General features: G+C 39.3%; 31 protein-coding genes and 2 pseudogenes. 19 read left to right on the top strand and 14 right to left on the bottom strand.

What is annotated here, in order from left to right:
- Nucleotides 1–180: 180 nt before the first annotated feature.
- The 5 genes from trwL (ACFINH_RS02730) to ACFINH_RS02710 form a co-directional block, all read right to left on the bottom strand.
- On the bottom strand, nt 181–495 hold the full coding sequence (trwL, locus tag ACFINH_RS02730; RefSeq protein ID WP_375632087.1) for a VirB2 family type IV secretion system major pilin TrwL: 315 nt from the start codon (nt 493–495) through the stop codon (nt 181–183).
- An 82-nt stretch (nt 496–577) separates the two neighbouring features.
- Nucleotides 578–901, bottom strand: coding sequence for a VirB2 family type IV secretion system major pilin TrwL (gene trwL / locus ACFINH_RS02725; protein WP_375632086.1), 324 nt, complete (start codon nt 899–901; stop codon nt 578–580).
- Nucleotides 864–1,163, bottom strand: coding sequence for a KorA family transcriptional regulator (gene korA, locus ACFINH_RS02720; protein ID WP_375613158.1), 300 nt, complete (start codon nt 1,161–1,163; stop codon nt 864–866). The genes trwL (ACFINH_RS02725) and korA overlap by 38 nt, the downstream gene beginning before the upstream one ends.
- A 117-nt stretch (nt 1,164–1,280) precedes the next feature.
- A complete protein-coding gene (locus ACFINH_RS02715) occupies nt 1,281–1,910 on the bottom strand; it encodes a TrwN protein (protein WP_375632085.1) in 630 nt (209 codons plus the stop codon).
- Nucleotides 1,910–2,524, bottom strand: coding sequence for a hypothetical protein (locus tag ACFINH_RS02710; protein ID WP_375632084.1), 615 nt, complete (start codon nt 2,522–2,524; stop codon nt 1,910–1,912). The genes ACFINH_RS02715 and ACFINH_RS02710 overlap by 1 nt, the downstream gene beginning before the upstream one ends.
- A 128-nt stretch (nt 2,525–2,652) precedes the next feature.
- Here ACFINH_RS02710 and ACFINH_RS02705 point away from each other — a divergent pair, with 128 nt between their 5' ends.
- Entirely contained in the window at nt 2,653–2,940 is a 288-nt protein-coding gene (locus ACFINH_RS02705) for an H-NS family nucleoid-associated regulatory protein (protein WP_015857007.1), read from the top strand.
- A 1,534-nt stretch (nt 2,941–4,474) separates the two neighbouring features.
- Here the strand turns inward: ACFINH_RS02705 and ACFINH_RS02700 are convergent.
- Nucleotides 4,475–5,752 carry a ubiquinone biosynthesis hydroxylase gene (locus ACFINH_RS02700; protein WP_375632083.1) on the bottom strand — a complete coding sequence of 426 codons (1,278 nt, stop codon included), beginning with the start codon at nt 5,750–5,752 and terminating at the stop codon, nt 4,475–4,477.
- Between the two features lie 742 nt (nt 5,753–6,494).
- On the opposite strand from ACFINH_RS02700, the gene ACFINH_RS02695 reads away from it, so the two are divergent.
- From ACFINH_RS02695 to ACFINH_RS02665, 7 genes and pseudogenes are all read left to right on the top strand, one after another.
- The gene (locus ACFINH_RS02695) at nt 6,495–8,936 is read left to right on the top strand and encodes a DNA translocase FtsK 4TM domain-containing protein (protein WP_375632082.1); all 2,442 of its coding nucleotides are present in this window, start codon (nt 6,495–6,497) and stop codon (nt 8,934–8,936) included.
- 723 nt (nt 8,937–9,659) lie between these two features.
- Nucleotides 9,660–9,916: pseudogene (locus ACFINH_RS02690) on the top strand (DNA translocase FtsK); the annotation flags it as partial.
- Nucleotides 9,917–10,037: 121 nt separating this feature from the next.
- Nucleotides 10,038–10,646, top strand: a complete 609-nt coding sequence (locus ACFINH_RS02685; protein WP_375617820.1) for an outer membrane lipoprotein carrier protein LolA — start codon at nt 10,038–10,040, stop codon at nt 10,644–10,646.
- 33 nt (nt 10,647–10,679) lie between these two features.
- Nucleotides 10,680–11,495 (top strand): exodeoxyribonuclease III, encoded by an 816-nt coding sequence (locus ACFINH_RS02680; protein WP_375632081.1) that lies wholly within the window; start codon nt 10,680–10,682, stop codon nt 11,493–11,495.
- 61 nt (nt 11,496–11,556) lie between these two features.
- On the top strand, nt 11,557–13,038 hold the full coding sequence (locus ACFINH_RS02675; RefSeq protein WP_375613163.1) for an efflux transporter outer membrane subunit: 1,482 nt from the start codon (nt 11,557–11,559) through the stop codon (nt 13,036–13,038).
- Nucleotides 13,035–14,261: an efflux RND transporter periplasmic adaptor subunit gene (locus ACFINH_RS02670; RefSeq protein ID WP_375632080.1), complete on the top strand. Its 1,227-nt coding sequence runs from the start codon at nt 13,035–13,037 to the stop codon at nt 14,259–14,261. The genes ACFINH_RS02675 and ACFINH_RS02670 overlap by 4 nt, the downstream gene beginning before the upstream one ends.
- Before the next feature lie 3 nt (nt 14,262–14,264).
- Entirely contained in the window at nt 14,265–16,253 is a 1,989-nt protein-coding gene (locus tag ACFINH_RS02665) for a MacB family efflux pump subunit (protein ID WP_375632079.1), read from the top strand.
- A gap of 1,180 nt (nt 16,254–17,433) precedes the next feature.
- On the opposite strand, the pseudogene ACFINH_RS02660 reads toward ACFINH_RS02665, so the two are convergent.
- Nucleotides 17,434–17,618: pseudogene (locus tag ACFINH_RS02660) on the bottom strand (integrase); the annotation flags it as partial.
- Nucleotides 17,619–18,349: 731 nt separating this feature from the next.
- Here ACFINH_RS02660 and ACFINH_RS02655 point away from each other — a divergent pair.
- A complete protein-coding gene (locus ACFINH_RS02655; protein ID WP_375632078.1) occupies nt 18,350–23,305 on the top strand; it encodes a DEAD/DEAH box helicase in 4,956 nt (1,651 codons plus the stop codon).
- 1,336 nt (nt 23,306–24,641) lie between these two features.
- On the opposite strand, the gene ACFINH_RS02650 is transcribed toward ACFINH_RS02655, so the two are convergent.
- The 6 genes from ACFINH_RS02650 to ACFINH_RS02625 all read right to left on the bottom strand — a co-directional run bounded on the left by ACFINH_RS02650 (nt 24,642) and on the right by ACFINH_RS02625 (nt 32,629).
- Nucleotides 24,642–25,310: a YdcF family protein gene (locus ACFINH_RS02650; protein ID WP_375632077.1), complete on the bottom strand. Its 669-nt coding sequence runs from the start codon at nt 25,308–25,310 to the stop codon at nt 24,642–24,644.
- Between the two features lie 4 nt (nt 25,311–25,314).
- A complete protein-coding gene (locus ACFINH_RS02645; protein WP_375632076.1) occupies nt 25,315–26,268 on the bottom strand; it encodes a cell division protein FtsX in 954 nt (317 codons plus the stop codon).
- The gene (gene ftsE / locus ACFINH_RS02640) at nt 26,261–26,920 is read right to left on the bottom strand and encodes a cell division ATP-binding protein FtsE (protein WP_273723097.1); all 660 of its coding nucleotides are present in this window, start codon (nt 26,918–26,920) and stop codon (nt 26,261–26,263) included. Before ftsE ends, ACFINH_RS02645 begins: the two co-directional genes overlap by 8 nt.
- A 532-nt stretch (nt 26,921–27,452) precedes the next feature.
- Nucleotides 27,453–29,396, bottom strand: coding sequence for an acetate--CoA ligase (gene acs, locus ACFINH_RS02635; protein WP_375632075.1), 1,944 nt, complete (start codon nt 29,394–29,396; stop codon nt 27,453–27,455).
- Between the two features lie 1,137 nt (nt 29,397–30,533).
- Complete coding sequence (locus tag ACFINH_RS02630; RefSeq protein WP_375632074.1) at nt 30,534–30,827, bottom strand: hypothetical protein; 294 nt, start codon at nt 30,825–30,827, stop codon at nt 30,534–30,536.
- A gap of 1,112 nt (nt 30,828–31,939) precedes the next feature.
- Nucleotides 31,940–32,629, bottom strand: coding sequence for a YggS family pyridoxal phosphate-dependent enzyme (locus ACFINH_RS02625; RefSeq protein ID WP_375632073.1), 690 nt, complete (start codon nt 32,627–32,629; stop codon nt 31,940–31,942).
- Nucleotides 32,630–32,794: 165 nt separating this feature from the next.
- Here ACFINH_RS02625 and leuS point away from each other — a divergent pair, with 165 nt between their 5' ends.
- Complete coding sequence (gene leuS, locus ACFINH_RS02620) at nt 32,795–35,437, top strand: leucine--tRNA ligase (RefSeq protein WP_375632095.1); 2,643 nt, start codon at nt 32,795–32,797, stop codon at nt 35,435–35,437.
- A complete protein-coding gene (gene lptE, locus ACFINH_RS02615) occupies nt 35,424–36,032 on the top strand; it encodes an LPS assembly lipoprotein LptE (protein ID WP_375628707.1) in 609 nt (202 codons plus the stop codon). Before leuS ends, lptE begins: the two co-directional genes overlap by 14 nt.
- Here the strand turns inward: lptE and fsa are convergent.
- Nucleotides 36,029–36,682, bottom strand: coding sequence for a fructose-6-phosphate aldolase (gene fsa / locus ACFINH_RS02610; protein ID WP_375613172.1), 654 nt, complete (start codon nt 36,680–36,682; stop codon nt 36,029–36,031). The genes lptE and fsa overlap by 4 nt on opposite strands.
- A 1,138-nt stretch (nt 36,683–37,820) precedes the next feature.
- Here fsa and ACFINH_RS02605 point away from each other — a divergent pair.
- The 8 genes from ACFINH_RS02605 (at nt 37,821) to ACFINH_RS02570 (ending at nt 48,967) form a co-directional block, all read left to right on the top strand.
- The gene (locus ACFINH_RS02605; RefSeq protein WP_375632072.1) at nt 37,821–40,028 is read left to right on the top strand and encodes a primosomal protein N'; all 2,208 of its coding nucleotides are present in this window, start codon (nt 37,821–37,823) and stop codon (nt 40,026–40,028) included.
- 1,028 nt (nt 40,029–41,056) lie between these two features.
- Nucleotides 41,057–41,638: an ATP synthase F1 subunit delta gene (gene atpH, locus ACFINH_RS02600; protein WP_375613174.1), complete on the top strand. Its 582-nt coding sequence runs from the start codon at nt 41,057–41,059 to the stop codon at nt 41,636–41,638.
- Nucleotides 41,638–43,173, top strand: a complete 1,536-nt coding sequence (gene atpA, locus ACFINH_RS02595) for a F0F1 ATP synthase subunit alpha (protein WP_273790513.1) — start codon at nt 41,638–41,640, stop codon at nt 43,171–43,173. Before atpH ends, atpA begins: the two co-directional genes overlap by 1 nt.
- Nucleotides 43,174–43,193: 20 nt before the next feature.
- The gene (locus tag ACFINH_RS02590; protein WP_375632071.1) at nt 43,194–44,105 is read left to right on the top strand and encodes a F0F1 ATP synthase subunit gamma; all 912 of its coding nucleotides are present in this window, start codon (nt 43,194–43,196) and stop codon (nt 44,103–44,105) included.
- 19 nt (nt 44,106–44,124) lie between these two features.
- Nucleotides 44,125–45,750 (top strand): F0F1 ATP synthase subunit beta, encoded by a 1,626-nt coding sequence (gene atpD, locus ACFINH_RS02585; RefSeq protein WP_375632070.1) that lies wholly within the window; start codon nt 44,125–44,127, stop codon nt 45,748–45,750.
- A gap of 108 nt (nt 45,751–45,858) precedes the next feature.
- A complete protein-coding gene (gene atpC, locus ACFINH_RS02580) occupies nt 45,859–46,275 on the top strand; it encodes an ATP synthase F1 subunit epsilon (protein WP_375611725.1) in 417 nt (138 codons plus the stop codon).
- A gap of 22 nt (nt 46,276–46,297) precedes the next feature.
- Complete coding sequence (locus ACFINH_RS02575; protein ID WP_375632069.1) at nt 46,298–47,926, top strand: MFS transporter; 1,629 nt, start codon at nt 46,298–46,300, stop codon at nt 47,924–47,926.
- A gap of 33 nt (nt 47,927–47,959) precedes the next feature.
- On the top strand, nt 47,960–48,967 hold the full coding sequence (locus tag ACFINH_RS02570) for an HlyD family secretion protein (protein WP_375611727.1): 1,008 nt from the start codon (nt 47,960–47,962) through the stop codon (nt 48,965–48,967).
- Nucleotides 48,968–49,274 lie beyond the last annotated feature (307 nt).

The raw sequence follows: 49,274 nt of genomic DNA, 5'->3' as shown, positions 1-49,274 counted from the left end.
TTGGGCATAAGCAGAATTATTCATAAAGAACGCAGTCACAGCAGCAGAAAATGCGATGATTTTGTTGTTACTTTTCGGTTTCAGATTAATTAAACTTTGCATATCTCACTCTTATTAAAATTCTAGATAATATTTTTTATATAAATAAACATATTGTATTTATAACTAATGCTATTGTTACTATTTTGTAAATAGCAGTGTAACAAGTTGGGTTGCAGAACCTGCGATGACAACACCGATTGCCCACCGTACAAATGTGTCTTTTCCGATGTAGCGTCCTGCATAGCCAATTGCTAAACATAAAAGTATAACAGCAGCAGCAATAGGGATAATTGCTTTCAAGTCTTTCTGTAAATCTGTTAGAGCGTTCGATGCATTTTTTAGAACGGATGGTTGGGCATAAGCAGAATTATTCATAAAGAACGCAGTCACAGCAGCAGAAAATGCGATGATTTTGTTGTTACTTTTCGATTTGAGATTAATTAAATTTTGCATATCTCACTCTTATTAAAATTCTAAATAATATTTTTATACAAATAAACATATTGTATTTTATAATTTATAATTAATGCCATTATTATGTTGTTTTAAATAGCAGTGAAACAAGTTGGGCTGCTGAACCTGCGATAACGACCCCGATTGCCCACCGTACAAATGTGTCTTTTCCGATGTAGCGTCCTGCATAACCAATTGCTAAGCATAATAGTATAATAGCAGCAGCAATAGGTATAATTTTTTCAATATCGCCTTGTAAACCCTTTAGAGCTGTCTCCGCATTTTTTAAAGTTTTTGCTTGGGCTTGTGCATGAGCTGAACTACCCATAAAAAACACAGTTAAAGCTGCAGACAATGCAGCAATTTTATTACGAGCTGTTGTGTGAAGAATATTTAATTGTTTCATGTTCTTTATCCTGATTAAGATTAAAACTCCCACAAATGACCCCTCTTTCATGAAGAAACTTAAAGAGATATTTTGGATCAGCCCAAGTTCTTAGTTTTCCTCTTTGTGTAAGTAATGTATATTTATTTGGCTTTCCGGTAATTGGATCATCAGAAATAAATGTGAAATACCATTCTCTTTCTGAAAGCATCACGACTGTAATCTCACGTGCTGCTTTTTGACTAAATGCCATATCAACGCTGTTTTGTTCTATCATTTTCATTATCTTTGCCCTCAATTAGAAGAGATTTTGTTCAATCTTACTAATTAGAGCTTTAACATTTTCTTATCTACCTTTCATTATAATATCCTATCAAAATTCTAGGTTTTCGTGAAAATATCAGTCATCACTCAGTGATCTTCTCGATGAAGAAAAATCTTCAGCTGAAAAAGCATCTCTGGCGCTACTTTCTTTATGTGTAAATGCATCTTCTTCTCCTTTTGAAGAGAGAGAAAGAGAATCTACTTTAGTTGTCTGTTCTGGTTCTTCTTTTTTTAGCTTTACAGGCTCCTGCAAGTCTTCATTTCCTCGTACAGCAGCTTTTATTCCAATATATGAAGTAACTTTTTGCATACGGGTGTGGCTTGAGTTTTCTGTATTGTAAAAATTCAGCACAGACTGCAAAGTCGCTTTTTCAAAGACGCACTTTGATGTTGTTTGTTCATAGCAGTAAGTTAAAGCGCTTTGTGCAGCTGTAAGATTTCTGCAAAAATCAAATGCATCAAAAAGAGAAAACAATTTCACATTTCCAACACCAATTTGCCCTAAAATTATGTTAAAATTATGTTCACTCTGTTCAGCTGTTGCGATTGTTTCCTTAAGCTGAGATGATTGATAGAAGAAGTTATCTTTATCATCTGTTACATAGACATTGTCCCGCGCTTCTTGTTTGGCGATAACTGAAAATGCTATGGGGGGCGTATTGGATATGTATGCAGCAGCAAAAAATGTGAAATCTGGAACAATCATTAGCAATACACCTTATTACGAAGAATTTTATTAATACAAATGCTAATTCTGTGTTGTGCTTTTTCTCGTTGTCTTTTGATTTTATAAATTTGCAGAATGAGATTGTTTAGCTTAGAATATTCCTTGTGATTATTGCTTTGTTTTCTTCTAAGAATATTTCTAATATATGCGAATATCCAACCAACAAGATAAAAGTGTGGAATAAAATAGAGCACATTGCGCCAACCAATATTATTCGAATCACGAAGAAAGGCGCTGCTTTTAAAAAATAATAATCTTTGATACTGTATTGAAGCTGCTTGTTTTATATAATCCTCTAGTTGCAAAAATCTTTTCAAAAAAAATTTATACGAAGTAAAAAGCCGTTGTGTATGAGGGGAGGTTTTCTTGTCATAATGAACTACACTATCATTATACAGAGAGGGCTTGTTCTTTGTTGCGTATTGCCATAACTTATAGAGTGACGATTTATATTTACTTTTGACTACTGATTCATAAGATTCAGAGAGGTGTGATGGCGCTTGAGCACTGCATTTAGTAGTTTCAGCAATTGAACTGAAAAAAGATGCAGTGGTGGTAATTGATATACCAATAAACAGCTCTTTGTGGTCCAAAGCACATCTCCGTCAAAGTGATATATGTATCGTAATTTTAATTTCGATAATAAATAGACAGAAATTGTCTATAATTGTGTTTAAAATATGGCAAGAAAAGATTCTTTTTTGCAAGGGGAGTAATTAAGGTGAATGATCTCAAAAATATGAATTTTGATGAGCTACAAGAGATGCGTACACAAATCGATGTGGAATTAAAAAAACGGCAAGCAAAGGAAAAGCAAAATGCGCGACGAAAAATTCTTGAAATTGCTAATGCCCATGGAATTGATATCGCTGATCTTGTGAGCAAAGAGCGCCATTATAGAAATCCCAATAACCAATGGGAATTATGGAATGGGCGTGGACGTAGACCTAAGTGGATTAAAGAGTGGTTGGAGAATGGGTATACACTTGATGAACTCGAAGTAACGTAACACGTGTGCGATCTTTACAAGATAAGGGAATACCAAGGAATGTAAATGCAAGAAGTATGCTCTTTTGGGTAATTTAATTGTATAAATATACTGAACGAATATATTAAAGTATTGAGTTACCAAATACAATGATAGGGAGCGTGAACAATTTATTTAAATGCAAAAGGTCTTGTTGTCATAATCTGGCAAGCATAATGATGATGCCAGATTGGAATATTGTAATTGCTTTTGGCATGTGAGAGAGGGGGGATATTTTACTTCTTTTTATTGTTTATTTACAAAAATGGTCGAAATGAGAATAATTTATTGCATAGGGATTTTAACTCAATATGTAAAATGATAATTTTATCAATTAATATGTTAATAAATTAGCATACTTATATTTTTGAAATACTGTTCTGTAGAACAAGCCTGATGTTATAGATTTTGTTTGGTCTTTTTTCTGTAAGATTATATATGAGGCATTTACTTTATTTATCGTTCGTTTAGTTGAGATGAGTGAGTATGTAGAAAAATGGAAAATTTCTATGGCTGTTATGGGTTTTATAGAATTTATGACATATTTCTGAGCGTTTGTGATTAAAATTCATTTATGAGCGTTTATGAATAATGAATAAAGAGTGTATTTGAAAATAAAAGGATTGGATCATTTCTATTGCGGTTTATCTTCTTTTATGGTGTGAAATAGGGGGGTATGCAGGTTTACAATTGTGTGTGATGGTATAGAGTACGGAATACTTTGTTATATATTGGAATATTTTTTCTAAAGTCGTGTGGTATTCCACAATAAGTTAAAGAGTTTGTCTGAGAAGCAGAATGCCCCAAACGGAATACATTTATGTTTCCAATTTACGCGCTTTTTTAAAAGAAAATTTTTCAATGCAACTAAGCTTATTTTATGGCGCTTCTCGTGAATAGTATAACGTAAAAGCCCCTATGATCATATAAAATTCATTGTACACCACCATTTTTACTTCAATAAAAAGTATAAGCCGGCGTCCTTATACACTTTACTCGCCTCCAATATTGCTAAAGTCCTTAGTTCTTGAGAGAGGGAGGCTTTTGTCGCTTTGTTTAATTGTTTTATTTATACGACACTTTCGCTTGTGATGTGCAAGCGAATGATTTTGATTGCTTCAACATGAGAGAGATTTGAAATAAGGGTATTTTATGATCTTTAGATTTCTCACTCAATATGAGAACAATGAACTTATTATTATAAATAAAAGTGTTGTGTGCTTAAAAAGTCTTGTTTATTTTATTATGCCGTGAAATGGCTTCTTTTAAGGTGTGGTGATATAAAGCAACAACCTCTCTGAGATATTAAACGTTTTTTTCAGTGCGTAGTGAATACTCTCATAATGTAGCTTGCTTGTCGAGTTTTATATTAAGTGAAATATAGGAGGAGGAAGTCAAGAAAAAATTACTCGACAGGAATCCAGTTTGTAAACAGATTGGATGAGATAAGAATTTTTTGTTCTTTGAAGGAGGAAGGCAAAGGTTGTAAAAAAAGTGAAATAGTATGAATTTTTTCTTAAAGTGGGAAGCCGTGTAGAAGACGTGGGGCATTTGGAGAGAGTCCGGCAGCTTCTTGAATGAAGTATTTTTTTATTTTTGGTGCTTGATTAATGATTCCAAGTCCGGTATCGCGGAGCATCCGTAAAAGAAGGCTATCATTAGAAAAGAGTTTATTAAGCCAATCATTGCTTAAAGCCATACGGACAATTTCAAAACGTCTCCAGCTTTGATAGCGCTCTAAAGCCGTGAGGGAGCCAATGTCAAGACCTAGTCGTGCTGTTTCAATAATCACTTCAGCCAGCGCAGCGCTATCGCGTAATCCTAAATTGAGTCCTTGTCCTGCAATGGGGTGGATGGTATGGGCGGCATCGCCAACGAGAGCAAAACGTGGTTTAACGCATTGACGTGTTAAAGAAAGACTCAAAGGAAAAGCTTGACGTTCGCCATCCCAAGAGAGTTTGCCTAATCGATGGCCAATGCGTCTTTCGAGTTCTGTTTCAAAAATAAGTGTATCAGCTTTGAGATAATATTGCGCAGTTTTATGATCTTCATTCCACACAATGGCGGATCGGTTGCCTTTGAGAGGGAGAAGAGCAAAAGGACCGGCAGGTAAAAAATGTTGAATTGCTTGACCATTATGGGGTTTTTCATGTTCAACTGTGCAGATGATTGCTGTTTGTTTATAGGGATGAGAAAAATTTTTCAGACCAGCTTTTTGGCGTAATTTCGAATGGGCTCCGTCAGCTGCAATAAGCAATTTTGTTTGCCAAACCTCTTCATTATTTAAAGTGACGGTTGTATGTTGATCTTCTTGATGAAAATCAATGACACGGGTGTTTGTAATAACAGGGATATTGAGACCTTTGACACGTTTTTTTAAAGTGTTGATGAGTTCTCTATGCTCTACCATAGCAGCAAAGGGCTCGCCGGGATTAATGTCGCCTTCAAAGGTTAAAAGAGTGGGTTTGACAGGATCATTTGTGCTTGTATCTGTGATGATCATTGAATGAATGGGTTGCGCATAGGGTTTTATAGATTCCCAACATTGTAATTGTTTTAACATACGAATAGAAGCAGCAGCAAGGGCAATGGTTCGTATGTTAGAAGCAGCGGGATCTCCTTGTGGAGCAGCATCAACGATTTTTATTTTCAGATTAGGGGCTGTTTGCTTGAGTGCTATCGCTAGGGTTAAACCGACAGCTGCCCCCCCTGCAATGAGCAGATCACATTGTTTAGTTTTATGAGATTTAATTTTTTTATTGGGTTGTACATTTTTATTGCGATTAGAACACACAATACTTCTTCCATTGTTTATAGTTTGCTTTCTTTTAAAAAGAATATCTTTTTACATTGCTAAAATATCTTAACCTTTACTTTTCTCTCTGCTTTACAAAAACGAGGTTTCTTTTTAGCGCCAATCTGATGACAGATTGGTTTTTCAGAGTTTTTCTGCTTAATCATTTATGTGATTCATCTTACAGATTTATCGGATAAGCTTTTTTAAATATCTTCTTCAATTCTTTTTACACTTGGTTGATAAAAAAGAAAACTAAAAATAAACAAAGATGGTTGTGTATTTTTTTAGTTGTGTGAGTTGCTTCAGTATGCTTGTCCTGAAAGGGGCCATTTCGTTAGTATGATAGATAAAAATAGATAAAAAATTGTGGTCATTCGTGATGGTTAAAACAGTATTCATATTTTGCCGTTATCATGGTGTAGCGTAAAAAATATTATTTGTTTAGGAAGGTGCCTATAGCACCCATGTAACACTTTACACATGAGGTGTTTTTTGGTTGATCGTTTGATAAATATTCAGGGAGAGCTTTTTGTGCGCCTTATGAAGGATTGTCTCTTAGGGTGGTGGTATATGAATGATATGAAGTGGTTAGAAGGTAGAACGCGCTAGATAAGAAGTCGGATTGTTTACAGGCGATTTGTTTACAAATCGGCACAGAGTTTAAGCTTCATGCTTTTTTTAGAGAGAGAGGGAGTTATAACTCTTTAAAATATGAAAGTTTTGTATTTGGAATTGATAGATGCACCGAAGTTCTTCTCCTTATGATTCATTAGAAGTGCGAAATTCTCAAGGTTCGCGTCTTATTGAGATGTTTTTACGTCAGATAGGAGTATTTATTGGGCTCGGGCTTTTGGGCTTTATTATTTTTTGTGTGTTTGCTTTGGCGACGTGGAATGTTGCGGATCCATCTTTAACCCATGCAAGTACAAATGAGGTTACAAACCTTATGGGGTGGATGGGGGCAATTTTTTCAGATTTTATTATGCAGTTTTTTGGCTTGGCAAGTCTTTCTGTTTTGTTGCCACCGTTATTTTGGTCTTTTCTCTTGTTGGCGCAAAAGAATATCTACAATTTGACTTTGCGCTTTTTTTTATGGGTGCTATCAACGATTTGTTTTTTAATTGCTTTTGCCCTTATGTCACCTGTTGCTTCTTTTACTTATTGGCCATTGCCAATGGGATTGGGAGGGGTTTTAGGAGATAAAGTTTTAAGTGTTGCTTCTTCAGTCTTTCCTCTTTTTCTTTCTCCTCCTTACACGGTGTTTTTCAGTGTTGTTTTTATTCTTTTAGGTTTTTTCACCGCTGCTTTTGCTGGTAATGTGATATGGCGGCGTCGAACAAAGAAAAGAAAAGAAAAAAGCATTCCAAAAGACGAAATCGTTAATCCAGCCTTTGAGTTGGAAGAAGATACGGAATATGCCGCAGAGGAGGATCGTGAAAATCATGGTTTTTTTGCGACAACTTGTGGCGCTCTTTTGCATCTTTTTTATTTTTTACAAGCGCGTTTTTTTCGTTTATTCTGTTTCAAAAGGCGTTTTCAGAGTAAAGGGCAAGGAAAGCCATTTGATCGGATTGAGCCAACTTTTTTAGGTGAAAAAGTAAAGTGTGAGGAAAATCAAAATAAAGCCTATGTTTCTCCTGTTAAAAATCGAAAGTCTTTAACAGCTTCTTCAAAGGGTGGTTTTGTTCTTCCTCTTGTAGATTATCTTTCGGTTCCACCACCGTCTGTTAAGGATGCAAAACTTTCTCCTGCTGTTTTAAGAGCAAATTCTCAGGAGCTTGAAGGGGTTTTGTTAGATTTTGGGGTCAAAGGAAAAATTATAGATGCTTGTCCTGGACCGGTGGTAACTTTGTATGAATTTGAACCGGCAGCAGGCATTAAGTCTTCCCGTATCATTGGTTTGGCAGATGATATTGCACGCTCGATGCGTGCGATTTCGGCGCGTGTTGCGGTGGTTCCAGGACGTAATGTTATTGGAATAGAATTGCCCAATGCAAAGCGTGAGATGGTTTATTTACGAGAAATGTTGCAGGCGCAAGAATTTATTGACAGCAAAGCCAAGCTAGGACTTGCTTTGGGTAAGACAATCGGGGGGGAAGCTGTTGTTGCAGATTTAGCAAAAATGCCCCATCTTTTGGTTGCTGGTACAACAGGATCGGGAAAGTCTGTTGCTATCAATACAATGATTTTATCATTGCTTTATCGTATGACACCTGAACAATGTCGTCTCATTATGGTGGACCCGAAAATGCTTGAGCTTTCGGTTTATGATGGCATTCCCCATTTATTAACACCCGTGGTGACAGACCCTAAAAAAGCCGTGATTGCTTTAAAGTGGGCTGTTCGTGAAATGGAAGAACGCTATAGTAAAATGTCAAAACTAGGCGTTCGTAATATTGATGGGTTTAATGCACGTCTTAGGGAAGCTGCAAGTCAGGGAGAGACAATGGTGCGGACAATTCAAGTTGGATTTGATCGCGAGACTGGTGAGCCTCTTTATGAAACGGAAACACTTGATTTTAGTCCTATGCCCTATATTGTTGTCATTATTGATGAAATGGCTGATTTGATGATGGTTGCTGGTAAAGATATTGAAGGAGCGGTTCAACGTTTAGCACAAATGGCACGTGCTGCCGGTATCCATGTAATTATGGCGACACAGCGTCCTTCTGTCGATGTTATTACTGGGACGATCAAAGCCAATTTTCCTACACGTATTTCTTTTTCTGTGAGTTCAAAAATTGATAGCCGAACAATTTTAGGCGAACAGGGGGCCGAGCAATTATTGGGACAAGGAGATATGCTCTTTATGATGGGAGGAGGACGTATTCAGCGTGTGCATGGGCCTTTTGTTGCGGATGATGAAGTGGAGCAGGTTGTTGCGCATCTCAAAGCGCAAGCACGACCGGATTATTTAGAAACAATTACGCAAGAAGTTGAAGAGGATGGTGCTGATGTTTCTTTGTCTTCTCCTTCAGAAGATGATCCCTATAGTCAAGCTGTTGCTATTGTGCTTCGTGATCGTAAGGCTTCGACCTCTTATATTCAACGCCGTTTAGGCATTGGTTATAACCGCGCTGCGACATTGATTGAGAGGATGGAAGAAGAAGGTATTATTAGTCCAGCAAATCACGCAGGGAAACGAGAAATTTTAGTGCCTGCTGAAGAAGAGCGCTTTTGAAAAATCTTTATAGTTGTTTTTTATAATACCTTGTAAAACAAGTGTTTATCCTATTGTATCGTAGAAATTCTGCATTTTCATATACCAGCTCTCAATTTGCGATAGCTCCTTGGTACTTGAGACTCCTTATAAGGGGATTCTTTATCTTATATAACTTTTATCCATACACCAACCTTGCTTGTAACGTGCAAGCAAATGATTTGAATTGATTCAATATGAGAGAGTATGTGATGAAAGAATCTTATTGTCTTTGGCGTTATGATTTAAGTTAAAAAGATAAATTATTATAAATCAATATCTTGGTATAAAATAATGTCATTGCGAGTGTAGAGGGGGGTAAAAGCATGTAAGGTTTGGTATTTAAGTGTCTTTTTAAGTGCGCTCTAAATATTTAGGGCAAGGCTGATCTGTCGAGTCTTAATATAAATGAATTATATGGGGTGGGAAGCTAAGTGAAATTTGCTAAACTCCAAACTGTTTACAGAGTGGTTCGGATGAAGATTTTTATTCTTTTGGGTGGGAAGGAAGTCAAAAAAGCATTTTTGATACTTAAAAGAGCTTTCAGGTTCGCGAGTAATATGTTTAGTCCTTAATCCATTATGTATTGACTATAATTTATGTTGCTTCATAGATTAGGGGTGGGAAAGAATATATTATGCGTTTAGAAAATCAGCAGATAAGCAGGAAAATTTGATGATTTCGGAAACATAAACGCAGACTGGTTATTTGGAAACGATACCGAAAGAGATCGCAAGAAATAGAGGGATGTTTCTTTAGCAGATGATTCCTATTGTCAAGCTGTTGCTATTATGCTTCGTGATCGTAAGGCTTCAACTTCTTATATTCAATGTCGTTTAGGCATTGGTTATAACTGTGCCGCCACATTGATCGAAAGGATAGAAGAAGAAGGCATCATTAGTCCAGCTAATGATATGGGTAAGCGAAAAATTTTGGAGACTGTCGAAGAAGAATACTTTTAAAAATCTTTTGATATTTTTTTCAAACAATATCTTTATCTTATAAAGAAGGGTATTTATTCGTCGTTGATCACTTAAGTTATGAATTATAAAGTCAATTAAGTATTGCTTGGGAGCATTTTTTATGAAAACGTCTTTTTTACCGCAAAGAAGAGTCTTTGGGTTGGTGGGAATTATTATCTTTTGGTGTTTAACTGTTCCTGTTTTTTCGCAAGCATCTAATAAAGTGATAAAGGCGCAAAATGTTGTGAATCACTTTGCGGCAATCAAAACAATGACAGGTGATTTTATTCAGTTTAGTCCAAAGGGAAAAATGTCTCAGGGGACATTTTATTTAGAGCGCCCAGGGAAAATTCGTTTCATTTACAAAAAAATGCCTTTACAGATTATTTCAGATGGCCAATTTGTGGGTATTAACAATCGGGCTTTGAATACTTGGAACTTTTCACAACTTTCGCAAACGCCAATGAAGTTTTTGTTGGATGATAAAATTGATGTATCTTCTGGGCGCTTGTTCGCATTTCGCGAAGATCCAGGGGCTGTGACGATTGTTCTGCGTGATAAAACGATTGGGGCAGGGCAAATAAGGATGGTTTTTGATTCTAAAGGCTCTGCTTTGCGACAGTGGACAATTGTTGACCAACAAAATTTGGAAACTACTGTGCAGATTATGAATGTGCGGACAGACGTCCGGTTCGCTAATGGGATGTTCACGCTTCCTTCGAAGAAATGAAGAAAGAGTGTTACGTCATTGGGATTAAAACAAATGTTCTTTCGTATTGCGACTTGGAATATTAATTCTATTCGTTTGCGTCTTGCACAGGTTTTTCAGTATTTGGAACTCTTTTCCGCAGATGTTTTGTGTCTACAGGAAACAAAATGTCCAGATGCTTTATTTCCAGTGGAGGCTTTTGAAGCAGCGGGTTATAAGCATATCGCATTGAGTGGACAAAAATCTTATAACGGGGTGGCTATTGTTTCTCGTTTGCCTTTTAAAAAGGTAGAAAAACGTTTTTTTTGCCAAAACCAAGATTGCCGTTATATCTCAGTTATTGTGGAAGCCCATGGGAGAAGCTTGCGGATTCATAATTTTTATGTTCCTGCTGGGGGAGATATCCCTGATGCTGATGTGAATGAAAAGTTTCGTCATAAGCTTGATTTTTTAGAAGAAATGTCCTCCATTCGTGCGGATCAAGGCGATGGTCTTTCTTCTCTTTTGGTGGGAGATTTAAATATTGCTCCTTTGGCAGAGGATGTTTGGTCTCATCAGCAATTGTTGAAGGTTGTAAGCCATACTCCCATTGAAACCGAGCGTTTACAGGATTTGTGTTGTCAAGGTGGATGGATTGATCTGATGCGGTTGCATATTCCTGTTCCTACCAAGCTTTACACATGGTGGAGTTATCGTGCTCGCGATTGGGCATTTACCGATTATGGGCGGCGGCTTGACCATGTTTGGTCTTCTCAAGATTTAGCCCCTTTTGTTGTAGATCTTTCGATTTTTCGTGATGCGCGCGGATGGGAACGTCCTTCAGATCATATTCCTGTGCAAACTGTATTTGATTTTTCACGTCAAGTTTGAAATAAGAGGTAAATAAAGTATTAATATTAAATAATGATTCTGAAAGAATGCGGGAGACTGGATGTATATCAGAAATCTCAAATGGGGCGCTTCTCGTGGATTATTTTTTAGTGTCTTGTTGTGTTTGCTTTTGTCAGGATGTATGGTTGGTCCTAATTACCAGAAAACATCTTTTCGTGTTCCAGCAGTTTGGGGAGAAAAATCTGCACAGACTGCTGGGCAGCCCGTTGCGCTTGCCGGATGGTGGCGGCATTTGAATGATCCTGTTCTAGATGCGTTAATGGATTACGCGATTTCTGGAAATAATAATGTTGCTGTTGCCAAAGCTCGGGTACGTGAGGCGCGTGCGGGTTTAGGACAGGTTGTGGGAACTCTTTTGCCAAATGTGTCCAATTCAATTTCAGGAACCCGTAGTCGTTCTGGACAGTCTGATGCATTGTTCAACCAGTATAGTAGTGGTTTTGATGCAAGCTGGGAGCTTGATTTTTTTGGTGGGCATAAACGTGCGGTTGAAGCGGCGCGTTATGGCCTTGATGCGGCTGTGGAAGATATGCGCGCTACCATGGTGACATTACTAGGAGATGTGGCAACAAATTATGTGCAAATGCGTGGTTGGCAACAAAAGTTGTTTATTGTGCGGCAAATTGCTGTATCACAACGTAAAACTTATGAACTGATGCGCGCTAGATTAACAGCTGGTGATGTTTCTGAGCTTGATGTTTCAAATGCGCAAGCACAAATGGCAAATACAGAAGCAGATATATCACAGATGGAAGCGAATTTAGCAATGAGCGTTCATCGCCTTTCTGTCTTAACTGGTCGTGTGCCTACGGCATTGAAGGATCTTTTACAAAAAAATGCTAAGCATGCAAAGATTCCACAACCACGCTGGCCGATACCAGCAGGAATTCCAGCCGATATTTTGTTAACACGTCCAGATTTACGACGGGCAGAGCGTCAATATGCGCAAGCGACAGCACGGATTGGTCAACGTGAAGCAGATCGTTATCCATCACTTACTTTAACAGGCAATATTTCGACAGCAGCAACGGCAATTGATCAATTATGGAAAAATTCAACGATTGGCTGGTCTTTTGGACCTGGTCTTCGTTTTCCTCTTTTTAATGGAGGTCAGGTCGAGGCTTCTATTGCGGTAGCGCGCGCGCAGCGTGATCAAGCTTTTATTACTTATCGAGCTGCTGTGTTGGAAGCTTTAGAAGATGTAGAAAATGCGCTTGTAAGATTAACGAAGGAGCATCAACGCTTAGAAAAGCTAATCGTTGCGAATAAAGCTTCTCTTCATTCCTTAAAACTTTCACGGAACCTTTTTGAGAATGGAAATACCAGTTTTCTTGAATTGTTAAATGCTGATCGCTCTTATTATTCTGCACAAATGGCGCTTAAAGATAGCCGTGTTTCTTTGGTTACGCAATATATCACGTTGATGAAAGCATTGGGGGGGGGCTGGGATGGCGTTGTTGATGTATCGCGTCCAGAAGTCGTTGATAATGCACCTCGTTCGCGTGCAAAGGTAGGGAAATGAAAAAAAACTTACTCAAAAATTTCATTACAAAACACAAAAAACTTTCCTTCTTTTTAACTGCTATATTTCTCATTCTCTTGTTGTTATGGTTACGTTCTGTTTTTTTTGGAACATCTGCTCCAACTTATATAACAGCGGTGGTGAAACGTGGGGATATTGAGGAAAGTGTTTTAGCTTCTGGTCTTGTACGTCCTTACCGGTTGGTGGCTGTTGGTGCGCGAGCAACAGGGCGTGTGGTGTCAATGCATGTTTCCCCTGGGAGTGTTGTGAAAGAAGGCGATCTCTTGGCAGAAATTGATCCTACAGATCAGGAAAATGATTTAAAAAGAAAAAAAGCAGCATTATCGCATTATTATGCGAGTTTGGTAGAACAAGAAGCCTATCTTTCTCTTGCACAGAAAAATTTAGAGCGTCAGAAAAAAATGATTGAAACACGTGCGGTTTCACGTGCGAACCTCGATGAGGCTACGACACAGGTGAAAATACGCGAGGCGCAAATTGAACAACTTCGTCAGCAGATTGTGCAAGCACAAATTGATGTGGAGAGTGCAGAGGTTAATTTAGGTTATACACGCATCACTGCCCCTTCAGCGGGAACGGTTTTGGCAACAGTTGTGGAAGAAGGGCAGAATGTGAATGCGGTTCAGTCGGCGCCAACGATTGTTATTTTGGGTGATTTATCAAAGATGACGATCAAGGCGCAAATCTCAGAAGCAGATGTTCTTAAAGTCCGAGCTGGACAACCACTTTATTTTACAGTTCTAGGTAATTCACAGCGTCGTTATGAAGGCGTTTTAGAAAAAGTAGAGCCGGCTCCTGAAGCAATTCGTGCTGATGTGAGTATTAATCCTGGTATGGTGAGTGGTTCTAGTGCTTTAATATCATCGGCTATTTATTACAATGGAATTCTACATGTTGATAATGCGGACAATTTTTTGCGAACCTATATGACTGCTCAAGTTCATATTATCTTAGGGCGCGCGCAGAATGTCTTGTTGGTTCCAAGTGATGCTTTACGCGATGAGACAAGAGAGCGTAAAGCATGGGTTTCTGTTTTGGTGGGGGAAAATAAGGTGGTTACTAAACAGGTGAGCGTTGGGTTGAATAATAAGGTTATGGCAGAGATTGTTTCAGGACTTAACGAGGGTGATGTCGTCGTCACCAGTTCGTCTGATGGAGTGATGCCAGAGTCTTCTCACATGCACAGCGAAGACGAGAGTTAAAGCATGAGCACAAATCAAGCAGATGCTGTCTTCGTCTTGGAAAATATTGTGCGCAAATTTCCTGCGGGCGAAGCGTTTGTTACCGTTTTGAAAAACATCAATCTTACCATTAAACGTGGTGAAATGGTGGCAATTGTAGGTGCTTCCGGTTCAGGTAAATCGACCTTGATGAATATTTTAGGCTGTCTTGATCGTCCAACTTCTGGTCGTTATTGGATCTCTGGTAAAGAAACAGCTTCCCTTTCTGCGGATGAATTGTCGGCTTTGCGACGTAATCATTTTGGTTTTATTTTTCAGCGTTACCATTTGTTGAATGAATTGACAGCTCTTGGTAATGTTGAAATTCCGGCTATTTATGCGGGATGTGCCGTGGAAGCAAGGAAAAAGCGGGCACAGGATCTTTTAACGCGTTTGGGCATGGGTGATCGGATAAATCATCGTCCAAATCAGCTTTCCGGTGGTCAGCAACAACGTGTTTCTATTGCTCGGGCGCTCATGAATAATGCGGAGGTCATTCTTGCAGATGAACCAACTGGTGCATTGGACAAAAAGAGTGGGCAAGAAGTATTGCATATTTTGGATGAACTTCATCAAGAGGGGCGTACCATTATCATTGTAACCCATGATATGCAGGTGGCTGAAAGAGCAGAGCGTATTATCGAAATCAGTGATGGGGAAATTATTGCTGATAAACGGTCAAGGGTTGCAAAAACAAAAGTTGGTGGAAAATCTTTTCAGGAACAACAAAATCTAAAAGGCCAACAAAAACTGGGCTTTTTTCGTTCTTTTGTTGAGCGATTCCGTGAGGCGTTTGTGATGGCTCTGTTGGCAATGAATGCACATCGCATGCGGACTTTTCTAACAATGCTTGGGGTGATTATCGGTATTGGGGCGATTATTGCTATGGTGGCTTTAGGGAATGGTACACGAGAGAAAATTCTGGAAAATTTTAAAAGTTTGGGTACTAATACATTAACCATTTTTCCTGGTAAAAGTTTTTCTGATCCACAAGCAGAAAAAATAACCAGTTTGGTTGAAGCTGATGCAGAAGCCTTGTCTGGATTACCTTATGTTTCTGGTGTGACACCACAGATTTCAGCAAGCTCGAAAGTGCGTTTTGGTGCAGTTGAAGTCAATGCCATTATTGCGGGGGTGGGAGAACAATTTTTTCAGACACAGGGGCTCAAAGTTTTCAAAGGACAGTTTTTTGATCAAAAAAGTGTCCATGATCGGGCGGTTGATCTCGTGATCGAGAAAGAAGCATTGTCTGTTCTTTTCCCCCATAGCCATGAAAGCCCCCTTGGAAAGGTGGTGAATGTGGGTAATGTTCCTGCGCGTATTATTGGTGTTGTTGATTCGCAAAATAATGCAAGTGGAGATACATCAAATACTTTACAGCTTTATTTACCCTATACAACAGTGCAGACGCGTTTTCTTGGTACAACAGAAGTTCGTGCAATTATTGTTAGGATTGCTGATGATATTGATTCATATTTAGCGGAGACCATGATAAAACGTTTTCTCATTATGCGGCATGGCGGGGAGGATTTTTTCATTAGAAATTCTGAATTTTTCCGTGAACGTGTTATGGAGAGTACAAATATTTTAACACTTTTAATTTCTTCAATTGCAGCTATTTCCCTAGTTGTGGGGGGTATAGGGGTGATGAATATTATGTTGGTCACAGTTTCTGAGCGGATCAATGAAATCGGTGTGCGTATGGCAGTTGGTGCACGGCAAAGTGATATTTTACAGCAATTTCTCATTGAAGCGATTTTGGTTTGTGTGATTGGTGGTGGTTTGGGGATCTTGCTTGGACTTTCTATCGGTGGCTTGTTTCTTCTGTTTAAGGCACCTATTCATTTGGTTTATACTATTGAATCGATCATTATGTCTCTTACTTTTTCAACCCTCATAGGAATATGTTTTGGCTTTTCTCCAGCGCGGCAAGCTTCACGGCTTGACCCTGTTGTCGCTCTTTCACGCGATTAAGCTTTATCAATTGGGGCATGTTTGTTCGTGATGCTTTCCACTTGGATGAAGCATTTATGAAGCGAAACATGAATGGAAAAAGTTTAGCATTATTTGCTGCTCTATTTTAGAAAACGCTTTGTTCATTAAGTGGAGTGTACCACTAGAGGTGAACGTTTTATAGGGCACCCCATCATGTGAGATATGGTAGGCATATAAGCCTTCTTGAGGCATTAAATGTTTTGAGAATGCATGATGAATATTTTAAATCTTTCTTGTCGAGTCTTATGGAAGTAAATCCTATTAAGGAGAAATTAAATAGAACCCGTTAGAATGAGATTGCTTGCAGACTGAATTTTGTTAAAAATTCTCGTCTTCTGAGATGTGAAGAGGAGGACAAATGAAATATACTGCGCGACGATTCTTAAGATTTAACCTAAAAAGAGGCGGGGGAAGTGAATAGTATATCTGCTAACAAACAAAAGAACAAAAAAGAAGGTTGATGCCAAAAACAGCTTAAACCTCCGTTCTTCCAAAAAAATGAACTGGTATCGAGATAGTTGAGCAGTTTAAGAGGTTTCGTTTAGTCTTTTTAAGATTTTCGGAAAAGAGGTTATGAGGATTTCTCACTTTTAGTTTTGCAGAAGGTGGTGCAAATTATAGGTGTTTAGGTTTATGCAAATAAATTATGATCGTGCTCAAGTTTTAAAATGTGACCTAAGACACAGCTATTTTCTGTTCCTTTATGCGAGTAACTTAGCTTTCTTTAGAATATTTTGTTTAAGGCATCGCTTTTTTCTGCCTTATCTCATGATTTTGGAGCTGAAGGATAAACAAGCCATTTGAGTTTCTAGGGTAAGGATGCCGTCAGATACTCGGTAGGGGGCGTGATCTTAAGAACTAATACCGTGAGATGCGGGTTTGATTTCATGAGTTTGGTGAGGAAGACAAAAAGTTTGAGAGGCGGATAGCTTCTTATTTTGAATGATGTATGAATGAAAGGGGCTTTCATTTATTGAAAAAGAATAAGCTCATATTCAGCAGATGTGAGATGAAGTAAGAGAACATCGTAATACCAAGCTGCAATTATGCTGCTAAAAAACATAATGGCCGCTAGTGATGAGCAATGGTATGTCTAGTTGGTATGGTATTCTTCCTCCTGCTACAAGTTCGATACGGAGCGCCATTGTGTTGCACATTAACACTCTTGTTTTAAAGAAACATTTCTCAAGGTATCCAAGCCTATTTTGCGACGCTGTTCATGGTAAATCTATTGAGCACCTCCATCTTTACGCTTATGAAGTAATAAGCCGGCACCATCATTATATTTGCCAGCTCGTGGGTGTTGCTGATAGACCTTGCATTAAGACGGTTCATAAGAGCCATTTTTAGTCATTTCTTGTACAGTTTTTCTCCACACACTCATCCCGCTTGTGATGTGCAAGCGGGTGGTTTTGATTGATTCAAGATAAACAGATTTGAAATGAGAAAATCTTACGTTATTCAGAGTTCTAATTTAATATGAATGACGCTATATTATCATTATAAATCAATATATTGTACATATAAAAAAGAATTCTAAAACCACCCGCTATAAAGTATAAGAAGCGAATAATTAATCTACGAAAGAACAAAAGACAAAAAAATATTCAAAAATCAATATTTTGAATATCACAACTAATATTTTGCGTATTTATAGTGAAATTATATGCATGATCGTTCGTAAAATGCGCTGTTTTGTGTGTGGAGTTTCTTCCTTGGTATCTTGTGTGTTCGCAGGTGTCTTATCCATTTCCTCCTCTCATTCTTAAGCTAAATCCTAAAATTATTGCGCACTTTATTGTGTATTCTTAACAAAAGGCAAAAAATATTTTCAAAATCATCACGCCTTACCGTTTATTTCCATAGGGATATAGACATCAATAAATGCATCATATGATTTGGGGGATACTCAAAAAGATCAAAAGATTCTCTCTTGTTGATTTAATTAAGCATAGAAGAAATATCTTAAAATCAAGCAATTTTAAGCTTTTTTTAAGTTTTTTGGGTAGAACAAGAGGCATTAATGAATAGGTCTAGATTCGATAATTGAAGATGTTTTTAATAGAGAGAAAAGCATGACGACGCTGCAATCGCTTTTACAGAGCTATCGTGATGAAGCGCGTACCGAACGAGATAAAGGTACATATTTTGAGCGTTTTGCTCTTGCTTATCTGACACATGATCCTCTTCAGTCTGGGTGTTATGAGAAGGTTCAAACCTTTAAAGATTGGGCTCGTGAAAATGCTTGGGATGGTCGGGATACCGGTATTGATCTTGTGGCAAAGCTTCGTGATGAAGAGGGATTTGCAGCAATCCAATGTAAATTTTATGATGCAGCCTATCGGATTAGAAAAGCAGATATTGATAGTTTTATTTCGGCATCAGGGAAAGCTCCATTCAAGCGGCGTGTTATTATAGATAGTACTGAAAGTACTTGGAGTGATAACGCTGAAACAATGATACGGGGGCAGGATATTCCTGTTATACGGATTAATCTTTCCGATATACAACAAAGTCCGATCCGTTGGGAAACTTTTGCAGCCCAGGGCAAAGTTGTTTTGGAGGATAAAAAGAAGTTGCGTCCACATCAATTGGAAGCATTGCGTGATGTGCGTGCTGGGCTTGCTCAAGCAGATCGGGGGAAGCTTATTATGGCTTGTGGTACTGGTAAGACATTTACCAGTCTTAAAATTGCTGAGGATTTGGCGGGTGAAGGCAAGTTTGTTTTGTTTCTTGTTCCTTCCTTGGCACTGATGTCACAGACGGTGCGTGAATGGACAACGGATGCAGGAATCGGATTGAGATCTTTTGCTGTTTGTTCCGATACACAAGTGGGAAAGCGTCGTAAAAATAGTGATGATGTTGCTGAAATTGATGTGTTTGATCTTGCTTTTCCGGCGACAACCGATGCTGCTAAACTTGCAGAACAGGTGGCGAAGAGTGTTGCAGATAAGATGACCGTGGTGTTTGCAACCTATCAATCTATTCAGGTGATTGCTGATGCTCAGAAAAACTATGGTTTGCCAACATTTGATCTTATCATTTGTGATGAAGCGCACCGTACAACAGGGGCAACGCTGGTGGGCGAGGATGAATCCAATTTTGTTAAGGTGCATTCCAATGATGTTATTCGTGCCAAGAAACGCCTTTATATGACAGCGACACCACGTATTTTTGGTGATAACGCAAAAAGTCGCGCGAATGAAGTTAATGCTGTTCTTGCTTCTATGGATGATGAAAAGCTTTTTGGTAAAACACTTTTTTATCGGGGTTTTTCATGGGCAGTACAAAATGATCTTTTAACAGATTATAAGGTTATTGTCTTAGCAATGGACGAAAAATTGGTCAGTTCCGCTGTTCAGAAGCGCCTTAGTGATAGCGATTCTGAGCTTATTCTTGATGATGCAACAAAGATTATTGGCTGTTATAAGGCTTTGACAAAACAAAATATGAAGGCTGATGTTGGTACGGATTCATATCCTATGCATCGTGCTTTAGCATTTTGTAAAACTATTAAAAGTTCTGAACTTGTGCGTGATGAGTTTTCTACGGTTGTTAGAGAATATCTTGATTATACGAAAGAGGATACAGAAAATGAGCATTTTCTGAAGTGTGAAATTGAGCATGTTGATGGCACTTTTAATGCGAAGGATCGTGGTGCATTACTTGACTGGTTGAAAGCTGATAGTGGTGAGGATGTTTGTCGTATTTTGACCAATGCTCGGTGTTTGTCTGAGGGGGTGGATGTTCCGGCTCTTGATGCGATCATGTTTTTAAATCCACGCAAAAGCCAGATTGATGTTGTGCAAGCGGTTGGGCGGGTGATGCGTCGCTCTGAAGGTAAAAAGATGGGATATGTCATTTTGCCAATTGGTATTCCTCCTGATACTCCAGTGGAACAGGCTTTGAACAACAATGATAAATATCGGGTTATCTGGCAAATTTTAAATGCTTTGCGTGCGCATGATGATCGTTTTGATGCGACGATTAATAAGGCATCCCTCGGGCAAGATATCAGCAATGTGATTGAGATTATTGGTGTCACGCAGAGCACTGAGTTACAGGCTGTTACGGCTGTTGTAGACAATCTTCCGGTTCGCTCACAGCCTGCACGAGCGGGAATTGGAAGTCTGGAGCATGATTGCTTTCTTACAGAGCAGGTAAACGAGGAGTTTTCTTTCTGCGTAGATGAACTTTCTCGTGCGATTTTGGCAAAGATCGTTAAGAAATGTGGGACACGTGATTATTGGGAGGATTGGGCGAGCAATATTGCTGAAATTGCTAAGAATCATATCACGCGCTTAACAGGCATTCTGGCAGAGCCAAATACTGAGGCGCGTCAAGCCTTTGACAGGTTTGTGGCAGAACTGCGTGATGACTTAAATGATGCTGTTACAGAAGCTGATGCGATTGAGATGTTGGCACAGCATATTATCACGCGTCCTGTCTTTCAGGTGTTGTTTGAAGGCTATCAGTTCACACGTGAGAATCCTGTCTCGCGTGCTATGCAGCGTATGCTTGATGTGCTTGATGAGGCAAATCTTGATAAGGAATCCAAAGATCTGGAAAAATTTTACGCAAGTGTAAAATTACGAGCCAGTGGCATTACGGATCCAAAAGCAAAACAGAGGTTGATTGTAGAGCTTTATGATAAGTTTTTTCGTTATGCTTTTCCACGCACTGTAGAAAAACTAGGCATTGTTTATACCCCCGTCGAGGTTGTGGATTTTATTTTGCACTCTGTCAATGATGTCTTAGAGCAAGAATTTGGGCAAACGCTTGGCTCACCGGGTGTGCACATCATGGATCCTTTTACTGGAACGGGTACTTTTATCACGCGGCTTTTACAATCGGGCCTGATAAAGCCAGAAGAAGTGAAACACAAATTTTGTCGTGAAATTCATGCCAATGAAATCGTGCTTTTAGCCTATTATATTGCAGCCATTAATATTGAGACGACCTATCATGGTCTGATGGGGGGCGATTATGTTCCGTTTGAGGGAATTTGTTTAACCGATACATTCCAGCTTTATGAGCAAGAAAAAGACCTGATCAGTGATTTGCTGGTGGATAACAGTACACGTCGGGCGCACCAGAAGGAACTGGATATTCGTGTTATTGTTGGCAACCCCCCTTATTCTTCTGGACAAAAAAGTGAAAACGACAATGCGCAGAATATTGGCTATCCTAAATTGGATCGTCGCATTCGTGAAACCTATGCCGCTCAATCTAAAGCAAGCAATGTTAATGGACTTTATGACAGTTATATTCGTGCCATTCGTTGGGCAAGTGACCGTATAAAAGACTGTGGTGTTATTGGTTTTGTGACAAATGCAGGTTTTATCAGTAGTTACTCTACGGATGGTTTACGAAAATGTTTAATCGAGGAATTTAGCAGCCTTTATATTTTCCATTTGCGGGGGAATCAACGAACTTCTGGAGAACTCTCTCGAAAGGAGGGGGGAAAGATTTTTGGTTCTGGGTCTCGCGCACCTATTGCGATTTCCATTTTGGTTAAAAATCCGGATGCACAACAGCATGGGAAAATATATTTTCGTGATATTGGAGATTATCTCACAGCAAAAGAAAAGCTCCGTGAACTTCAGAGGTTGGGGAGTATTGGTGGTATCACACGTGAACACAGCTGGCAGATGATTACACCTGATGAGCATGGCGATTGGCTGAATCAGCGCAATAATGATTTTGAAAAATTTCTAGCCTTAGGTGACAAGAAAGGCAGTGATAAAAGGCTCTTTGAAAATTTTTCTGGCGGTATACAAACTAGTCGTGATGCTTGGACATATAACTCAAGTCGTGAAGCTTTAGCAAAGAATATGAGCAATATGATTGCTTTTTATAACAGTGAAGTAGAGCGTTTTAATGCTGCGTATCTACATTCTGATCGCAAAGCACGTGCAAATGCTGTGAACGATTTTGTCAATACAGATTCTAGAAAGATTAGTTGGAGTAGTAGCCTTAAAGAAGAATTAATAAGGGGGAAAGCTTTTAAATTTAAAGATACGTATATTACCCAGAGCCTTTATCGTCCTTTTACACAACAGTGGCTCTATTACAATCGTGTTTTTAACCATAGAGTTTTACAAATGCCACGTATTTTTCCTCTGGAACAAGCGGCTGAAAATAAGGTGATACAAGTTACGGGAATTGGAGCAAGCAGTGGCTTTTCTGTTCTGATGACTAAGAATTTATCTAATCTTCATGCAATGGATACTGGTCAATGTTTTCCACGGTATGTTTATGAAGATGCTGTGTCCTTGAAAAATAAGGAGGGGGATCAGGTTCATTTGTTTGCAAATTTTGCAGAGGAAAGCAAAGAAACTGGTTTAGAGCGGCGTGATGCTCTTACGGATGAAGGGTTGGCTTATTTTAAGGCAGCTTATCCTGGTGAAATGATAACAAAGGATGATTTGTTTTATTATGTTTACGGGATTTTGCATTCTGAAGATTATCGTGCTCGTTATGCGCATAATTTATCTAAACAATTGCCGCGTATTCCAACAGTTAAAAAGGTAGAGGATTTTTGGGCTTTTGTTACAGCGGGGCGCAAGCTTGGTGATTTGCATATGAATTATGAAGAGATTGAACCCTATCCCGTTACCTATAAACAGGGAGATCCAAGAACTTGGGTGATTTCTGATGAGAAGAGTTTTTATCGTGTTGAGGCGATGAAATTTGCTGGTAAGCGTGGTGCTATTGATAAAAGCACAGTGATTTATAATGCGCATATCACGATGCAGAATATTCCTCTTGAAGCTTATGAGTATGTGATCAATGGCAGGCCTGCTCTTGAATGGGTTATGGAGCGGCAGGTTGTCAAAACGGATAAAGCGAGTGGGATTGTGAATGATGCCAATCGCTATGCTGTTGAAACGGTGGGTAATCCAGCTTATCCATTGGAATTGTTTCAGCGGGTTATTACTGTAAGCTTGGAAACAATGAAAATTGTGCGCAACCTGCCAAAATTGGAAGTGAGAGAAACTGAAAAGGTTAAATTATCCATTGTGCGGTAAAATAGCGCTGTGTCGTAACAAACTGGCACTATCACACACCTTGTCAGCTCGTGGGTATTGCGACAGCCCTTGGCACTTGAGACACGTCCATAAGAGGCATGTCTTTCTTGTACAGTTTTACGCTGCGCAGGCTCTCTTCCTTTGTGATGTGCAAGAAAATGGTTTTGATTGATTCAATAGAGAACAGATTTGAAATGAGAGAATCTGATGATATTGAGAGCTCTCATTCAAGTTGAAGCGTAATAAATTTCATTATAAATCAATATATTGTATGTGATAAAGCACCTTAGGCAGTGAGGTCGCTAAAATTATGACGCATGAGCTTTAGCGGCAGTGATGAATATTCTCAGGCAGGGTTTTCTTATCGAGCTTTATGTGAGTAAACCATATAAATGGAGAAGCTGAGTGGAACCTGTCCAGAGAAAGTGGATTGTTTACAAATCGTTGCTAATAAGAATCGTCGCCTTTTGAGATGTTGAGAGGAAATGACAATTCTCATGAAATCTGTCTTTTGAGATGTTCTGATATTGAAGTGAGCAGGTGGAACGCGTTAGACAAGAAGCTGAGTTATTATTGTTTACAGATCAATAGAGTTTAAAAATTTTCGTTCTTTTTGGGAGAGGAAACCAGACAAAAAGTGATCTTAGAGAGCGAAATGATTTCAAAAAAGATTGCGATAAAAAATGTAGGGTATTTGTCGCGGTGTGCGTTTTGAGCTTATTCCTATCTGTGATCTAAAATGCTCTTATGAAGATGCTTTTTAGAATAAGAGATTGTTACTAATATATTGACTTATAATGATAGTTTAATGTTCTCTCTGTTAAATGAGAAATCTAAGTATTATAAATTTTCTTATTTTAAATCTATTAAAATTACTTCTTTGCATGTCATATGAGGTTGGTATGTTCGTGTTTAAGAAAGGCGTAATGCATGCCTCTTACCAATTATCCCAAGAGGTTTAAGAGCTATCGTAATACTTGGGGGGTGGTAAAATATAGGGTGGGGCGGTTTGCATTTTTTATGAAGGGTAAGACAGTGGTGTAAATAGATTTTTATGACAAGTCTGGAGATCTTATGGCTGTCTGGGGGCTCTATTTACAAGAGCTTATATATTGGGATGGCATGTACAGATCCGCGCTGTGAGATATGTTTGGGATGTAAGAGATGTTTTGGGTGAACGTGCAAATACAGTGACACGTGCATTGGGATGTTCTGCGTTGTATGAGGGTAAGCTCTGTCGAGTTTTTATAGAGGCAACTCGTGTGGAAGGGTATGAAAGAAAGGTATGAAGCGGTTCGTGGGTGGCAAGGTTTTTAAAAAGTCAGAAGGATAAAGATTAGAATGCGGTTCTGATATAGACTTGGAGCGTTTTAATATATTGGAATATAAGAATGCGGATTTGATTGATCTGTTGTATTGCGCTTTCAGCATTGTTCTTTTTAACAGGATAGGCAATGAAATGGATATCAGGCATTAAATATTTAAGTTCTCGCATTGAGCGCCACACATGGTAATCATGGGTGACGATATAAAGGGTTTTATAGTGGTGTTTTTTGATCCAATCGGCGCTTTCTTTAGCATTTCCTCTGGTGTTAATCGCTTGATGCCCGATGTCAATACAACAGGAGATAAGCCGTGGGGTAATATGCATGTTGTGCATGAGACTTTTCAGATTGGTTGTGGTGTTTACGCCACTGATGAGGAGACGTGAACCAAGCCCCCTTTGTAAGAGATTAAGTCCTGTCTCTATTCGGTTTTCTCCGCCTGTAAGCACGATAATGGCATCCGCTTTGGGGAGAGGTGTTGGGGGAGAGAGTCGTTCAGTTTTTTCAGAAAAAATAATAAAACCGCCCCAGAAAATTAAAACAATGATTGAAAGAGTAAGGGTTGTCGGTGGAAAATAGCGAAATAAAAAGCAGGGAGACCAATTATTATAGTGGGTCCGTTTTGGAAGAGGACGTTCTAAATTGTTTTGCGTCAATGAGTTGAAAGTATTGTAAGTCATAAAATTAAAATAAACCGTTTTCACATTGATCAATTTTTTTCAGTTGCGCTAAAATAGTCATGCGGTTTGTAAGGGTGGTAAGAAAAGAAACGAAAATAATAAGAAAAATGATTTTTCCGTAGGGGATGGAACTTATGGAAAGATGTCCAAACAAAGCTGTTACTTGGCTAGCTTCTACTCTTCCCAAGTTATAATTCGTCCAGAGACAAAAGGCTGAAAATAGAAATATGCTTGTGAGACCACCATATAAAGCACCACGCAGCGCAGTTTTAAAAAAATGCCAGTCAAATTGGCGAGCAATGAAAAGAGTTTCAGTACCAAGGAAATATAAGACATTGATAATATGTGTATTTTCTGCCAATGCATTGCGGGTGGCAAAAATGATGGTGAGGATAAGAGAGCCTAAAACCAATGCTAAAATTGAAAAACCAATGAAAACAGTGGTGTGTGCCATGGCCGCAAAACGATGAACCCAAACACGGTGATCATCAAATTGACCTCCTGGAATTTGGGTTTTAATGGCGTGATTAATGGCTGCAAAATTGATTTTTTCATCCCCATTCAGGGTCACAATGATGAGGCGGGGAAGGGGTAGTTCATTGACATTGAAGCCTGTTCCAAGCCATGGCTCCAGTAACTTTTCTGTAGCTTTTTGGTCAACAATTTTTGCATCTTGTACACCAGAAAATGTTTTAACCAATTGTACGGCATCACGGAGTGCTTTGTTGATATCAACATTGTCAATGGGGCGTATTTGTATTGTTGCTTCATAGCTAATCTGATTACTCCAATTTTGGGCGGCACGTTGGACCAAATCAACACCGATTAAGGTGAGGCTTGAAAGAAATGTCATAATAGCAATCACGGCAACTAATGCTTTTCCAGAAATATTACCACTGGGAATAATCGCTGTTGTATTTTTTTTATTGCTTGTAAAAATGGGGAAAGATTTATTCATGAATCGTCATCCGTCCGTTATGGAGAAGCATACGCCGTGCTGCAACTTGTTCCATTAAGGCAATATCATGGGTGGCAATGATAACAGCCGTTCCAAAACGGTTTAATTCAATAAACAAACGGAGGAGGCGTTTTGCCAAGGGCGGATCGACATTTCCGGTGGGTTCATCGGCAAGTAGAATTTCAGGTTGATCAATGAGTGCGCGTGCAATGGCTACCCTTTGTTTTTCCCCACCGGAAAGAACCGGTGGTAAAACATGAATATGATCTCCAAGACCTACCCAACAGAGAAGATCTTCCACTTCACTGCGATAGGTTGCTTCTTCTTGTCCTTTAATGCGTAAAGGTAAGGAGACATTTTCATAAGTGGTCATGTGGTCGAGTAAACGAAAATCTTGAAAAACCACCCCGATACGTTGTCGGAGCGCAGGGAGCTCTTGTCGTTTGAGTAATGCTGTGTCTGTTCCAAAGAGATCAATATGACCGCGGGTGGGTTTGAGTGCCAAAAACATAAGACGCATCAGCGACGTTTTCCCTGCTCCAGAGGCACCTGTGAGAAATTGAAATGATCCAGGAGGAATATGAAAGCTAATATCACGAAGGACCTCAGGGCCCATTCCATAGCGTAGGCCGACATTTTCAAAATGAATCACTTTTTATTATTACTCCTGATTTTATATTGCATCATTTATTCTAAAAACTCTTACTTTCATTGCTTTAGATTTTTGTTGTAAGCTTGTTTATTTTAGATTTCATGGTTTTCAATATTTTTTATACACCCTCGTTATAGATAAATATTTTTGCTCAAGAATATTATCACTTATACTTTCTTTTTTTAGCCTTATTTATGATTTTAGCAGGAATTTCAAAGGGATTCTAGCATAAACATCAGAACTATTTTTCCTTCTTACTCAGAAGCTTTTTTTGCACTGAGTGGACATTGGGTGATTTTAAAAAGCTATGTTGCTCTTTTATCTTACTTTCTTATTCTTGTTCGTATCCCAATCCTGAGGTTTTGGCTTAAATTATTTCTTACCTCTCATGAAGAAAAGCGTTTGTTGTTAGAATGATTGAGCTTTTCATGAATTGTTTTGTTTTTTATTATCCTCGGTGGTTTTCGTAATAATGCTGAGATAATTTTAGCAAAAAACAAAAACCACCGTATGTTGTATTTCGTCGTGTTTTTTAGTTTTGTCGGTTGGCAATCAGATCTTCAACAACTTGTGGTTCGGCAAGAGTTGAAATATCTCCGAGAGTATCAAAATCGTTTTCAGCGATTTTTCGTAAAATACGTCTCATAATTTTCCCTGATCGCGTTTTGGGAAGCTGCGGAGCAAACTGAATTTTATCCAATATGGCAATAGAGCCTATTTCTTGTCTCACATGCTTGATAAGGTCTTTTTGCAATTCTTCACTTGGCGCTGTTCCTTCCATGAGGGTCACAAAACTATAAATTCCTTGTCCTTTAATGGGATGCGGGTAACCCACAATAGCTGCTTCTGATACAGCGGGATGAGAAACAAGAGCTGATTCAATTTCAGCGGTTCCTAATCTGTGCCCCGAGACATTGAGAATGTCATCAACTCGTCCTGTGATCCAATAATAACCGTCGCTATCGCGCCTACAGCTATCGCCTGAAAAATATTTTCCTTTATAGGAGGAAAAATAAGTTTGAATAAAGCGTTCATGATCCTTATAAAGTGTGCGCATTTGTCCTGGCCATGAATCACTGATACAAAGAGTGCCTTCTGCTTCACCTTCTAAAACATTGCCTTGGGCATCAACAATTTGGGGTTGAACACCAAAGAAAGGACGTGTGGCTGATCCTGCTTTGAGGGGGGTTGCACCAGGCAAGGGTGTGATCATATGCCCTCCTGTTTCTGTTTGCCACCATGTATCGAGAATCGGACAACGGTCATTTCCAACTGTATGATAAAACCATTCCCATGCTTCTGGGTTAATAGGTTCGCCTACCGTTCCTAAAAGACGTAACGACGTCCTGTCTGAGTGTTCAACAAACGAATTTCCTGCTCCCATTAAGGCGCGGATAGCTGTTGGTGCGGTGTAGAGTGTATTGACTTGATGCTTGTCGACAATTTCCCAGAATCTGCCTTTGTCAGGAAAGGTTGGTGTGCCTTCAAACATTAAAGTGGTCGCACCATTACATAAAGGTCCATAAACCAAGTAAGAATGGCCGGTTATCCACCCAATATCAGCCGTACACCAGTAAACTTCATCGGGGTGGTAATCAAAAACATATTGGTGAGTCATCGAGGCAAAAACAAGATAGCCTGCTGTGGTATGCAAAACACCTTTAGGTTTGCCGGTGGAGCCTGAAGTATAAAGAATAAAAAGCGGATCTTCAGCATTCATTGGTTCTGCTGGACAAGCTGTTTTGGCATGAGCTATCTCTTCGTGGTACCAAAAATCACGCCCCTCTACCCATTGAATGGGTCCACAAGTCCGCCGTATAACCATGACTTGGTCCACCTGCACGTTTTGGCGCGCGGCTATCTCAATGGCATGGTCAACGTTGTCTTTTAAGTTAATCCGTTTGCCGCCACGCAAGCCGTGATCAGCGGTAATCATAAAGGTTGATTCACAATCGACAAGGCGTCCTGCTATTGCCTCTGCAGAAAAGCCTGCAAAAATAACCGAATGAACAGCTCCAATGCGAGCACAAGCAAGCATGGCATAGGCTGCTTCGGGAATCATAGGAAGATAAATGGTTACTTTATCGCCTTTCTTAATGCCACGACTTTTCAAAAGATTAGCAAAACGACAAACATGTTCATAAAGCTCGTTATAGGTTATTTTTTTATCATGATAAGGATTATCTCCTTCCCAAATGAGCGCGATTTTGTCTCCATGGGTTTTCAGGTGGCGATCAATGCAATTATAGGTAACATTTGTTATCCCATCTTCGTACCATTGAATGGAGACATCTCCGTTAAAAGAAGTGTTTTTTACTTTTGTAAAAGGTTTAAACCATTCAATACGTTGACCATGTTTGGCCCAGAAGCTTTCTGGATCATTGATGCTTTCTCGATACCATTGTTGATAAGTTTCCTCATCGAGTAAAGTATTTTTTTTGATCTCTTCTGATACTGGATAAATTTTTTCAGTCATGTTTCCCTCTTTTTATTGTTTGGAAAAATCTGCCTCTGTATTTTTGTATGGTTATATTTGTGGCAGAGTTTTCCCAAAAGCTTTTCATTGTGAGGTTAGACTAAATGACAAAGATTAGAATAGTCAATTTTTAAATCTGATGTGATGATATTAAAGAAGGTATTCTATGTTTTTAGGATACTCAAATATAGCAAAACCTATTGCGGTATAGAGCTTTTTATAAACACACTAAGACATTTTAAAAATGTCTATTATAAAATATTTCTCAAAATTTGATATAAACCAACATCGTTAAATAAAAGACTCATAAGAAAGAATATACAGTTTATTAATAATGATTTTTTTAGAAAATCTTCCCAACTATAAGAAATAAAATTATAATAAAAAAGATATATTAAACCAGAAAAAAAACGTTGCTATAAGCGATTCAATAATTTTATGAGTAAAATCTGTGATTATATATGATAATTTCTCATTAATAGTATCGTTGCTACTTTATTCGGAGTGCTTGCAACTCATCCAATAAAGATTAATATAAACCAAAATATCTACGCAAAAAATTAGAAATAAAGAACATAATAAATGACGATAATGCCATTATAATAGACAATCTCCAACCTACGCCATTGAATATTTTAAAAGAAATGGCAATTATAGGAGTAATTATAATTAACATGCAAAACATTCTTACAATTTCATAATGAATATCCATTATAACAAAATCCTAGTTATAGTAATGAGATTAATAAATACTTATGAAAAATTTGTTCAGTATACTCGAAACTCATCCGATAAATATTAATATAAACCGAAGTATCTACACAAACTATCAAAAATAAAAAACACAATAACTGACAATAAGGCTATTTTTATAGATAGTTTCCAACTGTAGCCACCAATTTTTTTTAAACCAATAGCATATATAGGGATAACGACAATGAGAATGCAAAACAGTCTTATGATTTCATAAAGAATATTCATTATAACAAAATCCTGATTATAAGAGGTGATCCGCAATAGATATCCCTGAAAAATATTTTATCCATAGATGTAGATATTTAATTTTTGTATATTCTTACAAATATACTTACAAAATTATTTAACTTCAGAGATATCTTTGTCGCTATTCTCTATAAATTAGAACCAACACTCACGACCTTTTTCTATAAAGCTCCAAGCAGCACCTCCTATGTATCCCAATGATAAAGCTCCCATTCCACCTGTAAATGCACCCACTGGTCCCCCAGTTATACCACCTTGAATTGCACCAACTACTCCTGCCGGAACTCCTACTTCGCTGCCACGTGCATTCATGTGAGACATAAAAGCACCAGGACTACATGCATTTCCATGAGTAGGTCTTGAATTGTGCGAATGACCCAAAAAAGGACTTGTCGCCATATGACCGAATGTGTTGAATGAACCAAACATATTAATTCTCCTTAATTATCTATATTAAAAGTAGTATCATAATGATACATTTCAAATGGCTATTATGTATTTTTAGAAAAATGTCAAAGATAAACTTCAAAAATGGCAATAAAAATACTGTATAAATAATATATATTATGTATATATGGAATTATTATTCTTAAAAAGATAATAATATTACTTTCAATATTTTAAAATATAAGAAATTACACCATATTTTTCTTAATTAAAGTTTAAATTTAGAAAAATTGCGCATATGAAAAGTTGAAGTTTTTCTCTTTGTTTACGAGATCGACAAAGGAATAATGATAAAGAAATATCGTTATTGAAATCGGTCTCATTGCCATTGTTTTTCTTGCATGTATTATGCGCACATGCATGGGATTCGTTCTTTTATTTTTCAGGCGAATATTGACCGTATGTTATGCTTTGTAGAGCATGGAAAGCCTCTATGCTATCGTTGATCTTATAGATTGCTAGCATGTTGTTTAGCGCGGCTCTTGGTGCTCTATTGGGTATTTGAGATGTTTATTTTGCTCAAGTGACTTACATGAAAGAGTTTTGTTACTGTATTATGCAACCATAAACCTCTTTTTGTCTGCTTTATGCCATTGGCATGTGGGGAAATTGTTTACGCATGTTGGAGAAGTTAAGAGAATGCGTGATTTTCAATGAAAATCATTGCGATAATCGTATTCAATATTCTTTTGCTATTAGTGATTTTGCGACAGTTTTTTCATTCATGCTCAACGCCCCTCTTATTATTTTGCTTTTATATAAGGATTTATTTTTTATGTTGCTTTTGCTGGAGAGGCGTTCAGAGGGGAGTAAAGTAGAGCCAATATGCGAGAATATGAGAGCCAAATTGTAATGCTATTTTGAAGCTATTGTATGTGTTGTGGATGTGCCGGTGAGAAATTTGAGAAGACCAGCTTTTTTACTTATTTTGCTAACAGGATGAAAGAGGGGCTGGAATCTTTTTTGTTAGAATTGTTCTTTTATTAATATTGAAGGAAATATTTTTTCTCATTTCTGCTGTTTTTGGTTTGTTCGTAGAATCTTCAATGGGAATTTATTGAAGGGGGAATAGATTTATATGAGGGGAAATTGCTTTACACAGGGCGTTTTCCAAATAAAGCGGAGCCAATGCGAAGGACATTAGAGCCAAACTGTAGAGCGGTTTTGAAATCACTGGACATACCCATGGAAAGCTTTGGAAGACCTGCTTGTTTTGCTAATTTTGCTAGAAGAGCGAAATAGGGACCGGGGTTTTCGTCGACAGGGGGGATGCCCATAAGTCCGATGATATCGAGTCTATAGTTGTTTTTGCATTGAGAAACAAAAGGGATCACTTCTTGGGGTGCAACACCACTTTTTTGCGGTTCTAACCCAATGTTGACTTGAACATAGCAGGGGAGATTCTTTTTTTGCTTTTGCATTTCTTCCATCAAAACTTTGGCTATTTTTTCACGATCAACCGTTTGAATAACATCAAAAATTTTGACAGCTTCAGCGGCTTTATTTGATTGTAGGGGACCGATGAGATGGAGTTTAATATTTTCAAATTGTTGACGTAAAGCAGGCCATTTTTGTGCTGCTTCTTGTACGCGGTTTTCTGCAAATAAAGATTGGCCTGCTTGCAAAAGGGGTCGTATATCAATAGCAGAAACAGTTTTTGAAACAGCGATAAGTTCAATTTCTTCTACAGGGCGTTGTAACTCTTGACATGTTTCAGCAATGTCTTTTTGAAGGTTTTGCCATGCTTCAATGGAAGGGGCATCGAGGGGCGTTTGTGTATTCATGTTTTTGTGCTTTACCTTTTTTGTTCAAGAGTTGGTCGTTTTTTTTAAAGTTTTATAAAATACTTAGGGAAATATTTCACGAAAATGTTGACGATGAGGTTAATCCATGGTCAAGCATAATAAAACAAGTTTTTGGTTCTGTTTTATTAAAAGAGTATAATGGGAATGACAATTGGACATTATAATATAGGCGAACGCTATAATCCACGTGCGAGAGAAAAAAAATGGCAAGAAATTTGGGATGAAAAGAAAATTTTTCAGACTCTTCAAGAAGATGCTCGTGAAAAATATTATGTTTTAGAAATGTTTCCTTATCCTTCTGGCCGTATTCACATGGGGCATGTGCGCAATTATGCCATGGGGGATGTGGTTGCACGCTATAAACGCGCCAAGGGGTTTAATGTGCTTCATCCCATGGGGTGGGATGCTTTTGGGATGCCGGCTGAAAATGCCGCTATGCAAAATAAAGTGCATCCTAAAACTTGGACCTATCAAAATATTGCGGTCATGCGCGGGCAATTAAAACAATTAGGACTCTCATTAGATTGGGCGCGTGAATTTGCAACTTGTGATGTGGAATATTACCACCGCCAACAAATGTTGTTCCTTGATTTCTATCAAAAGGGGTTGGTAGCACGTAAAGTGGCTAAGGTGAATTGGGACCCTGTTGATCATACTGTTTTGGCCAATGAACAGGTTGTTGATGGGCGGGGATGGCGTTCTGGTGCGTTGGTTGAACAACGTGAGTTGACGCAGTGGTTTTTCAAAATTAGCGACTTTAGTGAAGATCTCTTGGCAGGGCTTGAAGAGCTGAACCAATGGCCGGAAAAAGTTCGCACCATGCAAAAAAACTGGATTGGAAAATCACAAGGTTTGCTGATTCGTTGGGCTTTAAAGTCGGCGGGTGATGCTGATGATGTTTGTGAGAAATTTGATGAGGTTGTTTGTTATTCAACGCGTCCTGATACACTGTTTGGCGCTTCCTTTTTGGCTCTGTCTGTTGATCATCCTATTGCACAAGCTTTGGCAAAAAAAGACAAAGCGTTGAGTGCTTTTATTGAAAATTGTCGGTGTGGTGGAACGACAACGGCAGCACTTGAAACAGCTGAAAAACAAGGGTTTCTCACGCCCCTTTTGGCTGTTCATCCTTTCGATTCAACAGTACATATTCCCGTTTATATCGCGAATTTTGTGCTTATGGACTATGGAACAGGGGTTGTTTTTGGTTGTCCAGCTCATGATCAGAGAGATTTCGATTTTGCGCGTAAATATGATCTTCCAATAAAACCCGTGGTTTTGCCAAAAGGAGAGCAAGCAGAAGATTTTGTTATTACTGAAACACCTTATACGGGTGATGGGGTGATGATCAATTCTAGTTTTTTGGATGGTTTGACACCCCGACAAGCTTTTGAAGAAGCTGCTAAAAAGCTTGAAAAACAAATGCTCAATGGGCAACCGCAAGGGAAGAAAACAGTGCAATTTCGTTTGCGTGATTGGGGGATTTCGCGTCAACGTTATTGGGGGTGCCCCATTCCGATGATCCATTGTACAACTTGTGGGGTTGTTCCTGTTCCACGTGCCAATTTACCGGTTGTGTTGCCTGATGATGTTACTTTTGATCAACCAGGAAATCCTCTTGCACGACATGAAACATGGCAGAATGTTACTTGTCCTTCCTGTGGTCAACCTGCCAAACGCGAAACCGATACCATGGATACATTTGTTGACTCTTCTTGGTATTATGCACGCTTTACGGCTCCTTTTGCGCAGGGACCTGTTGACAAACAAGCAACAGCTGAATGGTTGCCTGTGCAACAATATATTGGTGGAATTGAGCATGCCATTTTGCATCTTCTTTATGCACGCTTTTTTATGCGTGCTATGAAATTGGTCGGTCATGTGACGGTAGATGAGCCTTTTAAGGGGCTTTTTACCCAAGGTATGGTGGTGCATGAAACCTATCGAGATGATAAAGGGTGGGTTTCTCCAGCAGAAATTTCGATTGTTGAAAAAGATGGAAAGCGGTGTGCTTATAAATTAACCGATCAAAGTGAAGTGACGATTGGTTTGATTGAGAAAATGTCAAAATCAAAAAAGAATGTCGTTGATCCTGATGATATTATTGCATCTTATGGCGCTGATACTGTGCGTTGGTTTGTGTTGTCAGATTCTCCTCCCGAGCGGGATGTCATTTGGACAGAATCTGGTGTTGAAGGTGCACATCGCTTTGTACAGCGTGTTTGGCGCCATGTGGCTGTGAGTGCTTCTATTTTAAAGGATGTGGCGCCTTGTGCAGGGCATCAGGGAGCGGCTTTGGAACTCTCAAAGGTCGCACATCGCACGCTTTGCGCTGTAGAAGATGATTTGGAAAAATTCGCTTTTAATCGGGCTATTGCACGCCTTTATGAATTCTTGAATATTATGGCACCGTGGTTAAATAGGATAGAAAGTGTTGACGATGAAATGAAAGCTTCTTTACGTCAAGCCATGGATTTTTTTCTTGCTATGATTGCACCAATGATGCCCCATTTAGCAGAAGAATGTCATGCTGCTTTAGGGGGAAAAAATTTAATATCTGCGCTTGCTTGGCCTATTTATGATCCTACGTTAACCGTTGCGGAATGCTATACTTTGCCAGTACAAATTAATGGTAAAAAACGCGGTGAGGTGAGCGTTGCAGCAACTGCTGATGAGGTGATGATTAAAGAAGCGGTTTTGGCGTTAGATTTTGTAAAGGCGCAGCTGGTTGAAAAGCCTGTGAAAAAAATCATTGTTGTTCCAAAAAGGATTGTGAATGTCGTTTTTTAGAAGTTCTATTCTTGTCATTTTAGCTGGTGTATTCACACTGTTGTGTGGATGCAAAGTTGAACCGCTTTACCGTCAAGAGTTGCAGAGTGCAATGACAATGGATTCTGCTTCTTATGGGAATCCTGCTTCTGGATACCCTTCTGGACAAGCTTCTTTGGGATTAGCGCAAAAGCTTGCTTCTATTGTTGTGGAAGAACCTTCGGATCGTTTTGGACAAATGGTGCGCAACCATCTGCTTTTTCTTTTGTATGGAAATGGTGCTAAACCTTCTCTACCTGCTTATCAATTGGCATTACAGATATCCGTCTTTACAAGAGAATCTATGCAGATAGAGGTTGATTTCGAGAAAAAGAGAAAGGGACGACCTTCTGTTGGAACTGTTATGAGCAGAGCTTCTTACACTTTGCAGGATATGAAAAATACTCTTGTTGCAAAAGGAACAGCAATGATGAATGCATCTTTTGAGCGACTTCGTCAAGAATATGCAACGCTGCAAGCAGAAGAAGATGCAAAAAAACGTGTTGCGGAAGAGTTGGCTGAACAGATCTTTTTGTTACTTTCAAAAGATCTTTCCAATAAAAATTCTAGATATTAAGCAATATTTTGTCCTGTTTTTTTCCAGTCGTCGAGGAATATTTGCAACCCTTTGTCGGTGAGAGGGTGTTTGACCAGTGCTTTTAAGATTGCTGGTGGAACTGTTGCAATGTCAGCACCGCTTAGTGCTGCTTCTTTGACATGATTAACGGTGCGGATTGAAGCGGCTAGGATTTGTGTTTCAAAGTTATAGTTATCATAAATTGTGCGAATTTCATGAAGCAGTTCACTTCCATCATTTCCACAATCATCAAGTCTACCAATAAAAGGTGAAACGAATGTTGCACCTGCTTTGGCGGCTAATAAGGCTTGATTGGCAGAAAAACAAAGTGTGAGATTTGTTTTTAGTCCTGCTGCTGTGAGGGCTTTACAGGCTTTTAATCCATCGAGTGTTAAAGGAAGCTTGATACAAATATTGTCGGCAATCTTTGCTAAAACAGCTGCTTCTTTCATGATGCTTTCAAATTCCGTTGCTGCAACTTCAGCAGAAACAGGTCCGCTAACGAGAGCACAAATTTCTTTTGTAACATCAAGAATATTGCGTCCTGATTTTAGGATAAGAGAGGGATTGGTGGTAACACCATCAACAAGGCTTAAATTCTGTAACTCTTGAATTTCTTCAATATTGGCGCTATCCACAAAAAATTTCATCTCTAACCTCTTCTTTTTAGCTTTATCCTATTTTTTGTTATGCGCTATTGTTGACTGCAAAAGCAAGAGAAAGAATTAATATCTGTGTAAAGAACAAGAATGCTATGGTGTTAATCATGTACCCGTTTTCGGTAAAGAAATATGATTTATCGTTTCCACACCCATTTCATAGTGTTACTCGTGATAAGGTATAGAATTCATTGCGTACCAACATTTTTGCGTATTGGCATCTTTGCGTAGCGGTGTTTTTATATTTATGGAAATAAGCTAGCATTATCAAACACTTTGCTCATTTCCTATTTGCGATTGCTCTTGATATTTGAGAGTGCATCATAAGATACCTTCCTTTTTTAGGGGGTATGTTTAACTTTGTTTTTGATGAAAGCGGATGGATTTATTTTGTCGTAAAACACTGTTGAAGAACGCCTGTAAAATTTTACGCATGAAGGGTTTTTTTATGGTCAATTACATTGATTTATTCTGTGTTCTCCATTCTTCAACAATACGCTTTTGTGCTGCTTGTATTGTTGCTTGATTCTCAATCAAGCTGAAAGATGTATACACGTGTTTTCACGTTTTGGCACAAAGCCAAGGTGAATATTGTAACGGCTCCATTTGCAATATTATTCTCCCTATAATTAAAATCATGGGATACTCTTTCATCAATAAGGATTTACAAATGTTCCTCGATGGGGTTGAAATGAGAAAAATTCATCGTATTGAGGGTTTTATTACAATAGGTAAAATGATGATTATATCTTTATAAATCAGTTTGTTGAAGATAAATTGAGATATGAGGCGGTAAAAAAATAAACGTGTGTGTTGGGAAGAGGTCACACTATGGGATCGCTTTGTTGAAGGATGCACTTAACCGATAGCATGTTGAATGCTTAATAGTGATGCGCTTTATTTACACAGAAGAATGGCGCTGGTTTTTTTGCTATAGAGTTTTTTGTTATAGACGATGAGATTGGTTCTTTTACTGGCACTTTGGTGATGAAATGAGTATTAAAAAGAATTTTTGTTAGAAAAGTGTTGTAATCGGGGGGATTGAATCCTGCAATGAATTTTATAAGAGTGTTTAAAGATTAAGGTTTAGGCCTGTTGGTGCTCAATAGGTCGTAGATTGGTTTAAAAGATGAATTCAAACATGATAGAGGAAAAGATTGTATCCGTATTGGTTCCTCTTCCTGTTGCTCACGCTTATAGTTATAAAGTTCCATCTTCTATGGAGGTGAACGTTGGTTCCTTTGTTCGGGTTCCGTTGATGGGGCGTGAGCTTTGCGGTTTTGTTGTAGATGTTGGAGAGAAGATAGCCGATGGGCAAAAGTCTGCTTCGGTGGCGCGTGAAAAATTACGCTTTCTTCTTCATGTTTTTGATTGTCCCCCATTAAAAGCAGAAATGATCACATTTTTGCGTTTTGTTAGTCGCTATACAATGGCGCCTTTTGGTCTTGTAGCACGATTGGTTTTGTCGGTACCGGCTGCTTTAGAGCCGGAAGCGCAGATGCTGGGTTTGCGATATTGTGGTGGAAATGTAGAACGTCTCACACCAGCGCGATCACGGATTTTGGAATTGGTGCGTAATGAGAAGATATGGACACGTTCTGGTCTGGCACATGCGGCTGGAACTTCGGTTTCTGTTGTTGAAGGTTTAAAAGCGCTAGGAATTTTTGAAGATGTTAAGGTTCCTGCTCCTGATCTTGTGGCAATGCCTGATCCTGATTTTTGTCCCCCTCAGTTGCAGGGAGCGCAAAGTGAAGCAGCAACATTATTGCGGGAAGGTGTTTTATCTTCTCAGTTTCAAGTTTTTTTGCTTGATGGTGTTACCGGATCAGGAAAGACAGAGGTTTATTTTGAAGCGGTTGCTCAAGCCTTCAAAGGGGGTAAGCAGGTTTTAATTTTATTGCCGGAAATTGCTTTAACGCAGCAGTTTTTAGATCGTTTTTATGCACGTTTTGGCGCTGCGGCAGCAGAATGGCATTCTGATCTGACGCCACGTCGTAGAGAACGCGTCTGGCGGCAAGTTGCAGAAGGGCGGGTGCGTGTCGTTGCGGGGGCTCGTTCGGCACTTTTTCTTCCCTTTCATGAGCTTGGCTTGATTGTTGTCGATGAAGAGCATGATAGCGCTTATAAACAAGAAGAGCGCATTTTTTATCATGCGCGTGATATGGCTGTTGCACGGGGCTCTTTTGAGCATTTTCCTGTTATTTTATCTTCAGCAACACCGTCGATTGAAAGCCAAGCCAATGTTTTAAAAGGGCGTTATCAAAAGGTGCATTTACCTTCCCGTTTTAAAGAAGTTGCACTTCCACAGTTGCGGGTGATTGATATGCGCCAAGGAGGAGTGCAAAAGGGGCGCTTTATTTCCTTTGCTCTTGAAAGGGCTTTAAAACAAACGCTTGATAAGGGCGAACAAGCTCTTCTTTTTCTTAATCGTCGTGGTTATGCACCTTTAACTTTATGCCGAATTTGCGGACATCGTTTTCATTGTACCGATTGTTCAAGTTGGTTGGTCGAACATCGTGCGCAAGGGCAACTGAAATGTCATCATTGTGGATATCATGAACCACTTCCTCAAGCCTGTCCTGAATGCGGGACATTAGATCATCTCGTGGCTTGTGGACCGGGTGTGGAAAGAATTGCCGAAGAAACACAAATGCTTTTTCCTCAAGCGCGATCATTGATCCTTTCAACAGATCTCAAAGGAGGGATTGGGAAGTTGCGAAGCGAATTACAAGCCATTGCAAATGGCGATGTGGACATTATTATTGGAACACAGTTGGTCGCTAAAGGACATCATTTTCCCAAGCTCTCTCTGGTTGGTGTTATTGATGCTGATCTTGGTCTTGCCAATGGCGATTTACGCGCAAGTGAACGTACCTATCAGCTGCTTTCTCAAGTTACCGGAAGAGCAGGGCGTGTGGGATTGAAAAGTTTAGGATTATTGCAAACTTATCAACCAGATCATCCGGTCATCAAAGCCTTACTTGCATGCCAGCCAGAAGATTTTTACACACGTGAGATTGCAGCGCGTCAGCATTATCATTTGCCTCCCTATGGGCGGCTTGCCTCTTTGATCGTGTCTGCACAACAGCGCCAAGCAGCAGAACATTATGCGCGCGCATTGCGTCAGGCAGCGCCACGGGAAAAAAATATCTCGGTTATGGGACCAGCAGAAGCGCCTTTGGCTTTGGTTCGGGGGCGTTATCGTTTTCGGCTTTTGCTGCAAGGACAGCGTTCTTTTGATATACAAGGGTTTATACGTGCAATGCTTAGCGGTACACCCAAAATGCCCAGTTCCGTTCGGGTTCAAATTGATATTGATCCGCAAAGTTTTTTCTAAAACCAGTATCGCATAAAGTGAAGGTCTCTTTGCTTAAGGTGCTTTACTTGAACTCTTATATTATTCAGAATAAGCATCCAGGCAGCAAAATATGATACATGTCCATTGCATTAAGTAGAGCCACGGGAAAAAATATCTTTGTTATAGAACCAGCAGAAGCGCTTCTCTTCTTCGAGGGCACTATCATTTCGGCTTTTACTCCTTTTTTGTACGAGGGACAGTATCTTTTTGATAGGCTGATTCTTTTTATAAGGGCTGAAAATGCTTAGCTGTACACCAAAAGTATCCAATTCTATTCGAGTTCAAATTGATAGCGATCTATGCTTTTTCTAAAATCAGTGCAATATAGTGATATATAAAGTGAAGCTATGTGGGCTTAATGAAGGTCATGTTTTTGATAAAAAAATTTGAAAAGAGAGAATTTGTCGATATTTGAAGCTTATCCGGTATGAAAAATGATATATTGTCATTATAAATCAATGTTTTGTATATTTAAAGAGTGTGCTTACAAGAAAATATTACTTGGTGAAATTTTTTAAAAGGAGTGGGTATTTGAAGAAAAAAGATCAATGTTTTCTTTAATTTTTAGGAGGATATTCATTGTTTTTTCTTTCTTATCAGTTTGAAATAATAGACTTTTTCAATCGCAGCTGCATCTCATTAAAGGTCTTGTGGTGATAAAGGGAGTGTTTTTTGGAGAAGAAGTGTTTTATTATGGTGGCAAGGGCATTTGAAGAAAAATCAAAGAGAGTGAAAAAATCGCTCAGAGAATGTCAAAAAGAGGCATAAAAAAACTGTGATGCCATCCTGTATATCTAAAAAAAATGCTTTTCAAAAATATTTTGAATATTTTATTAAAATTTTTAAAAAGCAGCGATTTGTGGTGTTGCGAGTCGGCTATGTCTATGCTAGAAACCAAGTGATTTTTGTTCTAGGTTTTAAGAAAAAGATTCTTAAGATTGAGAATGTCTGTTTCATTTCATCTGATAACTATCAGAGAGTCGCTCAAGGGAAAGAGGCGGTATTTCGTGTCGGATTCATTTTCTCTCATACCGCTGCCGTTGGTAGATCAACGCTATGCGCAAGCGCTTTTTGATTGCGTTCAAGAAGCCGGAAACGTTGAAAAGGTTGAAAAGGCAGTAGAGGATCTTTTGCTTGTTTTGGAGCATAAGGATTTAAAACGCTTTGTGCTTAGTCCATTCTTTTCAGTTAAAGAGCAAATTAAGGTAATGCAATCTGTTTGTGCAAACATCAAATTTGCTGATAAAAACGCAGGGCAGGTCATTGGTAATTTTTTACGTGTTATTGCAACAAATCGTAGGCTTAGTGCCGTATTTGGTATTTTACGTGCTTTTCAGCATTGTGTTGCACGCGCTCGTAGGCAGGTTACTGCGCAAATTGTTTCTGCGTGCCCTTTAAGTTCTCAACAAAGACAAGAGTTGTGTGAGGCTTTGGAAGGTGTTGTTGGAGGAAAAGTCTTGCTGCACATCATTGTGGATCCAACAATTCTTGGTGGATTAATCGTTCGTGTGGGGTCGTCTCAAATTGATACGTCTCTTCTCACAAAATTGTCTTCACTTAAGCTTGCATTGAAAAAAGAGGTCAGCTGATGGATATTAGACCATCTGAAATTTCAAAAATTCTAAAAGAGCAAATCAAAAACTTTGACCAAAAGGCTGAGGTTTCAGAAATTGGTTGGGTTCTCTCTGTAGGGGATGGTATTGCTCGCGTTTATGGTTTGGATAATGTCCAAGCAGGGGAAATGGTCGCCTTTCCAAACGGTGTGCGTGGTATGGCACTCAATTTGGAAGTTGATAATGTTGGTGTGGTCATTTTTGGCTCAGATCGTGATATTCGTGAAGGTGATTGTGTAAAGCGGCTAGGCGCTATCGTCGATGTTCCTGTGGGTCCCGCTTTGTTGGGGCGTGTGGTTGATGCGTTGGGAAACCCTATCGATGGGAAGGGTCCCATTAAAGCAACAGAGCGTCGTCGTGTCGATGTTAAGGCTCCTGGAATTATTCCGCGTCAGTCTGTCCATGAACCGATGTCGACCGGATTGAAAGCGATTGACGCACTCATCCCTATTGGACGGGGGCAGCGTGAATTGGTGATTGGTGATCGCCAAACAGGAAAAACAGCAATTTTGCTCGATACATTTTTAAACCAAAAACCTTTTCATGAAAAAGGGGCTGGACGAGAGCAAGACAAAGTTTATTGTATTTATGTGGCTATCGGTCAAAAACGTTCGACGGTGGCACAGTTCGTTAAAGTTTTAGAAGAACGTGGAGCGCTGGAATATTCTATTATTGTTGCAGCGACTGCTTCTGATCCAGCACCACTGCAATTTATTGCACCTCTTGCTGGGTGTGCTATGGGTGAGTATTTCCGTGATAATGGGCAACATGCTTTGATTGGTTATGATGACTTGTCAAAACAGGCGGTGGCGTATCGTCAAATGTCTCTTTTATTGCGTCGTCCTCCAGGTCGTGAAGCTTATCCGGGAGATGTTTTCTATCTGCATTCGCGTCTTTTAGAGCGGGCTGCGAAGTTGAATGCGGAAAATGGATCTGGGTCGTTGACAGCTTTGCCAGTTATTGAAACGCAAGCAAATGATGTTTCTGCCTATATTCCTACAAATGTGATTTCGATTACTGATGGGCAAATTTTTCTAGAGACTAATTTGTTTTATCAAGGAATTCGTCCTGCTGTAAATGTTGGTCTTTCTGTATCGCGTGTTGGTTCTGCTGCACAAATTAAGGCAATGAAGCAAGTTGCTGGCTCGATTAAAGGTGAATTGGCGCAATATCGTGAAATGGCAGCTTTTGCGCAGTTTGGCTCTGATTTGGATGCGTCAACCCAGCGTCTGTTAAATCGGGGTGCGCGTTTGACAGAGCTGTTGAAGCAGCCGCAATTTTCTCCACTCAAAACAGAAGAACAGGTGGTGGTTATTTTCGCGGGTGTGAATGGCTATCTTGATGCTTTGGCGGTTTCTGATGTTGCGCGGTTTGAGCAGGGACTTTTAGTGCTGTTGCGTAGTGATTATCAAGATCTCTTAAAGGCAATTGCTGAGCAAAAGCAAATAACAGATGAGCTGAAAGATAAGTTGATAACTGTTCTTGATACTTATGCGAAAAATTTCTCGTGATGAATTGATGGAATGCTTGAATGGCTTCACTAAAAGATCTTAGAGACCGTATCGCTTCGGTTAAAGCAACACAAAAGATTACCAAAGCTATGCAAATGGTTGCAGCGGCAAGGTTGCATCGTGCTCAAGAGGCAGCGCAGTCTGCACGTCCTTATGCGAAGAGAATGGCTGATATTTTGACCAGTGTTGCTGCTGATGTAGATGGTGTTGATGCGCCTACTCTTATGCGTGGTACGGGGCGCGATGATGTACATCTTTTGGTGGTGTGTACTGCTGAGCGCGGTTTGTGTGGTGCTTTTAACGTGCAAATTGCTCGTCGTGCACGTGAACAGATTAAGGCATTGTTGGCGGCTGATAAAATAGTAAAAATTATCACTGTGGGTAAAAAAGGCGCGGATATTTTATCGCGTGATTACAAAGGCTTGATAATTGATCATATCGATTTGCATGCTGTAAAGCGAATTGGTTTTGCAGAGGCAGTGATGATTAGTCAACGGATTGTTGATTTATTCAATGAAGGCGCTTTCGATGTTTGTACGCTGTTTTATTCTGAATTTGTTTCCATAATTAATCAGCGTCCAACAGCTTTGGATTTGATTCCAATGGTTGCTCCAAAAGCAACTGTTGGGGCAATAGATGTTGTGGAGCAAATCGATCATAACAAAGGTTCACAATCGATTGTTTATGAATATGAACCTGATGCTGCGTCTCTTTTAGAGACCCTTGTACCACGTAATCTTTCGGTGCAAATCTTTCGGGCTTTGCTAGAAAATGTTGCTGGTGAAATGGGCGCCAAGATGACAGCTATGGATAATGCATCGCGCAATGCGGGTGAAATGATTAGTAAATTGACGGTGGCTTATAATCGTCAACGTCAAGCACAGATTACGACAGAATTGATCGAAATTATTGCGGGCGCTGAAGCGCTTTAAATGGAGAAGGTAAGGATTGATGGTAAAAGCAGTAACCTCAAGCAAAGGAACAGAAAAAGGTGAAAAAAAGAAACCAGCTGCTCGTTCCAGCGTGAAAAAAGCCGCTTCGAAATCTCAAGTGGATGTAAAGGCTTCCTCTGTACCTGCGCGTGATGCAGCTAAAGATACACCTGTAAAAAAAGATACATCCGCAAAAAAAGAAGAGCATGCAAAAGGCGCTATTGGTGAAATCAAGCAGATTATTGGTGCTGTCGTTGATGTGCAATTTGAAGGTGAATTGCCAAAAATTCTCAACGCTTTGGAAACAGAGAATTTAGGCAATCGCTTGGTATTAGAAGTTGCGCAGCATTTGGGTGAAAATACCGTACGTACGATTGCTATGGATACGACTGATGGTTTGATGCGGGGCCAAAAGGTTGTGGATACAGGCACACAAATTAGCGTTCCTGTAGGAGAAGCAACGTTGGGACGTATTATGAATGTGATTGGGGAACCGGTGGATAATGTGGGACCAATCGCTTCAACCAAAACACGTTCTATTCACCAAGAGGCACCTGAATATGTTGAACAATCGACTGTTTCGGAAATTCTTGTCACCGGTATTAAAGTCGTGGATTTGTTAGCCCCTTATTCTAAAGGAGGTAAAATTGGCTTGTTTGGTGGTGCTGGTGTTGGAAAAACCGTTCTCATTATGGAGCTTATAAACAATATTGCAAAGGCACATGGTGGCTATTCTGTATTTGCTGGTGTGGGAGAACGTACACGTGAAGGAAATGATCTTTATTATGAAATGATCGAAAGCCGCGTGAATGTGAATCCAAAAGAGAATAATGGTTCAACGGAAGGGTCAAAGTGTGCCCTTGTTTACGGGCAAATGAATGAACCACCAGGAGCGCGTGCGCGTGTGGCTCTTTCAGGATTGACAATTGCAGAAAGTTTCCGTGATGAAGGACAAGATGTTCTCTTCTTTGTGGATAATATTTTCCGTTTCACGCAAGCAGGAGCTGAGGTATCTGCTCTTTTAGGGCGTATTCCTTCTGCTGTTGGGTATCAGCCGACTTTGGCAACAGATATGGGGGCGTTGCAAGAACGTATTACCAGTACAAAAACAGGCTCTATTACTTCCGTTCAGGCAATTTATGTTCCGGCAGATGACTTGACGGATCCGGCGCCGGCAGCGTCTTTTGCTCATTTGGATGCAACAACTGTTCTTTCGCGCTCTATTGCGGAAAAGGGGATTTATCCAGCGGTTGATCCGCTTGACTCTTTCTCGCGTATGTTGGATCCATTGATTGTGGGGGAAGAGCATTACACGGTTGCTTGTCAAGTGCAAACCATTTTACAACGTTATAGAGCGCTTCAGGATATTATTGCTATTCTTGGAATGGATGAACTTTCTGAAGATGACAAATTGCTGGTGGGGCGGGCGCGTAAAATTGAACGTTTCCTTTCGCAACCTTTCCATGTTGCGGAAGCCTTTACTGGTTCACCGGGGAAACTCGTTCCTTTGGAAGAGACAATCAAAGGCTTTAAGGGGCTTTGTGCTGGCGATTATGATGATTTGCCAGAAGCTGCTTTTTATATGGTTGGTTCGATTGATGAAGCACTTGAAAAAGGAAAGCGTCTCATGGCAGAGGCTTCTTAGTAAGAAGCTTCTTATTCAAGAAAAAACTGTCATGGGTATTTTTCGTTAAAAAGGACGAGTCGTTGGAGAAAACGGAGAGTCCTTATATCGGGTATTGTGGAGACTTTTGTGGAAAACAATAGAGAAGAGCATTTTTTATTTGAGCTTGTATCGCCTGAAAAAATTGTGTTTTCAGAGCAGGTCGTGTCTGTTGTTCTTCCTTCAGCCTCAGGTTATTTGACAGTTATGGCGCATCATGCGCCATTGGTGGCAAGTATTGTGTTGGGCAGTGTTCGTGTTCGCACCTCTGTGGGTGAAAAATTATTTGTTGTATGCGGGGGTGTTGCAAATATTACCTTTTCAGGCTGCTCTTTATTGGTAGAGCACGTTGTGGCTGTAGAGAATCTTTCTTTTGATGTATTAGAACAGCAGATTTTGCAGATTCAAGCGACGTTAGAAGGAGGGACAAGTGATGAGGACAATCATAAAATAGAGGCTTTTTTCCAGCAGTTGTCAGCTGATGGTGCTGTGTTGATAGAAGCGTAGCAGAGTTACAGGAAAAGATGACATGAGCGGAAAAAAGAGTACGGTTGTGTCTGCTAAAAGGAGTGCAAAACCTTTTCCTCATCCTGGTCGTGTCTTTGCAGGACCTTTGCCAAAGTGCTTTGTTTATATTTTTGCTTCTCTTATTTTGCAATGGGCTTATGGTTTAGGGGCTAATATTGTTCAGTCTAACATTGTCCATCTTACGGGTGATTTTCATGCAACTTTGGCCGAGACGACATGGCTGGTAGCGGCTTATATGGCGCCAAATGTGAGTGTAGCGATTATGTTGATCAAAATCCGCTATCAATTTGGGCTGCGCGCTTTTGCTGAATTATCAATTCTTGGCTTTGTTTTGGTTTGCGTGTTGCAGCTCTTTGTTACGGATTTGCGTTCTGCATTGATTATTCGCTTTTTTGCTGGGATTGCTGCTGCTCCTTTGGCTTCGCTTGCGCTGCTTTATATGATGGAAGCTTTTGCTCCAGCAAAGAAGTTTACTGTTGGTCTTAGTTTGAATTATATGAATGCGGCTTTAGCGGCACCTTTATCACGTTTGATTTCTCCTGATTTGCTGGAAAATGGTGGTTTTTCCAGTCTTTCCGCTCTGGAAATGGGGTTGGTTCTTATCAGCTTGGTCTGTATCTATACTTTGCCTCTTACTCCTGTTGTGCGTAGTAAGGTTATTCAAAAATTAGATTGGATAAGCTATGGTTTGATTGCTCTTGGTCTTGGATTAAATGCTGTGATCATGTCTGTTGGCATATTGTATTGGTGGTATGAAGCACCATGGATTGGTTGGGGGCTCGCACTTGCTATTTTATCGTTGGCTATTGCTATTATTATTGAGCTTAATAGAGAAAAACCGTTGATTGATCTCCGTTGGATTTTCAGTAAAGAAATGGTCCAATCTGTTTTTATTTTATTTATTTTTCATGTTTTTTTATTGGAGCGGTCAAATTTGCCCGTAGGGTTTTTTAATCTTTTTGGTTTGCTCAATCGTGAGATGGCGCCCATGTATCTTGCGGTGACATTAGGGATTCTGTTAGGGGGGGCTGTTTGTGTCTTTTTTTTACGGGCGGGGCGTGAGGATTATTTTTATTTGTTGTCTTTGGGTTGTTTGGCGTTAGGAGCTTATTTAGATAGTCATGTAAACCATTTAACGCGCCCACAAGATATGATGTTGAGCCAAGGGTTGGTGAGTTTTAGTTATGCACTTTTTTTGCCTCCTGCTCTTTTCAAAGGGTTTGTGATCGCTGGTGAGCGAGGACCGCGTTACGTTTTAAGTTTTATTGCTGTTTTTTTGCTAACGCAAGTGACAGGGGGATTGATGGGGTCGGCTTTTTTTGGCAGCCTTCAGTTTTATTTTGCCCATAAGAACTTTGAGTCCTTAACACAAAATATTATTATTACTGATCCGCTTATTTCTGGTGAGATGAATACTTTATTTTCGCCTTCTTATGGTGTTTCTGTTCCCAATGGCTTGAGAAGTGAGCAGGGTACTTCTATGTTGATAGAGAAATTTAAGTTAACAGCAAATATTTTTGCTTATGATGACGTTTTTCGGCTTTATTTTTATATTTCAATGGTTGTATTCGTTATTTTTCTTGCCACAATGATTGTTAAGTCATGCTCTTTGCGTGCATTAGAAAAGTAGAGTAATGTCATAAAAAGAGGGGTGCAAAAAAAAATGATAAAAAAATTACGGTCAAAAGCTACGATTGTTGCATTCCTATCGGGCATTACGGGTGTTTTGCTGATTTTGTGGGCTTGGAGGCTTCCTCCTTTTGTGAGTAACATTCAAATAACGGATAATGCTTCTATTAAGGGCAATGTTACTCTGGTTAGTTCACAGATCTCTGGGGTAATCGCACGGATTTATGTGCAAGATTATCAACGCGTTGAAAAGGGAATGCTGCTTTTTGAGCTCGATGATTCTCTTTTTCGGCAGCAGCTTGCACGGGCACAGGCTGTTCTCGATTCAAAAAATGCAAAACTGGCAAGTATTGAATTACAAGCACAGCTTTTGCAGGGCGAAATTAATACAGCAGAGGTGGAATTGGCGCGTTCACGAGCATTTTCCAATGTTGTTCCAGATAGTAAAAAGTTAGGTTTTGGTGATGCGGCAAGTTCTGTTTCTCGTCCTCTTTCACAACTCTTGACAGCTCTCGAAACAAAACGCCAATTGCAAAAACAATTGGATCTTGAACGGCAAAGTTTACAGTCAGAAATTGCGGGAGCGAAGGTGAGTGTTGAGTTGGCAAAACTTAATCTCGATCACACAAAGATTTTATCTCCTCGAACAGGCTATATTGGATTAGTTGGAGCGCGGGTAGGGCAATATGTTATGCCAGGGACACAATTGGTCTCTGTTATTTCTGATGATATTTGGATTATTGCTAATTATAAGGAAACGCAACTTTCTCAGATGCGTGTGGGACAACCGGTTGTTTTTTCTGTTGATGCATTGAACAACAAAAAGTTAACAGGGCGTGTGGTTCGTTTTGCACCTGCTACAGGCTCAGAATTTTCATTGTTAAAAACGGATACGACAATTGGTAATTTTATCAAAATTGCGCAACGTATTTCAGTACGGATTGCTTTAGATCCTGGGCAGGAAGGGATTGAAAAACTCATTCCTGGCATGTCCGTAGTTACCTATGTAGATACTTCGCAGCGAGTCGATTCTGGAGGATGAAATTTTGGGTTTTTTCAGTTTAATTTTTGCGTCATTTACTTATAGCAAGTGGTTGTTTACATTGGAAGATTTCGTTTGGTTTGCTATACTACATGTTTTAAAGCTCTTAGGCTTCTTATACTTTTATGTCATGATGTAAAATAATGTTCCTTAGAATATTAAAGCGCATGCATCTTTACTCACTTCCATTTCTTTTGAACTAACTCAGTAGGGGGGATGGAGTATTGGAAGCTTTGCTTGTGGTTTTGCACAACACTGTCCTTTGAGGTGTGGTGTCACCGCATGTTTGGAAGATGGGGGGTAGGGG

Source organism: Bartonella sp. AA74HLJMH (assembly GCF_042197045.1).
Lineage (GTDB): Bacteria > Pseudomonadota > Alphaproteobacteria > Rhizobiales > Rhizobiaceae > Bartonella.
This window is presented reverse-complemented; position numbering and strand designations above follow the sequence as displayed.

Excerpts from the sequence above, each read along its gene's own strand:
- trwL (WP_375632087.1), bottom strand. The coding sequence starts at position 495 with ATGCAAAATTTAATTAATCTCAAATCGAAAAGTAACAACAAAATCATC.
- trwL (WP_375632086.1), bottom strand. The coding sequence starts at position 901 with ATGAAACAATTAAATATTCTTCACACAACAGCTCGTAATAAAATTGCT.
- korA (WP_375613158.1), bottom strand. The coding sequence starts at position 1,163 with ATGAAAATGATAGAACAAAACAGCGTTGATATGGCATTTAGTCAAAAA.
- ACFINH_RS02715 (WP_375632085.1), bottom strand. The coding sequence starts at position 1,910 with ATGATTGTTCCAGATTTCACATTTTTTGCTGCTGCATACATATCCAAT.
- ACFINH_RS02695 (WP_375632082.1), top strand. The coding sequence starts at position 6,495 with ATGCACCGAAGTTCTTCTCCTTATGATTCATTAGAAGTGCGAAATTCT.
- ACFINH_RS02685 (WP_375617820.1), top strand. The coding sequence starts at position 10,038 with ATGAAAACGTCTTTTTTACCGCAAAGAAGAGTCTTTGGGTTGGTGGGA.
- ACFINH_RS02680 (WP_375632081.1), top strand. The coding sequence starts at position 10,680 with ATGTTCTTTCGTATTGCGACTTGGAATATTAATTCTATTCGTTTGCGT.
- ACFINH_RS02675 (WP_375613163.1), top strand. The coding sequence starts at position 11,557 with ATGTATATCAGAAATCTCAAATGGGGCGCTTCTCGTGGATTATTTTTT.
- ACFINH_RS02670 (WP_375632080.1), top strand. The coding sequence starts at position 13,035 with ATGAAAAAAAACTTACTCAAAAATTTCATTACAAAACACAAAAAACTT.
- ACFINH_RS02665 (WP_375632079.1), top strand. The coding sequence starts at position 14,265 with ATGAGCACAAATCAAGCAGATGCTGTCTTCGTCTTGGAAAATATTGTG.
- ACFINH_RS02655 (WP_375632078.1), top strand. The coding sequence starts at position 18,350 with ATGACGACGCTGCAATCGCTTTTACAGAGCTATCGTGATGAAGCGCGT.
- ACFINH_RS02650 (WP_375632077.1), bottom strand. The coding sequence starts at position 25,310 with ATGACTTACAATACTTTCAACTCATTGACGCAAAACAATTTAGAACGT.
- ACFINH_RS02645 (WP_375632076.1), bottom strand. The coding sequence starts at position 26,268 with ATGAATAAATCTTTCCCCATTTTTACAAGCAATAAAAAAAATACAACA.
- acs (WP_375632075.1), bottom strand. The coding sequence starts at position 29,396 with ATGACTGAAAAAATTTATCCAGTATCAGAAGAGATCAAAAAAAATACT.
- ACFINH_RS02630 (WP_375632074.1), bottom strand. The coding sequence starts at position 30,827 with ATGTTTGGTTCATTCAACACATTCGGTCATATGGCGACAAGTCCTTTT.
- ACFINH_RS02625 (WP_375632073.1), bottom strand. The coding sequence starts at position 32,629 with ATGAATACACAAACGCCCCTCGATGCCCCTTCCATTGAAGCATGGCAA.
- leuS (WP_375632095.1), top strand. The coding sequence starts at position 32,795 with ATGACAATTGGACATTATAATATAGGCGAACGCTATAATCCACGTGCG.
- lptE (WP_375628707.1), top strand. The coding sequence starts at position 35,424 with ATGTCGTTTTTTAGAAGTTCTATTCTTGTCATTTTAGCTGGTGTATTC.
- fsa (WP_375613172.1), bottom strand. The coding sequence starts at position 36,682 with ATGAAATTTTTTGTGGATAGCGCCAATATTGAAGAAATTCAAGAGTTA.
- ACFINH_RS02605 (WP_375632072.1), top strand. The coding sequence starts at position 37,821 with ATGAATTCAAACATGATAGAGGAAAAGATTGTATCCGTATTGGTTCCT.
- atpA (WP_273790513.1), top strand. The coding sequence starts at position 41,638 with ATGGATATTAGACCATCTGAAATTTCAAAAATTCTAAAAGAGCAAATC.
- ACFINH_RS02590 (WP_375632071.1), top strand. The coding sequence starts at position 43,194 with ATGGCTTCACTAAAAGATCTTAGAGACCGTATCGCTTCGGTTAAAGCA.
- atpD (WP_375632070.1), top strand. The coding sequence starts at position 44,125 with ATGGTAAAAGCAGTAACCTCAAGCAAAGGAACAGAAAAAGGTGAAAAA.
- ACFINH_RS02575 (WP_375632069.1), top strand. The coding sequence starts at position 46,298 with ATGAGCGGAAAAAAGAGTACGGTTGTGTCTGCTAAAAGGAGTGCAAAA.
- ACFINH_RS02570 (WP_375611727.1), top strand. The coding sequence starts at position 47,960 with ATGATAAAAAAATTACGGTCAAAAGCTACGATTGTTGCATTCCTATCG.